This window comes from Nocardia sp. NPDC004340 (assembly GCF_053602575.1).
The window spans coordinates 56,384-112,873 of sequence record NZ_JBSGDW010000006.1; the positions used below are offsets into that span (position 1 = coordinate 56,384).

Here is a 56,490-nt window from a genome sequence, read left to right on the forward strand (position 1 = left end):
CGGCCCAGGAATCCGGTGCGCGCCTCGTGGTTCCCGTTGCGGCGGGCGCTGATTCGAGTGTCGAGAAGATCGTGGCCGGCTCCGGCGCCGACGCGCTCATCGTGCGCACCGCGCTGGTGGCGGGCCGCCGCGTCGATCACGGCGGCTGGCGCGCCCTGGAGAGCCTGACCGGCGGCGGCAAGGGCAGCGTGCAGGTGCTGCACTACGACGACCTGGAGCGCTTCCTGGTGCTGGCGGCGCTGTCGCAGCGCGGCGGCGTGGTCGAGCTGGCCGCGCCCGGCGAGGTGTCCAGCGCCGAGGTCAAGCGCATCCTGTCCGAGGCGGGCGTGAAATACGGTGCGTGGCTGCCGAAGTCGTCGGCGACGCAGACCAAGGTCGACGCGAGCGCGGCCCGCGAGGAGTGGGGCTTCCGCTACGGCTGGAACGCCACCGAGGTCATCGCCGACACCGCGCGCGGCCTGCACGGCCGCAAGAGCGGCGGCTCCGGCTTCCGCAACCGCCGCGGCGCGATCCCGCTGCCGACCCACGTGGTGCCGCAGAACGCCCCGACCTCCGACGGCTACCAGCTGACCTCCGCCGCCCCCGAGGGACTGCAGGGCGAGTTCGACGATCTGGTCGACGACCGCATCCCGGTCTACACCGCCACCAACACCTCCGAGGCGCTGCCCGGTCCGCTCACCCCGCTCACCATCGACCTGCAGGCCGGGGCCATCCGCCTGGGCAACGAGGCGATGGGCCACATGATCGCCATCGAGGGCATCGCGCTCGAGCACTGGGTGTCCCGCGTGACCAGCGTGCTCGGCCACCACATGTACATCAACGCCTCCATCGGCGTCTTCTCCGCCGAGAACATGCCCGGCTGGGACGAGGAGAGCGTGCGCCGCGACGTCTACGGCACCATCGGCGACCTCGAGCTGCACCCGAAGGGCCGTCCCGCCATGCCGACCGGTATGGCCGCCCGCGCGGGCACTTTCAAGGCCATGGGCCGGGTCGCCTCGACCGCCCTGCAGTTCAGCAAGACCGCCGAGCTGATCAATGCCGCCTCGCACGCGGAGGCGCTGAACCGCGACCAGATCTCCGAGCTCACCGACGAGCAGCTGCACGCCCGCGCCCTGCTCTGGCGCGACCGCCTCAACCAGGCGTGGCAGGCGGCCTCCATCGGCGTCATGATGACCGGCGCGGCCACCGCCGCCCACAAGGGTGAGGTCAAGATCGACCTGAACCGCCTGGAGTCGGCCAAGACCATGCTGGCCGTGGAGCGGCTGGCGGGCCTGTGCCGCAAGGACGCCGGGCTGCAGGCGCTGGCCAAGACCGGTGACGTGGGCGCGGCCCGCGAGAAGTCGCCGGAGTTCTCCAAGGCCCTGGACCAGGAGCTGGCCAAGATCGGCCACCGCGGTCCGGGCGAGTGCGAGCTCATCAACAGCACCTTCGGCGACCGCCCCGAACTGCTGGTCACCGCCGCCGGGCGGGCCGCGGAAATGCCCGCGCCGCACCGCGAGCCGGTGCCGGAGCCGACCAGCCGCACCGCCAAGATGGCCGTCGGCGCGACCGTCTACCGCGAGCGTGCCCGCGACGCCGTCGTCCGGGTCACCAACTGCCTGCGCCTGGCCACCCAGGAGCGCGCCGCGCGCCTGGTGAAGGCGGGCAAGCTCACCGAGATCGAGGACTCGGTGTTCCTGAACCTGGACGAGATCCTGTGGGCCCCCGCCGATCTGCAGGAGCGGGTGGCGCGCCGCCGGGCCGAGCGCACCCGCTTCCAGGCCGTCCGCATGCCCGACGTGGTCAACGGCCCGTGGGAGCCGGAGGAGGTCTCCGGCGCGATCGCGGTGGGCGAGACCATCACCGGTCTGGGCGTCAGCCCGGGCGTGGTGGAGGGCACCGTCAAGCGCGTGCTGACCCTCGACGACGACATCGAGCCGGGCGACATCCTGGTCGCCTCGGTGACCGACACCGGCCACACCGCCATGTTCGCCTACGCGGGCGCGGTGGTCACCGATATCGGCGGCTCGGCCTCGCACGCCGCCATCGTGGCCCGCGAGTTCGGCGTCCCCTGCGTGGTGGACGCCAAGGTCGCGAGCACCGGCCTGCAGGACGGCCAGCGCGTCCGGGTGGACGGTGCGGCCGGGACCATCACGTTGCTGGCCGACGCCGAATAGGCGCGGCCCGCAACCGAATCCGCCTCGGGCGCGCCGCGCTCGCGCCCGAGGACGGTCGGTCCACCGGGGACCGGTCGGCCCAACTACAAACCAACCAGTCTCCACTTTGCGCATCTATACCCGGACCGGGACACACCCACGCCCCGGTCCGTCATCGAAAGGAATACCCCCAGTGACGATCTCGCGCGCCGTACGCGGCACTCTGACCGGTGTAGCCGCCGCGCTCATCGCAATCACCCCGATTGCCGTCACCCCCGCGGTGGCCGCGCCGGTGCCGGTCCTGCAGACCCCCAAGGGCGTCTCGCTGAACCTGCCCAGTGCCCCGAACGCGCGAGACCTGAGCGGCATCCCGCTCGGCGGCGGCGCCAAGACCAAGGCCGGTTCGGTCTACCGGGCCGACGCCCTCAACAAGCTGAGCGCGGCCGAGCAGCAGCAGCTGGTGTCGGCGGGCATCGTCGAGGTCATCGATTTCCGCAGCCCGACCGAGCGCGCCCAGAACCCGGACAAGCTGCCCGGCTCCATCCCGGCCAAGTCGATCCCGGTCTACGACCCGAACAACGACTTCTACCTGTTCTTCGCCAAGGCCGTGCAGGGTGGCCCCGAGGTCCAGCAGCAGCTGCTCGGCGACGGCAAGGGCCGGCAGTACATGATCGACTACTACAAGTGGCTGGTCACCGACGCCACCTCGCGCGGTCAGTTCTCGGCCGCGCTGAAGGAGATCGCCGACGCCAACGGCCCGGTGCTGTTCCACTGCACCGCCGGTAAGGACCGCACCGGCTGGATGTCGGCCATCCTGCTGACCGCCCTGGGCGCCAACAAGGGCCAGGTCTACAACGACTACCTGGACTCCAACGAGAACCTGGCCGCCGCCAACAAGGCGACCCTCGACGGCCTGGTCCACGCCGGTCTGGTCACGGACCCGTCGCTGTTCGAGCCGGTCCTCGGCGTCGACCGCGCCTTCCTCGATTCCGCCTTCGACGCCGTCCAGGCCAACTACGGCTCCTTCGACAACTTCCTGTCGCAGGGCCTGGGCATCGACGCCGCGACCGTCGCGACCCTGAAGTCCAAGCTGGCCTAGCAGTATCCTCCGCAATGCCGGCGCCGTGTGGGACGGCGTCGGCATTCGCGTGTCCGCCCCATGTCCGCTTCCCAATTTCGATCTACATGCGAAAATTCGCATAATGCACGAGATCTGGCAGCTGGACGGGCGGCGCACCCGCTCGGTGAGCGCGGAGAACCCGACCGGTGAGCCCGGTGGGGGCGGGCGCGCCATCTCCGGAACCGGTGCGTTCGCGGCGGCGGGGCTGGGGCGGGGCTGGAAGGTCTCGCCGTCCATCGACCTGCGGCCCGGCGAAACCGTCACGCTCGCCGACCTTTCCGGGCCCGGCGTGATCCGGCACCTGTGGCTCACCACCGATCGCGCGCTGCTGCGCGATTTCACGCTCCAGATGTACTGGGACGACGCGCCGGAACCGGCCGTCGCGGTGCCGCTGGGCGATTTCTTCTGCAATGGCTGGGATCAGCTGGCCCTCGTCGACTCCGCCATGATCGTGGTCGCGCCGGCGGGCGGTCTGAACAGCTACTGGGCCATGCCGTTCCACTCCCGCGCGCTGATCACCCTGCACAACGGGTCCGAACAGGCCGCGCCGGTGTACTACCAGATCACCTATCTGGAAGAGGACTTACCGGGCGCCGCCGGGTATCTGCACGCCCGGTGGCGCTGCTCCGATCCGCTGGGCACGCCCGCGGAACATCCGATCGTCGAGATCGACGGCGGCCCCGGCCGGTACGCCGGAACGTATCTGGCCGTGCAGCCGCGCGCCACCGGCTGGTGGGGCGAGGGCGAGCTCAAGTTCTATCTCGACGACGACACCGAATTCCCCACCCTCTGCGGCACCGGGACCGAGGACTATTTCGGCGGGGCCTGGAATTTCGACCTCGACGGCGCTTATCGCCCCTACTCCACCGCCTATCTGGGCATGCCGCAGGTGCTGCCGCCGCATCGAATCTACGAGCCGCATCAGCGATTCGGCATGTACCGCTGGCACATTCCCGACCCCATCTGTTTCGAGTCCGGGTTGCGCGCCACCGTCCAGGCGCTGGGCTGGCGCGAAGACGGCCACTACCTACCGCTGGACCGAGCCCACGTGGCGTCCACCGCCTTCTGGTATCAATCGCTCCCCTGATCCCCCGAACGTCCCGTAACGATTGTGGGACAGCAGAAAGAATGCGATTGCTATTGCGTAAAACGCGTCGAGCGCGTGGCATGCGGGTGCATGGTATTCGTATGCGAGCCTTGGTCGTCGAGAAGCCCGGACAGTTCTCGGTCGAATCGGTGCCGGATCCGCTACCCGGCGCCGGTGAGGTCGTGATCCGCGTGGACGCCGTCGGGATATGCGGGACGGATATCCATATCGTCGAGGGCGAATTCCCGCCCACCCCCTATCCGATCGTGCCCGGACACGAATTCGCCGGGGAAGTGGTGGCGCTCGGCGCGGACGCGGCCGGGGTGCGAATCGGCGACCGGGTGGCGGTGGATCCGTCGTTGTTCTGCGGCCGCTGCCACTATTGCGCGATCGGGCGCGGGAATCTGTGCGAGAACTGGGGCGCCATCGGCGACACCGTGGACGGCGCCATGGCCGAGTACGTGAAAGTGCCCGCCGCCAACTGTTATCGGCTGCCCGGGCACGTGTCGCCCGCGCACGGCGCACTGGTGGAACCGCTCTCGTGCGCGGTGCACGGATTCGACGGGCTGCCACGGCGACTCGGCTCGCACTATCTGATCTACGGCGCGGGGACCATGGGTCTGCTCATGCAGCAGCTGGCCGCGGCGGCGGGCGCGGCCTCGGTGTCGGTGGTGGACACCAATGCCGACCGGCTGGCCGTCGCCCGCACCCTGGGCGCGGACGCGGCCACCGTGTCGGCCGACGACATGGACCGGCCCGAGGGCTGGGAGATCGTGATCGATTGCAGCGGAGCGGTGGCCGCGATCGAGGACGGGCTCTCGCGGGTGCGGCGCGGCGGCACCTATCTGCAGTTCGGGGTGGCGCCGGCGGCGGCGCGGGCCAGCGTCTCGCCGTTCCGCATCTACAACGACGAGATCACCATCGTCGGATCCATGGCGGTACTGCACAGTTTCGGCCGGGCGGTGGACCTGCTCGGCGAGGGCGTGATCGACGCGGACACCGTGATCACCCATGATTTCGCCCTCGAGGAATTCGGCGATGCCCTGCGGACCTTCCGCGCGGGCACCGGACGCAAGATCCAGCTGCATCCCGGACGGGCGGCACGATAGAGGGTGGTGGCCAATGACGGTCGTTGCCGGAGTGGATTCCTCCACTCAGTCCTGCAAGATCGTGGTGTGCGACGCCGATACCGGAACGGTATTGCGGCAGCGCCAGATTCCGCACCACGACGGCACCGAGGTACCCCCGGCCATGTGGTGGGAGGCGCTGCGCGCGGCCTGTGACCGCATGATGCGTGATGTCGAGGCCATCGCGGTGGCCGGGCAGCAGCACGGGCTGGTGGCGCTCGACGCCGCCGGGCATCCGGTGCGGGACGCGCTGCTGTGGAACGACACTCGCTCGGCGGAGGCGGCCAGTCAGCTGGTGGGCGAGCTGGGCGGGCCGCAGGCGTGGGCGGACGCGGTGGGCAGTGTGCCGCTGGCCGCGCACACCGTGGCCAAGCTGCGCTGGTTCGCCGACCACGAACCCGAACTGGCCGACCGGACGGTCCGGGTGCTGCTCCCCCACGACTATCTGACCTGGCAGCTGCGCGGCGGTGATCCGGCGACCGAGCCCACCACCGATCGCGGTGACGCCTCCGGCACCGGGTACTGGTCCCCGGCCGCCGGCGCCTACCGGACCGACCTGCTGGCCATGGCCTTCCGCGGCCGCAGTCCGGCCCTGCCCCGGGTGCTCGCGCCGGCCGAGATCGCCGGGCACACGCCGGGCGGGCGGCTGGTGGCCGCGGGCACCGGCGACAACGCGGCCGCGGCCCTGGGACTGGGCATCGCGGACGGCGACGTGGTGGTGTCTCTGGGCACCAGCGGGACGGTGTTCACCCGGGCCGCGTCGCCCAGCGCCGATCCCTCCGGGGCGGTCAACGGGTTCGCCGACGCCACCGGCGCGTTCCTGCCGCTGGTCTGCACGCTCAATGCCGCCCGGGTCCTGGACGCGACGGCGGTCCTGCTGGGCACCGACGTGTCCGGTCTGGAAGTGCTGGCCGCGCAGTCCCCCGCGGGCGCGGACGGCCTCACCCTGCTGCCCTACATCGCGGGCGAGCGCACCCCGAATCTGCCGCACGCCACCGGCAGTCTGCACGGCCTGCGCCCGCACACCATGCGCCCGCACCATCTGGCCCGCGCCGCCATCGAGGGCATGCTCTGTAATATCGCCGAGGCCCTGGACCGCCTGCCGACGGTCCCGCATCGAATCCTGTTGATCGGCGGCGCATCCCGCTCCCGCCTCATCGCCCACGCGGCGGCCACCATCTTCGGCCGCACCGTCACGGTCCCCAACCCGAGCGAGTACGTCGCCCTGGGCGCGGCCCGCCAGGCCGCCTGGGCGCTGCGCGGCGGCCCCCGCCCGCCCCGCTGGCCCACCCCGCCGGGCACCGAATTCCACACCCTGGCAGCGGGAGTCGGCGCCGCGATCCGCCAGCGCTACGCCGAGATCAGAGACACGTACTATCCGTAGACGACCGGGCCGTCGGACAGGTAGTCATCCCACGTCTTGTGCCGGGTGATGTAGTTCCGGATGGCGTCGCGGGCGATCTCCTGTTTGGATCGCCCTTCCATCGCCGCCTGCGCACCCAGCGCAGCTTCTTCGTCCTCGCTGAGCCGCAAAGTCCATGCCACCGCGAATTCATACCACCCCGGTGTCACCGTGTCTGCCGAACGACCGTCCAGTTGGCAACCATCACATGACGAACAGGTAGCCGAGGCCCGGGATACGTACCGGCTATTGCGCTCACGGCGAGTTCAACCATCGTCAGCACCGGTCGCTGACTCGTAGCTTCACCGGGTATGACGACCGAGTTGAGCACCCCGTTGAACGATATCGTCGAGGCGACCGGACGTGCCGTGGCGGCGGACCCCGCCCAGGCCACCGTGGTCTTCCGGGCCGCGGGCACGCCGGAGGGCACGGTGGGCAGCGCAATCGCGCTGGGCCGGTACACGGTTCGGGTGGACGAGCCGCCCGCGCTGGGCGGCGAGGGATCCGCGCCCAATCCGGTGGAGGTGTACCTGGCCTCGCTGATCGCCTGCCAGGTGGTGACCTACCGGTTCTGGGCCCAGCGCCTCGGCATCACCATCGACGACCTGGCCATCGAGGCCGAGGGCGATCTCGACGTGCGCGGCTTCTTCGGCCTGGACGACACGGTCCGGCCCGGCTTCCAGGCGGTCCGCGTCACCGTCCGGGTCGGCGGCCCCGAATCCGCCGGGCGCTACGCCGAACTGCAGCGGGCCGTCGACGAGCACTGCCCGGTCCTGGACCTCACCACCGGCCGCACCCCGGTCGAGACCACCCTCGTCACCCAGTAGCAGCACCCCACCCACCGGAGGCCCCGATGACCGAGTCCGTCCTGCCCGAAGACCCCAGCGCCACCTGGAGTTTCGAGACCAAGCAGATCCACGCCGGGCAGCAGCCCGACGCCACGACCGGCGCCCGCGCCCTGCCGATCTACCAGACCACGTCGTACGCGTTCCGCGACACCGACCACGCGGCCGCGCTGTTCGGGCTCGCCGAGCCGGGCAATATCTACACGCGGATCATGAACCCCACCCAGGACGCGGTGGAGCAGCGGATCGCGGCGCTCGAGGGTGGCGTGGCCGCCCTGCTGCTGGCGTCGGGCCAGGCGGCGGAGACCTTCGCGATCCTGAACCTGGCGGGCGCCGGGGATCACATCGTGTCCAGCCCGCGGCTGTACGGCGGCACCTACAACCTGTTCCGGTACACGCTGCCGAAGCTGGGCATCGAGGTGAGCTTCGTCGAGGATCCGGACGATCTCGAGCAGTGGCGGGCGGCGATCCGGCCGAACACCAAGGCGTTCTTCGGGGAGACGGTGTCCAATCCGCAGAACCACCTGCTCGACATCCCCGGGATCGCGGAGGTCGCGCACGGGTCGGGGATTCCGCTCATCGTCGACAACACCGTCGCCACCCCGTACCTCATCCAGCCGTTCGCGCACGGCGCGGACATCGTCGTGCACTCGGCGACCAAGTACCTGGGCGGCCACGGTGCGGCCGTCGCGGGCGTGATCGTGGACGGCGGCGCCTTCGATTGGCGCGGTGGACGATTCGCGGGCTTCACCGAACCCGATCCCAGCTACCACGGCGTCGTCTACGCCGACCTGGGCGCGCCCGCCTACGCGCTCAAGGCGCGGGTGCAGCTGTTGCGCGATCTGGGTTCGGCGATCTCGCCGTTCAACGCCTTCCTCATCAGCCAGGGGCTGGAGACGCTGAGCCTGCGCCTCGAGCAGCACGTGGCCAACGCCACCGCGGTGGCCGAATTCCTCACCGGGCGACCCGAAGTCACGGCCGTCTCCTACGCGGGCCTGCCGTCCTCGCCGTGGTACGAGCGCGGAAAGCAGCTGGCCCCCAAGGGTGTCGGCGCGATCATCGGCTTCGAGCTGGCGGGCGGCGTGGACGCGGGCAAGCGTTTCGTCGACGCCCTGACCCTGCACAGCCATGTCGCCAATATCGGTGACGTGCGCTCACTGGTCATCCATCCGGCCTCCACCACGCATTCGCAGCTGACCCCGGAGCAGCAGCTCGCGGCGGGCGTCACGCCGGGCCTGATCCGCCTGGCGGTCGGGATCGAGGGGATCGACGACATCCTCGCCGACCTGCGCGCCGGATTCGCCGCGACCGCCTAGCCGGTCAGAAGCGGTCGAGGGGCCGGATCCGCGGGGACACCGCCGAATTCACCTGCAGGGCGATGATCAGGCCGATGCTGAGATAGGTGCTGATCGGGCACAATGCCACCGCCGCCGCGTACAGGAATTGCACGATTCCGATGCGGCGGCGGATGGCCGTCAGGTCCTCGGGGGCGGCGTCGGCGGTGAGCAGACCGGCGCGGCGGGCGTAGCGCAGGGCGGCGAGTTGCGCGAGTCCCAGGTACAGCAGGTCGGCCCAGTAGACCAGCAGGGCCAGGCGCGACTGCGGGAACGCGGCCAGCAGGGCGGTCGCGAAGGGCACCATGCAGACGCCGAACAGGAACATCAGATGGATCCAGGTCAGCGTGCGGTCCGCGCGATCCATCAGGCCGAGCTGGGTCTGCTGGCCGATCCAGAACATGCCCAGGGTGAGGAAACCCAGGAAGCAGATGAGGAATTGGGGGCCGACGTGGGTGAGGGCGTGCCAGACCGGCTCCTCGTCGGCGGCCGCGCCGGAGGTCCACAGGGCGCGCTGACGCCAGGTCTCGCTCGCGGGGACGTGCAGTTCCAGCACGAGCAAAGTCATTGCCACAGCGAAGATTCCGTCGCTGAGCGCACCCAGCCGACCCAGGTCCTGTGCCGCGATGCGGTGATATCTGGCCATCCGCCCCACCTCCGGGTCGGACCTTAGCCGAGATCAGGGTGCGGCGCGGTGTTGCTCCCGGGCGAGGAAGTGGGCGGTGGATTTCGTTGTCTCGTACAGGGATCGGTAGTGGCGGTAGTACGGGCCGTAGTGCGCGGTGGTGTCGGGATCCGGTTCGACGGTGGCGATGATCGGGTTCCAGGCCGAGGTGTCCAGGCCCACGGCCTCGGCGGCGAGCAGGGCGTCGCCGAGGGCCGCGCCGACGGTGTCGGCCGGAAGCTGTTGCGGCAGACCGGTGATGTCGGAGACGATGCGGGTCCAGAGGCCGCCCTTGGTGCCGCCGCCGACCGCGACCAGGCGGGTCGCGGGGGTGCCGGCCGCGGCCATCGCCTCCAGATTGTGGCGGACCCCGTAACCGATGCCCTCCAGGACGGCGCGGTAGAGGTCTGCGCGCTGGTGGGTGAGGGTGAGGCCCGCGATCAGGCCGCGGGCGTTCGGGTCGAACAGCGGGGTGCGTTCGCCCGCAAAGTAGGGCAGCACCAGCAGGCCACGGGAGCCCGGCGGGACATGGGCCGCCTCGTCGAGCAGTTCGGCGAAGTCGCTGCCGGTGAGGGCCCGCAACCAGTCGGTGACCGCGCCGGAAGTCGCCATCCCGGCGGCGGAGGTGAAGGTGCCGGGCCAGGTTCCGCAGGTGGTCCACAGTCCCGGTTGCGGGCGCGGGTCGGCCAGCACCTGGGTGAGGAACATGGTGGTGCCGTACATGATCATGCAGTCGCCGGGAGCGCGGACGCCGATCCCGGCCGCCTCGGCCCAGGCGTCGATGGTGCCGGTGGTGACGGGAAGGCCCACGGGCAGACCGGTGGCGGCCGCCGCCTCGGGGGTGACGCGGCCGACTATCTCGGTGGGCCAGGCCAATTCGGGCAGGCGCAGGCCGGGCGCGACGGATTCCGCCCAGTCGGTGGCCCAGTCGCGGGCCATCAGGTCGTACATGGGCACGCACTGACTGGCGGACTGGTGGTCGAGGACGTAGCGGCCGGTCAGGCGGTACACGAGAAACGAACTGGCCATCAACAACATTCGGGTGGCGGACCACACCCGCGGCTCGTGCCGGATGAGCCAGCGCAGTTTGGGGCCGACGGCCTGACTGGTGAGCGGCGACCCGCACCGCTCCAGCACGGTCAGCGGCCCCAATTCCGCGTCCAGTTCCTCGATTTCGACGCCCGCGCGGGTGTCGACCCCGTACAGGATGGCGGGCCGCAGTGGGCGGCCGTCCGCGGCGGCGGGCAGCAGGCACGGGCCGATGCCGCTCACCGCGAGCGCCTCGATGGGTTCGCCGTCCGCGGCCGCCACCAGGTCGCGGGCGATGCCCACGAAGTCGGCCCACCACACCGTCTCCGCGTCGTGCTCCACCCAGCCGGGCCGGGGCGTCGACACCCCGTGCGGTCGTTCGGCGCGCATGGCGACCACGCCGTCCCGGTCGGTGAGGACGCCCTTGGATCCGGAGGTGCCGATGTCGATGCCGAGGAGCATGTCAGGCCACCCGGGTGAACTCGTCGAGGGTGACGCCCAGCAGCTCGCAGGCCGCACGCACGGTGGCACGCTGATCACCGGGGACGGCGTGAATGTGATTGGCGCCGAAGCGGGACAGGAAATCCCCGGCGTCGGCGTCCAGGCTGGCGAAGGCGTGCGGCCATTCCCAGGTGGACTGCTTCATCAGCGATTCGTTGGTGGCGTCGTCGTAGGTCTCGAACGCGCCGAGCATGAGTTGCATGCGGTAGTCGCCGTCGCGGCGGGTGAGGCGGGCGAAGGTCATCTCGCCGGGCGCGGCCAGGTGGTGCACCGACGCGCCGCCCGCCGGGAAGAAGAACACCTCCGGGTACAGGTGCACCCGGGCCAGGTTCTCGGCCGGATCGTCGCTGCGCGCCGCGTACCAGGTGGCGTGCTGGCCGGAATTGCACAGATCCCAGATGTCGCGGTCGGCGTGATAATGGCGGACGTCGGCGAAAAGCACGGGGGTGCCGGAGATCTGCTTGAGCAGCTGCATGGTGAGCGCGCCGTCCATATCGGCCTCGGTGGCGCAGACGTGCGGCTGTTTGGGCCCGTTCCAGTCGTAGGGGTCGTTGAGGAAGGCCTCGGTGACGTCCATGGTGGCGAAGTACTGGGTCAGTTCGGGCTGGCCCTTGATGCCGGAGAAGTCCAGCCGCCATTCCGCGATCAGATCCCGCACCGCCAGGTACGAGCGCAGCTGCCGCTCCAGCAGGTCCGGCGTCAGTTTGACCCCGTCGTAGTGCACCCCGGCGGTATTGCGCTCCAGCCATTCTCGCGCCGCCCGCGCCTCACCGGCATCGGCCTGGTCGGCGCGGCGGACGATCTCCCACTGGTCGATCTCCTCCACGTCGATCCCGAACACCCGCTGCCATTGATCGGTATTGGCGACCGCCGTGTTCATCCCCATGGGCCGCCCGCCGAACCGCCCGAAGGTGCTGCCGCGCAGTCCCGCGACCGCCGCCGCGGCCCGCGACCGCACCCCGATCGCCGCGATCAGTTCCGGATCGGCCGGGTCGCCCCACAGCCGGGCGTGCTCGCGCCCGATCTGATCGAGGGCCCCGCCCGCGGCCAGCATCCCCACCATGCCCGGCTGCACCGGGTCGATGTTCGACAACAGGAGCAGCGGCCCCCGCAGCGCGCCCGCCGCCAGCATGGTGAAGTGCGGGAACGCCCACACCGCGTAGTGCAGCACGGTCAGATCCACCCCCGCGGCCTCCACCCGCCGGGCGACCTCGACCGCCCGGTCATTGCTCGCGACCGGTTCCCGGCCCCGAATCACGGTGTGTCCGGCGGCCGTCAGCTCGGCGACCAGCCGGTCTTCCGCCGTCTTGATGAATCCGACGATGCCGCCGTGCACATAGTCGCGGCCGTCGGAAAGACTGATCACGCCGATTCGGGCCATGGTGCCTGCCTCCCCGCAACGTTCTGATCGTCAGCACTGGGTGGGACTCTCGACTCACCGTCCAGAATCCCAGTTCAGACCGCCCGCCACGCCCGAAATCGGATTTTCGGGTCAGTCCGGGAAGATCAAGGGCGCCAGCGCGACTCCACCCTGCCCCCACCCGGCATGCGTCACCCACAGGCCGCCGTCATGGGTGATCACCTCCGCGGCGTGGGCCCGGATGTGGCCCACGCGGTCGGAGGTGTCGAAGTGAAAGGGATTGTCGCTACGAAAGATCTCGGTGCCGACGTAGTCCGGGCGCGGACCGATCAGCAGGTACCAGGCGTCCCCGTGCCGCACCACGAACGGTGACTCGGTATTGCCCGCCCCGGTCCCGGTCGTCGGATCGGTGTAGGCGATGCGGCGCTCGCTCCACCGCACCAGGTCCGGACTGGTCCGATAGGCGACGACATGATTTCCCCCGGCAGGGGCGCTGGTGGCGCAGTAGTACAGGACCCACTCGTCGCCGATCCGCAGCACCATGGGGTCGCGCGCGTCGTAGCCGTCCCGGAACACCGGGCTCGCCGGATGCCGCCGCCAGTGGAACAGGTCGGTGGAGGTGGCCAGGCCCATACCCGTTGCGGTGCGGTCGATTCCGCCGCCGTCGTAGAACATCCAGTACCGGTCCCCGGCGTGGACGACGAACGGCGCCCACAGATGCCGCTCCCCCCGCTCCCGGTCCACCGCCAGCACGGAGGGATGCTTGGTCCACGGCCCGCGCGGATCGTCCGCGGTGGCGTGCGCGAACTCGGTCTCGTCGAAGGGATCGGCCGGTTCCGGATGCGTGATCCCGAACAGATGCCACCGTCCCCCGGCATCCCTGATCAGCGAATGATCGTTGATATACCACCGCTGACCGGCCTCGGTCGGGTCGTAGACGTGCCGGAACTCCCCCGCCCGCACCGTGCCCATAACCCGTCCTCCATATAGGACAAGAACTGTCCTAGTCGCTGTCGACAATGGATTCATGCCGGAACTCTCGCTGCGAACCCTAAACCGCACCCTGCTGCTGCGTCAGCGGTTGCACGAACGAACCGCGATGCCCGTCGCCGACCTGATCCGGCACCTCGTCGCGGTGCAGGGGCAGGAGCCGAACTGGCCGTACGTGGGATTGTGGTCGCGGCTGAGCGGGTTCCGGCACGAGGAGCTGTCGGCGCTGCTGGAGCAGCGAACCGTGGTGCGCGCCACCTCGATTCGGCGCACCGTGCATCTGACCGACGCCCAGGACTATCGGTGGCTGTATCCGACCGTACGACCGGCCGTCGAGCCGACGTTGCGCTCGGTCTACCTGCGCGATGCGATGAATGGCCTCGACATCACCGAATTCGGCGCGGCCGGAGAGGAATTGCTGGACGGCAGGGCCGTCTCCCGGCGGGATCTGGGGAAGCTGCTGTCGGAGCGGTTCCCCGGACGCGGGGCACGCGACCTGGTCCACGGGCTCGGCGTCGTCCAGCCCCTGGTGCATCACCCCGGCGCGGGAGCGTGGGGCGCGTGGCGTGGGCGGTCGGTGTCGGTGTCGCTGGCCGAGCAGATCGTGGGCGGGCCGTTGGCGGCGGGGCCGGAGCCGCGGACTCTGGTCCGGCGCTATCTGGCGGCCTATGGTCCGGCGACCGTGGGCGATATCCAGGAGTTCGCGGGGGTCACGAAGCTCGCGGAGGTGGTCGAGGGGATGCGGGGCGAGCTCCGGGTGTTCCGCGATGACGCGGGACGCGAGCTGTTCGATGTGCCGGACGCTCCGATCGCGGCGGCGGATTCGCCTGCGCCGGTGCGGTTTCTGCCCGCCTTCGACAATTCCTGCCTCGGGCATCGGGATCGGCGGCGGATCATCCGCGACGAGGATCGGGCCCGGATCGCGAAGATCGCGTCGGGCGGCGTGCCGATGTACCTGATCGACGGATTCGTGCACGGCCGGTGGGATGTGGACGGGTCGACCATCCGGATCACGCCGTGGCACGCCCTGGCCGCGGACGACGAAGCCGCCCTGCGCGCCGAGGCGGAACGGCTGCTGCCGTTCATCACCCCGGGCGAGGGCGGCGACGTGGTGTTCGAGCAGCGGGCCGCTTAGGCGACGAGGACCTCGCGCAGGCGCTCGAGCTCGGACTCGGTGAGGCCGTTGGCGAGCAGCCACGCGGCCGCACCGCCGTGCTCGGCGTGCAGGTTCGCCAGGAAGCCGAGCATGACCTCCGGGGAGACCGCGAGGATGCCGGTGTTCGTCTGCGGCAGGCCCTCGTACGACGGGAGGGCGTCGAGACGGTCGCGGACCTTCTGGATGCGCTCGTTGGTGAGGGCGTAGTCGTGGGCGATCGCCTCGGCGGGAACGCCGACCGCGTCCAGCAGGACCGCGGCCAGCACGCCGGTGCGGTCCTTGCCCGCGGCGCAGTGGAACAGCACCGAGTGGCGGGCCGGATCGATGATGAGGCGCACCGACTCGACGATGTGCTCGCCGCTGCCGCCGAGCAGCTGACCGTAGAGCGCGGTCAGGTCGACGCGGGTCTTGTCGGGGACGAGATCCCGTGCGGCCAAGGAGGACTGGGGCGACTTGCGGATCGGCAGGTTCGCGATGTGCACCGCCGAATCGCCGATCAGGCCGTAGCCCTCGCGCTCCACCTCGTCGGGCAAGCGCAGGTCGATGACCGTGCGCAGGCCCAGCGTGTCGACCAGCTGCGACAGATCGCCGGAGGTGGCCTGCTGCAGGGTGGACGAACGCAGCACGATGCCGAAGCGGGTGGTGCCGCCGCCGGCGACCGGCAGGCCGCCCAGGTCACGGACATTGTCGATCTGGGCGAAGTCGATCCAGCGGCCGGTCACGGCGTCGGTGGTCACGGGCGCGTCGGTCGCTACGGGCTCAGTGGGCACGGCCGGCCGCCGCTTCTTCGGCGCGGGTCAGGCCGCACAGGCCGATCAGGTCTTCGTGCAGCTCGAACCACACGGTGTGGTAGCTGTCCATGATCGGACGCGCCACGTAGGTGTGGTCGCCCTCGCCGATGCGCTCGACGGCGCGGTCCAGGCGATCCAGGTAGCGGGACAGGCGCGGGGCCAGGCCGCCCAGGCGGGCGATCAGCGGACGCAGGGTCTGGTGGGTCCCGTTGAGGCGGGCCAGGACCGAGGCGTCGTAGTCGGCGTCGGCGTGGTCGTTGACCGTGGCCGAGTCCTTCATCTGCCAGTCGGTGATGATGACCTTGAGATCGGCGTTGAAGACGCAGAACTCGTCGTAGGCGGCGGTCATGGCGGCCGCGTCGACGGTGCCGCGCTCCTCGGCGAGCAGCTGCTCCAGGCGCGGGCGGCCCTCCGGGGTGATGCGGAAGCCGGCCGGGGTGGTGGCGCAGTAGCCCGCGGTCACCAGATCCTCACAGCGGGAGGCGATCTCGGCGGTGTCGGCGAACAGGCTGAGCGCCAGGTTGTCGGCGTTCACCCGACCCTTGATGCCGACCAGCCGCAGCACGGCCAGTTCGGTGACGGGAGCGTTCACGGCGGTCACTTCCTCCTGCTCGGCGTTCTCGCCTGCGGCGGAACGGTTTTCCAGGCGCTCGGCCAGCTGTTCGCCGTCCACGCCCGCCCACTGGGCGAGCTGGCGCACGTCGTCGAGCACGGACTGCTCGACCGGCTTGGCGACGACCTCGCCGGGCAGCACCAGACCGGCGCCGCCGTCGACGGTGACCGTCTTACCGGTCAGCGCGGCCACCACACCCGGGCCGCAGCCGACCACGCACGGGCGGCCGAGTTCGCGGCTCACCAGCGCGGCATGCGAGGTGGTGCCGCCCAGTTCGGTGACGATGGCGCGCGCGGCGATCATGCCGTGCAGATCGTCGGGGCTGGTGGTGGGACGGACCAGGATGACATCCTCGCCCGCCTCGGCGCGGGTCTCGGCCTCGTCGGGGTCGGTCACGACCACGCCGGAAGCCAGTCCGGGGCAGGCGGATTCGCCGCGGGCGAGGGGCTCCTGGCCGCCGGTGTCACCGGAGGCGGGACGCAGCACCTCGCGCACCTGGTCGGGGGTCACCCGGTCCAGGGCCTCGTCGGCGCTGATCAGGCCCTCTTCGACCATGGCGACGGCGGTGCGCACCGCGGCGCGGGCCGACCGCTTGGCCGGACGCGACTGCAGCAGCCACAGGGTGCCGGACTCGACGGTGAACTCGATGTCCTGCAGGTCGCGGCCGTCGTGCTCCAGCAGCTGCGCGGCGGCGATGAGCCGCTCGTGCACGGCGGGCTGGGTGACGGCCAGATCGTCGAGGGGGCGCGGGGTCAGGCGGCCGGACACGACATCCTCGCCCTGCCCGCCGACCAGCCACTCGCCGTAGACGGGGGTGTCGCCGGTATTGGGGTTGCGGCTGAAAAGCACGCCGGTGCCGGACGATTCGTCGAGGTTGCCGAACACCATGGCCTGCACGGTGACCGCGGTGCCCATGGTGTCGGCCAGGCCGCGGTGGGCGCGATAGGTCTTGGCGCGCGGGGAATCCCAGGATCGGAACACGGCCTCGATGGCGCCGCGCAGCTGATCCCACGGGTCGGCCGGGACGACGCCGTTCGGGTCACCGAGCACGGTCTCGCGGTACTGGTGCACGAAACGGGAGCGGGTGTCGTCCGCGTAGCCGGGGTTGCGGGTCTCGGCGGCCAGCGCCTGCTGCACCGCGTCGGTCATGCCCAGGTTGAGGACGGTGTCCATCATGCCGGGCATGGAGATCGCCGCGCCCGAACGCACCGACACCAGCAGCGGGCGATCGGCCGATCCGAAGCGGCGGCCGGTGCCGCGCTCGATCATGGCGATGCCCTCGAGCACCTGCGCCCAGATCTCCTCGGCGATCGCGCCGCGGGTGGTGTAGTCGGCCCAGCCGTCGGTGGTGATCACGAACGCGGGCGGCACCGGCAGCCCGAGCGCCCGCATGTGATCGATGCTCCACGCCTTGCCGCCGATCTTGTCCCGCGACAAGCCGCACGCGCCGTCGAGTTCGACAACGGTGGTCGCGCCCGCCGCGAGGTCCTGGCGCTGCGCAAGCTCCGTTCCGGCCGTCATGTCACTCCTTCGAGATTCTGGATTCATTCGCACTCCAGCGCTCCGCCGCTGCTCGAGCGGCCTGCCGGGCAATATCCGTCCCCCCGACGGTTCCACTACAACGAGGGTGCCGTGTGACGCCCCGCACCCCCAAGTCCCATCCCGATGACCGGAATCCCGCCCGGCACCCCGACGCCACGCGCGGGGAGGAGCACCCAAAGGTTCGCGGCGCGTCTCGTTCTGGACTGACGGAGCGGGGGAGCGAAGCGGAGGAGCGGAGGAGGGAAGAACGAGACCTCCAGCGCCGCGAACCAGCCCGGAGCGAAGCGGAGGGCAGTCCAGTACGGCACGCCCGGTCAGCGGGATGGCACGGCGAAAAAGGGCGATCGGGTGAGAGGGCTGGGGCAGGATGGGCGGATGGATCGGCGGCACTCGGGCGGCATCTCCGCGGTCGGAAGTGTGACGACCATTCCGGCGCTGGTGGCCGATCGGGCGCGGCGATATCCCGAAGCCGTCGCGATTGCCGGACCGGCCGGGCGGCTCACTTTCGCCGAGCTGGCCGAGGAGGCCGCAGCGGTGACGCGGGCCGCCATCGCCTCCGGGTTGGAGCCGGGCGATCGGGTCGGGCTGTGGGCTCCCAACAGTGTCCGATGGATCGTGACCGCCCTCGGCATGCTCGGCGCGGGCGCGACCCTGGTGCCGATCAGCACCCGGCTGCGCGGCCCGGAAACCGCCGAGGTGCTGGCCCGCAGCCACGCCAAAGCCGTGTGCACCGTGCAGGAATTCCTGGGCGCGGACTATCCGGCCATGCTCGCCGAATCCGGTGTCGAGCTACCGGATCTGGAGCACCTCATCCTGCTCGACGACGCCCGCGGCGAGAGCGCGGCGGACTGGGACATCAGCTCGTGGGCCGGGTTCCTGGCCCCCGGCGCGGTGATCGAGCCGCGGTCCGCGATCGAACGCACCGCCGCCGTCGACCCGGAGTCCATCTCCGACATCCTGTTCACCTCCGGCACCACCGGCACCCCGCGCGGCGTACTCGCCACGCACCGCCAGACGCTGGAGGTCTTCGCCCGGTGGTCCGAGGTCGTCACCCTGCGCCCGCGTGACCGATATTTGCTGGCGAACCCGTTCTCGCACACCTTCGGCTACAAGGCGGGCATCCTGGCATGCCTGCTACGCACCGCCACCATGGTCCCGATGGAACGCTTCGACGCGGCCGGCGCCCTCCACCTGATCGAGAGCGAACGCATCACCGTCCTGGCCGGGCCGCCAACGCTTTTCACCGACCTGCTCGCCGCCGGCCCCGACGACTACCTGCTCGGCTCGCTCCGCCTGGCGGGCACCGGCGGCTCCACCATCCCCGCCGAACTGGTCCGCCGTATTCACGAGGACCTGCGCATTCCCGCCGTCTTCACCGCCTACGGCCTGACCGAATCGATCGGCGTGGTGTCCATCTGCCCACCCGACTCCCCCGCCGAACTGGCCGCCGACACCGTCGGAAAACCCCTGCCCGGCAGTGAGATCCGCATCGTGGACCGGGAAGGCAAACCCCTCGAGACCGGCGAGACCGGCGAGGTCACCGTCCGCGGCCCCAATGTCATGCACGGCTACCTGGACGATCCGGCGGCCACCGCCGCCGCCATCGACCCCGACGGCTTCCTGCACACCGGCGACATCGGCACCCTCGACCCCGACGGCTACCTGCGCATCACCGACCGGCTCAAGGACATGTTCATCGTGGGCGGCTTCAATGCCTACCCGGCCGAGATCGAACGAGTCCTGCTGCGGCACCCCGATATCCGCGATGTCGCCGTGATCGGCATCCCCGACGAGCGGCTCGGCGAGGTGGGCCGCGCCTACGTGGTCCCCGTCGCCGGGGCCGCCGCCGATCCGGCCCCCATCATCGAATGGTCCCGCGCCCGGCTGGCGGGCTACAAGGTGCCGCGGGAGATCGTCTTCGCCGACGACCTCCCGCGCAATGCCGGCGGCAAGGTGCTCAAACAGCGCCTGCGCGACCCGGACTGATCAGTTCCCCAGCACCGGGCCGTCGGCCCAGCGGTACAGGTGGGCGATCGCCGGGTCCACGATGGAGCCCGGGATCTCGGCATCGAACCAGCGGTCGACATGCGTCCAGTGGTACGGGTGCAGCAGGTAGTCGCCATTGAGGCCGTCGGGGTCGGCGAACTCCTGCTCCCAGACGTGCGTCCAGCGGGCGTGGCCGGGGACCCGGCTCAACGACCAGGACCGGATGGCCGGGATGTGGGCGGGCATGGCCATCAGGTCGGATTCGAAGCGCGACACCGTATCCGGGGAGGTGCCTTCCCGGACGGTGAGCAGCAGGGTGCGCTTCACCCGGCGGGGCGTGTCGAGGCGGACCACGCGGGCGTGCACGGGGGCCAGCGGCACCAGGTCGGCCGCACCGGGCAGGCCCGGCAGGACCGCGCTGGGCGTCGACTCGGTGGTCAGGTCCCACAGCGCGCCCAGGCCGCCCGCGCTGCCCGGCAGATCGACCCCGGCCGAGCAGTGCGCCACAGCAGGATTCGCGGATGCCGCCGAGGCGAAGGCGGCCAGCCGGCCGTCGGCGTCGTCGGCGGGCGGGGCGGTGAGAATCACCCAGCGAGTCATGCCTGCACCTCCTGCACCGCCATGACGTGCCGCTCCCTGGTCAGGGCGACCGCGTCGGTGTCGGACCAGAAGGCCGCCACGCCCGGATCGGCGGCGGCCGCCGCTCGCATGCCGTAGAAGTCGTAGATACCCGGCAGCTCCCAGATGATCTGCACGGCCACCGAATCCGCGCCGGTGTGCTCACGCAGCACCTGCGGGGCGCGCAGGCCGCGCGCGGTGGCGCCGGGCAGGTAGTCGCCGCGCCACCGGGCGAGCCAGTCCTCGGCGCGATCGGCGGGCAGGACGACGCGGTCGAACACGCGGACGGGGGTCGCCGGGTTCACAGCTTCGACTCCACGTCGTTGCGGTACCGATCCACGTAGGCCGCAAGGTTTTCCACTCCGTTGAGCAGGGACTCCGGGCCGAACATGGGCGGGGTCAGCACGATGCGGCTCGCACCGGCGGTGACGTAGGGGCGCACGTAGTCGGCGTCGAACTCGCGGACGAAGTCGAACGAGCCGGGCCAGATCGTCATCTCGACGGCGTCCTCGGAACGTCCCGCCGCGGCGGACAGTTCGCGGATCTTGTCCGCGCCGCGCGCGAAATCCTCCGAGGAGATCGTGTACGGGAACCAGCCGTCACCGACCTTCGCCGCGCGCCGCACCGCGGGAGCGCTGTTGCCGCCCAGCACGATCGGGATCGACCGCTCGGGCCGCGGCTGGCAGAACAGATCGTCGAACGACACATGCTTGCCGTGATAGGTCGCCGGCTCCTGCGTCCACAGTGCCCGCATCGCCCCGATGGCGTCGTCGAGCCGGGTGCCGCGTTCCTCGAACGGCACGCCGATCGCCGCGTATTCCTCCTTCTGCCAGCCGATCCCGAGGCCGAGCAGCAGGCGGCCGTCCGAGATCCGGTCCAGCGTGGCCGCCCGCTTGGCCAGCACCACCGGGCTGTGCAGCGGGGCCACCACCATCGCGGTGCCCAGCCTCACCGTGCTCGACGCCGCCGCCACGAACGCCAGGGTCTCCAGCGGATCGGTCATCGGCACCCCGATACCGCCGCCGCCGGGCATCCGGCCGTCGGGCGAGTACGGGTACAGCGGCTCGTAATCCTGAGCCACCACAACGTGTTCCACGGTCCAGATCGACTCCAGCCCACATTCCTCGGCCGCCGCGGCGAACTCCCGTAGGAATCCGCCCGAGGTCACCAGGCCGTCGAGATATGGCATGAGCATGCCGATGCGCATCGGACGCCTCCGTCCTTCCGGGTACGGCCCAACCTGAGCCACCCGTCGATCGTGGCTGTTGCGGAGGTCACAATCAGGAGAGATCCCGTTCACTGAGATCGGATACATCCGCAGGTCATGGCATGTTTACCCGGCAACGTCCAGTAGCCCCGCACCGGATGGCGCGGGGCTGCTGCACACACTCTCCCCTCGGGCCGTGCCCCGGTGCGGAACGCACCGGGGCACGGGAGTTCCCGCGAGCTGGGTTAAATCTCCTTGCGCATCTGGGCGGTCAGGGGCTTCATGTAGCCCGAGCCGAGCAGGCGGCGCATGACGTTCATCGCCTTGGCGTCCTTGCCGATCAGGATGAGCGGCTTGTTCTTCCGGATGCCGTTGACGATCGTCTTGGCGCAGTCCTCCGGGCTGGTCTGGGCCAGGCGGTCGAAGTTGGCGGCCAGGTCGTCGCGGGAGCGGTTGGCGGCAGCCCGTGCCTTCCAGGCGATCTCGGTCTTGATCATGCCCGGGTGGACGCTCGAGACGCCCACATTGTGCCCGGCGATGATCATCTCCTGGCGCAGCGCGTCGCTGATCGCGTGCATGGCGTACTTCGACGAGCTGTAGCCGCCCTGGCTGGGGCAGGCCACCAGGCCGAACATGCTGGAGACATTGGCGACATGGCCGTCCCCGGAGGCGATCACGTGCGGCAGGAACGCCTTCACGCCGTGCAGGGTGCCCCAGTAGTTGATGCCGAAGATCCACTCCAGGTCTTCCCAGGAGACTTCCTCGATATTGGCGGTCAGCGAGACACCGGCGTTGTTGATGACGATGTTGACCTTGCCGAAATCGGCCACGACCTCGTCGGCGTGCGCGTAGACGGCGGCGCGGTCGGCCACGTCCAGCTTGTAGGCCCGCGCCTTGGCGCCGACCTTCTCGCACAGCGCCACGGTCTCGGCGACATTGTCGTAGTTGCGGCCGGACAGGGCCAGCTGGGCTCCGTTGCGCGCCAGCTCGAGCGCGAGCGCCCGGCCGATGCCCGCTCCCGCACCGGTGATCACAGCGACTTTGCCGTGGAAGTCCTTCATGGGTGTTTCCTTGTCTCGCTTCGCGAATAACCCCGGCGAATCCGGGGACCGGAGCCTTACTGGGTGGTGAAGCCGCCGTCGGCGATGAACTCGGCGCCGGTGCTGTAGGAGGAGTCGTCGGAGATGAGGAACAGCACCATGTTGGCGAGTTCCTCGGGGGTGGCCGGACGGGCGATGGGCTGATTGGCCGCGATGCTCGCCGACCGCTCGGACGCGGCCACCATCTCGGTGGCCACGATGCCCGGATGCACGGAGTTGACGCGGACATTGTCGGCCGCGAATTCCTGTGCGGCCGTTTTGCTCATGCCGCGCACGGCCCACTTGGAGGCCACGTAGCCGAGGATGTTCGAGTAGCCGATCAGGCCGCCGGTCGAGGAGATGTTCACGATGGAACCCACCCCGGCGCGGCGCATGGAGCCGATGACGGCCTTCATGCCCAGGAACACGCCGACCTGGTTGACGTCGATCACCTTGCGGTAGTCGGCCTCCGAGAGCTTCTCGATGGGGTCGACGTGCACGATGCCCGCGTTGTTGACCAGGCCCGAGACCGGCCCGAAGGCCGCCTCGGTCCGCGCGACCACGTCGTTCCAGGCCGCCTCGTCGGTGACGTCGAGCGGGAAGAACCGGGCGGCGCCACCGATCTCGGCGGCGACGGCCTCCCCGGCCTCGACGAGCACGTCGGTGATCACCACCTTCGCCCCCTCGGCCGCGAGCTTGCGGGCGAAGGCCGCCCCCATGCCGCGCGCGCCGCCGGTGACGATGACGACCTTCGAATCAACCCGTCCCATGTCAGTTCTCCTGCGCTGCCGCTGATTCCACGTCGGCCAGGTGGTTGGCCGCGATGTAGCCGAACACCATGGCGGGGCCGATGGTGGCGCCCGCGCCGGCGTAGTCGTTGCCCATGACGGCGGCGGAGTTGTTACCCGCCGCGTACAGGCCCGGGATGACGTCGCCCTGGTCGTTCAGGACGCGGGCGTGCTCGTCGGTGACCAGGCCGCCCTTGGTGCCCAGGTCGCCCGGCACCATCTCGACCGCGTAGAACGGGCCGCGCTCGAGCGGGGCCAGGGTCGGGTTGGGCTTGACGGTCGGGTCGCCGTAGTAGCGGTCGTAGGCCGAGTCGCCGCGCTGGTAGTCCTCGTCCCGGCCGTTGCGGGCGAAGACGTTGAAGCGCTCGACGGTGGCGGCCAGCTTGTTCGCCGGGATGCCCAGCTTGTCCGCCAGCTCGGCCAGGGTGTCGGCCTGCTTGATGATGCCCGCGTCGAAGTACTTCTGGGGCAGCGGCCGCTTGGGGAAGTTGCCCAGGAACAGGTACCGGTCACGGAAGTTCTGGTCGAAGATGAAGTGCGCGGGAATGCTGCCCGGCACCTTCTTCTCCTCCTCGTACATGGTGTGCACGACATTCACGTACGGCGCGGACTCGTTGACGAAGCGGTCGCCCTTGGCGTTGACCACGATCGCGCCCGGCTGCGAACGCTCGGCCAGCATGAAGAACGGCGGGCCGTCGGGGTTGCGCACCGAGGGACCCCACCAGGCGTCGTCCATCAGATCGACCGCCGCGCCGGCCTTCTGGCCCGCGACGATGCCCTCGCCGACGTTCTCCGTAGCGCCCACGGTCCAGCCGGTGTTCTGCGGGCCGTCGATGTACTGCTCACGCATCTCGAGGTTGTGCTCGAAACCGCCCGCGGCCAGCACCACGCCGCGGCGGGCCTTGATGGTGACGGTGCGGCCCTCGTGCTCGGCGCGCACGCCGACCACGGTGCCGCCCTCGATGACCAGGTCGGTGAGCGGGGTGTTCAGCCACACCGGCACGCCCGCGTCGCGCAGCGACAGCCACAGCCGGGCGGCGAGCGCCTTGCCCAGGCTGAGCGGCTTGGCGCCCTTGATCATGTTCAGCGCGGTCTGCGCGCCGACCTTCATGGCGGTCTTCTTGCCCGCCCAGGTGCGGGCGATCATGTTCAGGTCGTGGAAGTCCTTGACCGTGATCGCGATGCCCTTGGGGGCGGACATGGTCGGGCGGTTGATCTTGTCCAGATCCGCGCCGAGCAGGCGGCCGTCGATGATCTTGGGCTCGATGCTGCGACCCTGCGCCAGACCACCCGGGAACTCCGGGTGGTAGTCGGAGTAGCCGCGGTCGTAGGCGAACGCCCAGTGCTTGGAGCGGGCGCCGATGTAGCGGAACATCTCCGGGCCCTGCTCCAGGAACGCGCGCTGCTTGGCCTCCGGAACCCGGTCGCCGACAACGGCTTTCAGGTAGGTGCGGGCCATCTCCGGGCTGTCCGGCACGCCCGCGGCCTGCAGCACCGGGTTGTTCGGCACCCAGATGCCGCCGCCCGAGCGCGCGGTGGAGCCGCCGAACAGGCTGCTCTTCTCGATCAGGGTGACCGACAGGCCCCGGTAGGCGGCGGTCAGCGCGGCGGTCATGCCGGCCGCGCCGGAACCCACCACAACGACGTCGAATTCGAATTCCATGAATCTCGTTCCTTAGTAGCCGCAGCTGGTCAGCATGCCGCCGTCGACGACGAATTCGCCTCCGGTGCAATAGCTCGAGGCGTCCGAGGCCAGGAACAACGCCACCTCGGAGACCTCGACCGGCTGACCCCAGCGCGGAATGGGCAATTCGGAGAAGAAGGAGTTGCCGTCCACCCCGGACGCGCCCGCCACGGACGCGGTCATAGGGGTGGCGATGCCGCCGGGATGGATCGAGTTCACCCGGATACCCGAGTGCCCCAGTTCCCGGGCGGCGGACTTGGTGAGACCCCGCAGCGCGAACTTGCTCGCGCTGTAGGCCGACAGACCGGCCGCACCGACGAAGCCCTCGACCGAGGACACGTTCACGATGGACCCGCCACCGGCCTCGATCAGGGCGGGCGCGGCGGTCTTGATGCCGAGGAAAGCGCCCGTGACGTTGATGTTCATGATGGTCTGGAACTCGTCCAGGCTCATCTCCACGATGCGCTTGAACCGCAGGATGCCGGCATTGTTGACCAGCACGTCCAGCTTGCCGAACGTGGCGACGGCCGCGGAAACCGCTGCCTGCCAGTCGCTTTCGCTGGTGACGTCCTGGTGCACGAAATGGACGGCGTCGCCCAGCTCCGCGGCCAGGGCCTTGCCCTCGTCGTCGAGCACGTCGCCGAACACGACCTTGGCGCCCTCGGCCACGAAACGGCGCACATGCTCCGCTCCCATGCCCCGGGCGCCACCGGTCACCAGCGCTACCTTGCCGTCCAGCTGTCCCACCTGATCCCGTCCTTCCGCTGCTGTTCAACCGACGCTAAGTCCCGATGCGGAAGACCGGCACGGTGTGGTCCCGGCCACTGAGACAACCTCATGACCTGAGGCTATGGGTGCAGTTGTATTCCGTTTAGGCATAAACGCCCGGACGGGTGAGGCAGCGCCCACCGACGGGCCCCGACTGCGCGGCAAGGAGTCCTCGGATGAAGTTCTCGATGATCTTCGAAGCGCAGATGACCGATCCCACCGCCGCCCACGAAGCCCAGGTGCTGCGCGACTGCGTCGAGCAGGCCGTGCTGGCCGATCAGGTCGGCTTCGACACCGTCTGGGCCGTCGAACACCACGGGCTCAAGTGGTACGCCCACATGAGCGCGCCGGAGATCTTCCTGACCTGGGTGGCCGCGCAGACCCAGCGGATCCGGATCGGGCACGGCGTGGTCTGCATGCCGTTCAACTTCAATCACCCCGTCCGCGCGGCCGAACGCGCCGCCATGCTCGACGTGCTGTCGGGCGGCCGCCTGAACCTGGGCGCGGGCCGCGGCGCGACCGCCGTCGAGACCTCCATGTGCGGAGTCGATCCCGACCGCACCTACCAGGAGGTCGAGGAATCGCTGCGGATGATCGCCGCCGCCTGGCAAGACCCCGAGGGCGAATTCGAATACCACGGTGAACTGCTCGACATCGACCCGCACCACCTGCTGCCGCGGCCGGTGCAGCGCCCGCATCCCCCGCTGTTCATGGCCTGCACCAAGAAGGACACACTGAAACTGGCGGCCGAGTACGGAATCGGCGCGCTGGTCCTGGGTTTCGCGGGCATCGAGGAGATCGCCGAACTGCGCCGCATCTACGACGACGCCATCGCGGCCCGCACCGGCGAACGCCTGGTGTCCACCGTCGTCAACGACCACTTCGCGGCGCTGTGCCCGACAATCGTGCTCGACGACCGCGAACGGGCCCGCCAGATCGGCGCGCGCGGGCAGCGGTTCTTCGCCCAGTCCATCAAGTACTACTACGGCGCGGGCCCGGTGCCCGACGAGGCCGTGGACCCGGGCGTGGACGAACTCGCCAAGATGCGCGAGGTCGCCGACGAGCACGTCGCCTACCTGCACGAGGCCAAGATCCCGGTGAAGACCGGGGCCACGGCCATCTTCAACACCGAGCACGCCTACGGCACCGCCGAGGACGCCATCGCCTACGTCGAGCGGCTGCGCGACGCCGGGGCCGACGAGATCCTGTGCCTCATCCAGATGGGCACCGTGCCCCAGGAGGCGTGCCTGGAAACCATCCGGCAGTGGGGGGAGAAGGTCATCCCCCACTTCCGCACCCAGTAGCACCGTCGCAACCCAGACAGAGAAGGAAACCGAAATGGCTGATCTGACAGGCAAAGTCGCCCTGATCACCGGGGCCGCCCGCGGCCAGGGCGCGGCCGAGGCCACGCTGTTCGTCCGGCGCGGCGCGAAGGTGGTCATCACCGACGTGCTCGAGGCCGAGGGCAAGGAACTCGCCGAATCCCTCGGCGAGAACGCCCGTTTCGTGCGCCACGACGTCACCGACTCCGAGAGCTGGGACGCCGCGGTGGCGGTGGCCGTCGACACCTTCGGCAAGCTCGACGTGCTGGTGAACAATGCCGCCATCTACACCATGAAGCCGATCGCGGAGACCACTCCCGAAGAGCTGGAACGGATCCTGCACGTCAACCTGGTCGGCGCGTTCCGCGGCATCAAGGCGGTGCTGCCGGCCATGACCGCCAACGGCGGCGGCTCCATCGTGAACATCTCCTCGCAGTCCGGGCTCGAGGGCCTGATGAACCACTCCGCCTACGGCTCCTCCAAGTGGGGTCTGCGCGGCCTGTCCAAGGTCGCCGCCCTGGAGCTGGGCTTGTCCCAGATCCGGGTCAACTCGGTGTACCCCGGCCCCATCGCCACCCCGATGGTGCCCTACCTGACCACCGGCCCCGGCAGCTTCCCGACCCTGCCGCTCGAGCGCACCGGCCTGCCCGAGGAGGTCGCCGAACTGGTCGCCTTCCTCGCCTCCGACGCCTCGGCCTACATCACGGGTGCGGAGGTGGCCATCGACGGCGGCCTGGCCGCGGGCAAGTTCATCCCGCGCGGCATGTAGTTCCGCGAACCCCGCAGTGACACAGCGCGATCCAGGAAGGCCCGTAATGACCCTGTCCCCCGAATGGCAGACCTTCGTCGACGCCGCCACCGCGGCGTTCCCGGCATTGGGCACCGAGGTGTTCGACGCCGTCGAAGCACGGGCCTTCCTGGCCGCCCGTCGCCCCGCCCCCGTCGAGCCCATTCCCGTTGCGGGAGTGGAGGATCGCGCGGTACCGGGCCCGGCCGGCGCGCCCGAGGTGCCGGTGCGGGTGTACCGGCCGCTGGACGCCGAACCCGTTCCGGCCATCGTGGTCTTCTACCACGGCGGCGGATTCGTGCTGTGCGGCTTGGACTCCCACGACCGCTTCTGCCGCACCATGGCCAATGAGGCCGGGGTGATCGTGGTGTCGGTGGACTACCGCCGCGCCCCCGACGCCCGCTTCCCGGCCGCGGCCGACGACGCCTCCGCGGTGCTGCGCTGGGTCGCCGAGCACGCCGAGGACCTGGGCGGGGACGCCGGCCGGATCGCGGTGGCCGGGGACAGCGCGGGCGGCAATCTGGCCACCGTCGCCGCCCTCGCCGCGCGTGACAACGGCGGACCCGAGCTCGCGTTCCAGCTGCTCATGTACCCGATGCTGGATCCGGCCTGCGATCGGCCGTCGCACACCGAGAACGCGGAGGGGTACTTCACCACCGCGGCGCACATCCGGTGGTACTGGGAGCAGTATCTGTTCTCCGATGCCGAGAAGTCCGACCCCTACGCCAATCCCACCATCGCCGACCTCACCGGGCTGCCGCCCGCGCACATCGCCACCGCGGAATTCGATCCGCTGCGCGACGAGGGCGAGGCCTACGGGCAGCGGCTGCGCGAGGCCGGGGTGGAGACCGAGATCCACCGCTGGGACGGCACCGTGCACGGGTTCATGTCGATGGCCTTCCATCTGCGAGAAACCCAGCGCGCCAATGCGACCGCGTTCACCGCGCTGCGCCGGGCGCTGGCGCGCACGCCCGTCGTCTGAATTTCACCGCTCGTTCCCGGCCCGACCGGTTAGCATCACCTGCGTTCGCCCGTTTGAAACGTCAGGAACTCACTTGCCGGTTGCACGCCCCACCCCGGTCACCGGAGCGGCCACGCTCACCACGGCCCTGGCATTGGCCACCTCGACCCTGGCGCTCGCCACATCAGGCCTGGCCCTGGCGGGCAGCGCCGACGCCGCACCCCAGTACTACGGCACCCTCGCACTGTCCCGGCTGAAGAACACCGCGGTCACCGGCACCGACGCGAACCGGGTCGTCGCCGACGCCGCCGCGATCCGCGACTGCGCCAGCTACGACTGCGAGATCGTGCTGCGCTTCAGCGACGGCTGCGGCGCGGTCGCCCAGGGCGCGGACGGCGCCTGGGGCTGGGCCGTCGGACCCAGCCTCGCCGAGGCCGAACAGAACGCGGTCGCGGGGCTCGGCCAGAGCGCTCCCCCGTTCCCCGACCTGGGCAGCGCACAGCCCCGCGCCGCCCGGGTGGCCGCCAGCGCCTGCACCGAAAACGCTCGGTAGCAAGCGCTTTCGAGCAGCGGCGTCAGTGCGGGTACTGGGCCTCGTAGGCCGCGCGCTCGGCGGCCCGCCGCGCGGCCCGGGCCGGACTCTCCAGATCCTCCGGGAAACCGTGCTTCACCAATCGGTGGGCACGGTTCATCGGCATGTAGGCCACGATGTAGAACAGCGCCAGCAGCAGGCCGAGCAGGATCACCGAAAGCTGTAGCCACAGCTCGCCCGGCAGCAGGAAGGCGAGCGCGAACACCGGCAGCAACGGCACCAGCTGGCGCACGATGTGCCGGGGCACCGCCCACGCACCGGTGAGGTCGTTGCGCACCCACTCGCGCAAATCGTCCGGCAGCACACTGCCGAAGGTGTAGGCCAGCCACTGAGCAGGGTTGGGGCGCTTCATTTCCGGTGTCCCTTCGTCGATCCGGCGCGTACTGTCTCCGCCGAAACCGACTGCCGCGCCGCGGCATTCACCCGGTTCAGCACATCACGCAGTTCCTCGAGATCCGCCAGACTCACCCCCAGCCGCGCCACCACGGCCGGGGGGATCTTCTCCGCCTCGGTGCGCAGTTCGCGGCCCGCGTCGGTCAGATCCACGACCAGGTTGCGTTCGTCGTGGCTGTCCCGCCGCCGGGTGATGAGCCCCGCCGCCTCCAGCCGCTTGAGCAGCGGCGACAGCGTGGGCGAGTCGAGCTGAATGGCCTCGCCGATGTCCTTGACCGACATCGGCGCCTCACCCCACAACGCCAGCATCACCAGATACTGCGGATGCGTCAGGCCCATCGGTTCCAGCAGCGGCCGATACACCGCCAGGACCGACCGGTTCGCCACGGCCAGCGCGAAACACACCTGCCGGTCCAGCCGCAGCGGGTCGTCGACCTCCACCGTTCCGCCCTCCTCGCTCGTCTTCGTTAGGGCAATAATAGTTAATGCACTAACTGTTCGTCGACGACCCGGTGGGTAATTGGCGTCACATCACTCCCGCGACGCCCGCATGGCCACGATCCGGCCGGTGTCCATGTAGTCGCGGAACAGCGTGACCTGGCCGTTCTCGACCCGGATCACATTGACCGACGTCCGCGCCCACGCCCGGCCGGTCCCGGGGCGCGTGACGTCGACGTCGATCTCGGTGATGAGAGTGTTCGGATCGGCGGTCTCGTGGATGACCGGGCGAATGGCGTGAATCTCGATGCCGGACATGCCCGACCAGCGCTGCGCGAGGTACGCGCGGATCTGCTCGCGGCCCTCGATGCGGGACGGCTCGCCCGGAATGAGGAACGGCATCTCGAACACGACATCCGGGGCGAGCAAGGCCGCGAATCGATCCGCATCGCGCGCGGGCAGGGTGTCGAAGAGTCGAATCACGAGGTCACGAGGGGTTTCCACGGAAGTGGTCATGAGTATCTCCTAAACGGAACGTTGGACCCGCTTAATAATCGGGGCGTGCGCCCCGCTTGTCAACGGCTGAGTAGGCTGTCGGACGTGACGGACAGACCCCTGCGCGCCGACGCCCGCCGCAATCGCGAGCGGGTCCTGGCCGCGGCCCAGGAAGCCTTTGCCGCCGAGGGCATCTCGGTGCCGCTCGACGAGATCGCGCGGCGGGCGGGCGTCGGGGCGGGCACCGTGTACCGCCACTTCCCCACCAAGGAAGCGCTTTTCGAGGCCGCGATCCTGGATCAGGTCGAGAAGATCACCGCGCACGCGCGCGAACTGACCGCGGCCGAGGATCCCGGCACGGTGTTCTTCGAATTCCTCGCGATGATGGTGCTCGAGGGCGGGGTCAAACGAGATCTGGCCGACGCGCTGCGCTCCGGCGGCGCCGAGTATCCGCGCACGGTGTCCCACGATCTGAAAGAGGCGCTGGGGACGCTGCTTTCCCGCGCCCAGGACGCCGGGGCGGTGCGGCCCGAGATCAGCGTCGACGATCTGCTGACCATCATCAAGGGCGTGTTCCTCGCCGTCCACGAAGCCGGAGCCGCACCGGGACTGCGTGAGCGCACCTTCGCCGTGATCGCGGATGGCTTGCGCACGAACCGCTGACCTGCGCCTCCGGGGCGGACAACACTGTCCCACACTCCCTTCCGGACCGGTTCGGCGCGTGACCGCCCGCCCGCGTCCCCCGACCGTGCTCGCAAACGCGCAGCAATGGTCGCTGAAATATTGCGGAATTAACTGAAACATGGGCGAATCGCGCACATGGTTCCGTAATTCCGCGTGTTCTCCCGACTCTGATGCTTGGATGCTCCATGTGCTGACCAATTGCCGCCGGAGTTGACAACGGGAGATCAGATCCGATGAAGCGTGCGATCCGCGCCGTCGCCCTCACAGCCTGTCTAGCCCTGGCAGCCTGCGGCAATGGACCGAAACCCGACGACGCGCCGCCGCCACCGCCACCGCGGACGCTCACCATCGGCATCAAATTCGATCAACCCGGACTCTCGGTCAAGGGCACCGACGGCAGACCACGCGGGTTCGACGTCGACGTCGCGACCTATATCGCCGGGAAGCTGGGCGTCATGCCGGAGCACATCACCTGGCGCGAGGCCCGCACCGACCAACGCGAAACCCTCGTGAGCTCCGGCGCCGTCGACTTCGTCGTCGCCTCGTACTCCATCACCGCCGCCCGCCAGCAGCTGGTCTCCTTCGCCGGGCCCTATCTGCTGGCGGGCCAGGACCTGCTGGTGCGGCAGAGCGAACGCGCCATCGACCAGCCCGAGGACCTGGACGGGCGCACCGTCTGCACAGCCGAGGGCTCCACCTCCGCCGACAAGATCCGCCGCAGCTTCGCCCGATTCGTCCGCCTCACCACCCGGGACAGCTACCCGCAGTGCGTGGCCGACCTGATCACCGGCACCGTCGACGCCGTCACCACCGACGACGTCATCCTCGCCGGCTACGCCGACGAACACCCCGGCACGCTGCGACTGTCCGGCCACCGGTTCACCCGCGAACGCTACGGCGTCGGAGTCCGCAAGGGCGACATCGAATTGCAGGGGCGCATCACCTCGATCATCCGCATGATGATCGACGACGGCAGCTGGCGGCGCGCACTGGAAAAGCACCTCACCGCGACCAGTTACAAACCCCTGCCCGCGCCCGCGGTGTTCAATGCACCCGACCGCGCGGTCGAACCCGGCGACCCCACCACCCTCGACCCGGAATTGGTGAAAGCCGCCAAGGCGGTCGCCGCCACCTCCAATGCCCGCGACTGGGAAGGATTCCGCTCCCTGGTCTGCCCCGAGAACGCCGACGCCATCGACGAAATAGTTTTCCAATACACCCCCCAATACGACAAAACTCTGGGCCCGGAAATACGCAATGCCGGCTACACCAATACCGTCACCGGCGTCACCCAATCCGGCGCCGACTCCGCCACCTTCGCATTCCACGAGACGTTCACCAATGTGCCCGAGAAATACCGGCACTACTTCAAGGACGTCGACTACACCGGCACCATGGTCCGGCGCGAAGGCTCCTGGAAGCTGTGCAGCCTCACCGCCGACTTCGTCGAACCCTGACCGCGAAATAATGCGGTGCGCCGGGACGGGCGGTGGACCTACCGTGAAAGGCAGTCGAAGGAAAGGACTGTCCGATGTTTCCCGTCGAGCTGCGCGGTACCCGAGCGCAGACGCTCATGTGGGCCCACGAGCACGAGGTCGGCGCGGCCGCGCTCCAGCAGCTGCGCGATATCTCGCAACTGAAATGGGTGTACGGCGTCCGTGTGATGCCGGACGTGCACCTGGGCAAGGGCGCGACCGTGGGATCGGTCATCGCCATGCGGGACGCGGTCGCCCCCGCGGCCGTCGGCGTGGACATCGGGTGCGGCATGGAAGCGGTGCTCACCTCGCTCACCGCGTCCGACCTGCCCGACAACCTGCACTCGCTGCGCTCCCGCATCGAGGCGGCGCTGCCGGTCGGCTTCGCGGCGCACCGCGAACCCGTCGACGTGAACCGCCTGAACGCCGAGGTCTTCGGCCAGCGCACCGCGGGCACCACCATGCGCGCGGGCTGGGAGCGGTTCTGGAAGGGCTTCGACACCCTGGATCCGATCGTGCGGCCCCGGGAAGCCAAGGCCCACAACCAGATGGGAACCCTCGGCGGCGGCAACCACTTCCAGGAACTGTGCGTCGACACCGAGGACCGCGTGTGGATCCTGCTGCACTCCGGAAGCCGCAATATCGGCAACGAGATCGCGCAGCGGCACATGGCCGTCGCCCGCGAACTGCCGCACAACCAGGACCTGCCGCACCGCGACCTGTCCGTATTCCTCTCCGGCACGCCGGAAATGGACGCCTACCGGCGCGACCTGACCTGGGCCCAGGAGTACGCGGCCCGCAACCGGGCCGTCATCCTGGCGCTGGTCTGCAAGGCCGTGCGCGATGAATTCGACGGGCTGGCAGTACGTTTCGACGAGCCCATCTCCTGCCACCACAACTATGTGGCGGAGGAGATCATCGACGGACTGCCCATGCTGGTCACTCGCAAGGGCGCGGTCCGGGCCGGCGCGGGCGACCTCGCGCTGATTCCCGGCTCCATGGGGACGCGGTCGTATGTGGTTCGGGGCAAGGGGAATCCGGCCTCGTTCCAGTCCGCCTCGCACGGGGCGGGACGGCGGATGAGCCGCAACGCGGCCAAGAAGCAGTTCACCGTGGCCGACCTGGTGAAGCAGACCGAAGGCGTCGAGTCCCGTAAGGACGCCGGGGTGATCGACGAGATCCCCGCGGCGTACAAGGACATCGACCAGGTCATCGCGGCCCAGGCGGATCTGGTGGACGTGGTCGCCACGCTGCGGCAGGTGTTGTGCGTGAAGGGGTGAGAACGGGTCAGCGGCGGCGGAACGTCGCCGCTGCACCCGCGCCCACCAGCAGGATGCCCACGATGAGCGGGAATCCGGTCTGCAACCACTGGTACAGCGCGACATGCATCTCGTCCGACAGGGGTAGATCGCCGATCAGCCGGAAGGTGTCGTCCGGGAAGATGAAATGGATGATCCCGGGCAACACTCCCCACACCAGCCCGGCCACGACGGTGCCCGCCGGGGAGTAGGCGGCCAGCGCCGCCACCACCAGGAAAAGCGCTGCGGCCAGCAGGATCTGGAAAGTCGAGCCGACCCGGTCGGCGAAATCCCCCAGGATCGCCCACTGTCTGGTCCCGGCCGCGCCGCGGGCGGCCAGCGCGATCCCGACGGGGGTGATCAGCAACCCCGCCAGCGTGCCGGCCACCGTCCGCGACACCGTGCTGCTGCTACGGAATTGCGCCCCGGGCGGAGTCCACCCCGCGGGCGACGGAAACTTCTCCGGCATGTGCGTCTCCCTGCGCGCCCCCGGACGCCCTTCGTGCCCGGAACCCTATTGTCCGTCCGCGCAGCGGATTCCGCCCGATCTTGACGGCACCGCAATCAAGGCGGGTTCCGGCGGTGTCTCACACGAGCAAGGCCTGTCCGGTTGGGAGTATTTGCACCTTGGTCTCCGGGGCCAGATCGGCTGCGGCGGCGCGGAAGTGCTCCGCGCCCGCGCGGTCGCCCTTGGTCATGAGGCGATCGCCGACCGGGCCGCTGGAGAAGGCGTAGTGAATCGGGACCGCCAGGCGCGGGCGCAGCACCCGGGCCAGGTCGGCGGCCTCGATCGCGTCCATCACCACCTGCTTGTCGAGCACCGGGCGGATGCGCAGGCCGTTCACCGGCAGCAGGGCCAGGTCCAGATCCGGGAAACGCCGGGCGATGTCGTCGAGTTCGGCGATGCGCAGGGTGTCCGCGCCGAAGAAGACGGTGTGGCCGTCGGCCCGCAGCACAAAGGTCACCTCGGGGACGCCGTGACTGGCCGGGGCGGCGGTCACCTCGACCGGGCCGAGACGCGTGCTCTGCCAAGGGGCCAACTCGACCACGTTCGGGAAACCCGCGGCGCGCACCTGTTTGGCGAGGCCGGGTACGACCGCGAACGGCACCGACTTGTCGGGATACCGGACCAGGGCGTCGAGATCGCAGTGGTCGTAGTGGCCGTGGCTGATCACGATGCCGGAGAGCTCGGGCAGGTCGGCCGCGGTCGCGAAGGCGCGCGGCTCGCCGGGGCGGTAGAAGCGGGTCTCCGACAGCCAGGGGTCGGTGAGGATGCGTGCGCCGCCGAAATCGAGCAGGGCGCTGGCGTGGACGACACGGGTCACGGTGAGCATGGCGGGTTCCTTAACAAGACAGCCGTCTACTTACGTTTTAAGTAGACGGCTGTCTTGTTATCCTGTCAAGGTGCCGGACCAACCCACCCGCAACCGCAACCGCCGCGGCCAAGGCGCCTTGCTGCGCGACGAACTCGTCACCGCCGCCAGCGGGCTCCTCGAAGACCTCGACGGCCAGGAAGCGCTGTCCCTGCGCGCCGTCGCCCGCGCCGCGGGAGTCGCCCCGCAGAGCGTCTACCTGCACTTCGCCGATAAACGCGCACTGCTCACCGCGGTGTACACACTGCGCTTCGGGGAACTGCGCGACGCCCTGCTCACCGCGCTGACGCCACTGCCCGAAACCGATGGCGCGGGCCGGCTTTCGGCGCTGTGCCACGCCTTCGTCGACTACGGCGTCACCCATCCCGGCCACTACCGGGTGCTGTTCGGCACCGCCGGGACGCCCGGGTGGGAGCCCACCACCGGCCAACTCCCGGGGCTCCCCACGATTCAGCTGCTGATCGACACCGCGGCCGCCGCCGGGGCGCCCGATCCCGAGGCCACCGCGCAATGCCTGTGGGCGGGGATGCACGGCCTCGTCACGCTGCGCCAGGACCGGCCGAGTTTCCCGTGGCTGCCGCTCGATCGCCTGGTCGACACCCTGGTCGCGGCCCACTCGGGCACCGGATAACCGACCGCGCGGGGGTCCGAAGTTCGCGGGACATCCGGGCGGCGGCGCCGGGGTGTCGGTGCGGTGAGGCACGATGGAGCGCGTGACCTCGACCGACCCCTCCCCCACCGCCCCCGCGTCCACCGATCTGCGTGAGGACGCGGAACGGCTGCTGCGGGAGCTGGCCGGGCCCGACGCGCGGCTCCGGGAGGACCAGTGGGTCGCGATCGAGGCGCTGGTGGTGCACCGGCGGCGGGCGCTGGTGGTGCAACGCACCGGTTGGGGTAAATCCGCCGTCTACTTCATCTCCGCGAAGCTGCTGCGCGCTCAGGGGCGGGGGCCGACGGTGATCGTGTCGCCGCTGCTGGCGCTGATGCGCAACCAGGTGTCGTCGGCCGAGCGCGCGGGAGTCGTCGCCGCGACCATCAATTCGGGCAATGTCACCGAATGGGACGAGATCCACGCGCGGGTGGCCGCCGGTGACGTCGACGTGCTGCTGGTCAGCCCGGAGCGGTTGAACAATCCGGACTTCCGGGATTCGGTGCTGCCCAAGCTGGCCGCCGACGCCGGACTGGTGGTGATCGACGAGGCGCACTGCGTATCGGACTGGGGGCACGACTTCCGGCCGGACTACCGCCGGATCCGCACGCTCATCGCCGATCTCGGCTCGGAGGTGCCGGTGCTGGCCACCACGGCCACCGCCAACGACCGGGTGGTCACCGATGTGGCCACCCAGATCGGCACCGACACCCTGGTGCTGCGCGGCAGCCTGGACCGGGAATCGCTGCACCTGTCGGTGGTGACGATTCCGGACGCGGTGCGGCGCACGGCCTGGCTCAGCAAACGGCTGCACGAGCTGCCCGGCTCGGGCATCGTCTACGCGCTCACCGTGGCCGCGGCCCACGACCTCGCCGACGTGCTCAACTCGCACGGGCACCACGTCGCCGCCTACACCGGGCAGACCGACCCCACCGAACGCGAGGCGCTCGAGGCCGCGCTGCTGAACAACGAGGTGAAGGCGCTCATCGCGACCTCCGCGCTCGGAATGGGTTTCGACAAGCCCGATCTCGGCTTCGTCGTGCACCTGGGCGCGCCCTCCTCCCCCATCTCCTACTACCAGCAGGTGGGCCGCGCGGGCCGCGGCACCGAACGCGCCGAGGTGGTGCTGCTGCCCGGTCACGAGGACCGCCAGATCTGGAGCTACTTCGCCTCGGTGGCGTTCCCGCGCGAGCACATCGTGCGCTCGGTGCTGGCCGCCCTCGACACCGAGCGGCCGCTGTCGACCGCGGCATTGGAACCGCTGGTGGAGCTCAATCGCTCACGCCTGGAAATGGTGCTCAAGGTGCTGGACGTGGACGGCGCGGTGCGCCGGGTGCGCGGCGGCTGGCTCGGCACCGGCGAACCCTGGGTCTACGACACCGAACGCTACGAGCGCCTCAGCGTCGCCCGCGAGGCCGAGCAGCAGGCCATGATCGACTACCAGTCCACCAGCCAGTGCCGGATGACGTTCCTGCGCAGCCAACTCGACGACCCGGGCCTGGTGCTCGGCACCCACTGCGGGCGCTGCGACAACTGCACCGGCGCCACCCAGGACACCGCGGTCGACGACTCCGACCTGGCCGACATCCGCACCCGCCTGGACCGCCCCGGCATCGACCTGGCGCCCCGCAAGCAGTGGCCCACCGGCCTGGCCAAACTCGGAATCCCCTTGTCCGGCAAGATCACCGACGGCCCCGAGACCGGCCGCGTCCTGGGCCGCCTCAGCAATCTCGGCTGGGGCCAGCGCCTGCGCCCGCTCCTCGACGGCCCCGACGCCCCGGTCCCCGACGAGGTCTTCCGCGCCTGCACCACCGTGCTGCGCGAATGGGATTGGGCCCAGCGCCCGACCGCCGTACTGGCCCTCGACTCGGGCGCCCGCCCCCTGCTGACCCGCTCTCTGGCCGCCCGCCTCGCCGAGATCGGCCGCCTCCAGGATCTGGGCGTCGTCCTACTGCGCCCCGACCTGCCCCCGGTCTCCGCCGCCAACTCCGCCCACCGGGTCACCGCCCTCCACAATGCCTGGGAGACACCGGACCTCACCGCCGTCGACGGCCCCATCCTGCTGGTCGACGCCCTCACCGACACCGGCTGGACCTTCACCATGGCCGCCCGCCAACTCCGCGCCGCCGGAGCCGACGCGATCCTGCCCTTCGCGTTGGCCACCCCTTCCTGACCTTCGGGCGTACCGTCGAACGGGGAAGGGAGAGAGCATGAGTACGGGGAACAGCGCGGACGAGGCCAACGATCCGCGGGCGCGCTGGCGCAAGTTGCCGCCCGAGCCGGCGCAGTGGATCGAGGAGGTCGACCGGGAGCATTCGGCCGTCGACTTCGGCCCGGGCCATGACCCGGACGGCAAGGCCGCCACCTACGGGGGCACCAGCGGGCCCTGACGCGCTCAGGCGTCGGGGGTGGGCCGCCGGTTCTCGAGGTTCTCGATGGCGTCGACGTAGCGCAGCATGAGGCGCGCGAAGTCGAGGCGGTCCTGTTCCGGCCACTCGGCCGTGATGTATTCGAAGGCGGCGCGCTGCTGTCCGCGGAAGCGGGTCATGAACTCCAGGCCCTCGGGGCTGAGCTCGAGGACGGCGCGTCGGCCGTCCAGCTGCGAGGGCACGCGCAGCAGGTAGCCCGCCTTGATGTTGTCAGTGACCATGCGACTCGCCACCGACGGGTCCACGCACATGGCCGCGGCGATACCGCCGACGGTCATCTCCCCCGGTTCGTCCTGCCCGCAGCCCAGGACCAGGCCCAGCACCAGGGCGCGGGTGGAGTCCTTGGCGCTGATCGGGTTCTCGACCTGCTGCAGAACACCGCGACGGAGCTTGCCGAAGGCCGGGCCGATGGCATCCAGCAGCTCGTCGGGGGTGCGGTCGTCCGTCGTCATCCCCACATCGTATCTGCATGCATGTCGGCATCTGCGTGCATCGAGGAACATACATGTTGACTCGCAACTGTGTGCATGACAGCATGCATTTCATGACCATTCTCGTCACCGGCGCTCGCGGCCAGATCGGCCGCGCCGTCCTCACCTCCCTGCACGCCCGCGGTCTCCCGGTCCGCGCGGCCAGCAAGGACCCCTCGGCTCTCGACCTCCCCGCGGGCATCGACGCTGTCACTTTGCCCGACGATCTCGAAAGCCTCACCGCCGCACTGAAAGACGTGCGCCAGGTCTTCCTCTACGCCAACCCCGCCGCCGCGGACACCTTCGCGCGGGCCGCCGCGGCCGCCGGGGTGGAGCACGTCGTGCTGCTGTCCTCCTCCGCGGTCAATGATCCGAACGCCGCCGACAACCCCATCGGCGCGAACCACCTCACCGTCGAGAACGCCCTCGCCGCAGCGGATCTCGCCACCACCGTGCTGCGCCCCGGCGGCTTCGACAGCAACGCCTTCGGCTGGATCGCCGCCGTCTCGTCCGGCACGCCGATCGAGCACGCGTATCCCGACGCCGCGCTGGCCATGATCCATCCCCTCGATATCGCCGACATCGCGGTCGCCGCCCTCACCGGCAGCGAATTGCGCGGCCGCACAGTCACTCTCACCGGACCGGAGGCGATCAGCTTCCGCGCGCAGATCGGTCACCTCGCCACGGCCCTCGGCCGCGACATCCCGATCACCACCATCACCCCGGCCGAGGCCGAGGCGCAGATGTCGCGCACCATGCCGCCCTACATCGTGAGCGCCCTGCTGAACATCTGGGCCATCACCACCGACACGCCCGAAGCCCCGGCCGACACCACCGAGACCCTGCTCGGCATCCCCGCCCGGACCTTCGAACAGTGGGCCCGGGAGAACTCGGCCGCCTTCGCCCCCGCCTGAACCGGACCCGAACCGCCCGTCCACGACGGGAGCCGGCCGCGCCACGCCGGTCCGATTCCGGCCATATCCGGCGGTTTGCCCGGGCGTCGCGGAAACCGACGCCCACCAGGAACGCGGCGCGTAGGATCGGACGAATCCCGCAGTCGCCGAACGATCCCGGGGAGTTCAGCATGGCGTCCGCACCATCCAAGATCCCACCGTTGCCGCTCCTGCGCGCCGTCACCTGGTTGCGGGACAGCCTGGCTGTCCTGCACCGGCGGCTGGCCCCCGGCCACATCGCGCTATTGGAGCTGGGGACGGCCGGGTACGTCTCCCAGGCCATCTGCGCGGCGGCGGAGCTGGGCATCGCCGACGCGCTGGCCGACGGCCCCAAACCCGTCGCCGACCTGGCCCGCACCCTGAACGTGGACGAGGACGCGCTGGGCCGAATGCTGCGCCTGCTGGTCAGTGCGGGCGTCTTCGACCAGCGCCGGGACGGCAGCTACCAGCTGACCGGTGTCTCACAGGCGCTGCGCACCGATACCGACGTCACGCTGCGCGATCTGTTCGTCTTCTTCGGCTCCGAACTGCATCGCAAGCATTGGACGCATCTGGCCAGCTCGGTCCGGACCGGCGGGTCGCTCTGGACCGAGCTGGAGGGCATGGAGTTCTTCGAGTTCACCGAGCAGCACCCCGAGGCCGGGGAGGTCTTCGACCGGGCCATGACCAGCATCAGCAGCCTGGCCACCGAACCGCTGCAGACCGCGTTCGACTTCGGGCGCTTCGGCTCGATCGTGGACGTCGGCGGCGGCCGGGGCAGCCTGCTCGTCGACATCCTGCAACGCCATCCGTCCATGCGCGGCACCGTGTTCGACCTGCCGCGGGTGGCCGAGGGCCTCGAGAAGCAGTTGCTGGGCCCCGGGCTCACCGGCCGCCTCACCGTCGAACCCGGCAGCTTCTTCGACGTCGTACCCAAGGGCGCGGACGCCTACCTGCTCAAGCACATCGTCCACGACTGGAACGACTCCGACGCCGAGCGCATCCTGCGCACCGTGCGCACCGCCATGGAATCCGATGCGCGGCTGCTGATCATCGAGATGGTGATGCCCGAGCACCACCGCCCGCATCCGGGCAAGGTCATCGACCTGGAGATGCTGATCCAGACCCGCGGCGGCCGGGAACGGACCCAGAACGAATTCGGAAACCTGCTGTCCCGCAGTGGTTTCGTGCTCACCGGGGTCACCACGACCGCCGCGCCGGACTGTGTCATCGAGGCCCGTCCGACGATCTGAACGAGGCGCCCGCGGGGCGTGTGCGGCGCAATCCACACGCCCACCGCGGGCTACCTCCTACCGCCCGGATCCGGTGGCGTTTCAGGCGGTACGGCGGATCCGCGGGCCGACAACCCCTGCGGCCCGATCGGTCCAGCCGTCCGCCATCTGCGCCAGCAGGAACCAGGCGGCGTGCACTTGTTCGTCCGACACGTTCTCGGCCGTCCTGAGCAGATGCACGGCGCGCACGTGCGCGGCCGCCATCGCATCCACCACGGCCCCCAGGGATTCGGCCCGCGCTGCACCCCTCCGCAGCGCTCGGCTCGCCACCCACTCGTCGATGAACGTCACCAGCTGAGCGCGTAGCTCGTCGATTCCGCCCACGTCGCCGGAGTGGACCCGGCGTCGCTGCAGATGCAGTTCGGCCAGCGCGCGGGACCAGCGGGTGACCGGGTGGTCCTCGGGCTGATCCCCGATGTGACCACAGAACGCGGCCAGCAGCTCGTGCCAGTCGGGCAGCGGCGGGTCGTATCTGATGTCACGACCGCTCGCCCGCCACAACTGGGTGCTATCAGGTTGGGGTACGTACATACCTATACCTCCACGGGCGCTGCGGGCGCACCCGGAGCCGCGGGCGGCCACCGGACCGCGAGCCCGGCGCGGCAAGGGCGGACCGCGCCGGATCCGGGCAACCGCTATCGGCGAAGGGCACATCTCGATGCGGCACCGGGTGCACCTCCAGCATGAACCGATCGCCGGTCCCGCCCACCGCCCTTCCCCCGCCCTCCCACTGCCCCTGCAGTAGGAGAACGACCGCCCAGTCTGTACGGTTACTTGCCCTCTCCCCCAGCGCGATTCGCCCGTAACCGACGCTCGACTAAACCTTCACCAGGTCGTCGGCGTGCACCACCGGACGCTGCATGCTGTCGGGCAGCACGGCCGTGGAACGGCCCTTCATCGTCTGCAACTCATCGCTGTCATAGGCCGCCACGCCACGAGCCACCAGCCCGCCGTCCGGCGCGATCAGATCGATCACGTCACCACCGAAGAAATGACCCGTCACCTCGGTGATCCCCGCGGCCAGCAGGGAATGGCGACGCTCGGCCACGGCCGCCACCGCGCCCGCGTCCAGATGCACCGCGCCCCGCGCGTCGGCGGCGTGCCGGACCCAGAACTTGCGGGCCGACAACCGAACCGGACGCGCCGCGAAGGCCGTGCCCACCGTCGCACCCGACAGCGCCGCCGCCGCGTCCGACGCGGCAGCCAGCAAGACCGGCACGCCGGCATCGGCGGCCAGCCGCGCGGCCGAGAGCTTCGACGCCATACCCCCGGTACCCAGCGCACCACCCGAACCGGCGATCACGCCGTCCAGATCCGCGCTGCTGCGCACCTCGGGAATGAAGTTCGCCGAACCCTTACGCGGATCACCGTCGTAGAGGCCGTCCACATCCGACAGCAGGATCAGCGCGTCCGCGCCCACCAGATGCGCGACCAGCGCCGCGAGCCGGTCGTTGTCGCCGAACCGGATCTCTTCGGTTGCGACGGTATCGTTCTCGTTCACCACGGCGATGGCGTGCAGCGACCGCAGCCGGTCCAGGGTCCGCTGCGCATTGCGGTGCGGCTCGCGGCGACCGAAGTCGCCCGCGCTCAACAACACCTGCCCGACCACCCGGTCGTAGCGGGCGAACGACGTCCCCCACGCGTGCGCCAGCGCCAGCTGACCGACACTCGCGGCGGCCTGCTTGGTGGCGAGATCCTTGGGCCGCTTGGACAATCCGAGCGGGGCCATGCCCGCGCCGATGGCGCCCGAGGACACCACCACCAGATCCGACCCCGCGCGCATGCGGCCCTCGACCGCGTCAGCCAGCTGATCCAGGCGACCGGTGTCCAGACCGCCTTCCAGGCTGGTCAGCGCCGACGACCCGATCTTCACCACGACGCTGCGCGCGGACGCGATGGCCCGCCGCGCGGCGCTGAGCCCGTCAGCGCCGAGCTCCGCCGCTCCCTTGGCCTGTGCGCCACTCGAACTCACTTGCACCACACCTCAATTCGCCCGCGATACCCACGCACCGTCGCACCCGAATTCATTGTCCGTCCGCACCGGCCGCTCGCCTCCTCGCGAACGGCCGCGCGACACTGTATTACTCGTCGTCGGTGACCAGACCACGGCGCACACGCGAGGCGTGCTTGCGCTCGGCCGCGCCGATGCGCTCGGTCTGATCCAGACGCGGGTCCACGCCGCGGCGGGTCATCAAGGTCTCCACGCCCGCGGAAATCGAAGGCTCCCAATCGAAGCAGTAGTCCGCGATGGTCACCGACGCGCCGGGCTCCGCACCCAGCTTGACCAGCTCTTCCTCGACGCCGAGGCGAGCCAGGCGGTCGGCCAGGTAACCCACGGCCTCGTCGTTGTCGAACTGGGTCTGGCGCACCCACCGCTCGGGGCGCTCGCCCACCACGATGAAGCCGCCCTCGACCTCGGGATCGCGAATCACGCGGAAACCGCTGTCGCCCTTGACGACCGGGCGGATGATCGCGCGCTTCGGCTCCGCCTTCGGATGCCCGGTGCGGTACTCGGCGACCATCTCGGCGAGCGCGAAGGTCAACGGCCGCAGGCCTTCCCGGCTCACCGCCGAGATCTTGAACACCGGCCAGCCGCGCTTCTCGAATTCCGGCAGCACGAACTCGGCCAGCTCGTCGGCGTCGGGGATGTCGGCCTTGTTGAGAATCACCACGCGCGGGCGATCGGCCAGATCACCCAGACCGGTGTCACCGACCAGCGCGGGCTGATACGCGGCCAGCTCGGCCTCGAGCGCGTCCACATCCGACACCGGATCGCGGCCGGGTTCCAGCGTGGCGCAGTCCACCACGTGGGCCAGCACCGCACAACGCTCCAGATGCCGCAGGAAGTCCAGGCCCAGACCGCGGCCCTCGCTCGCGCCCGGAATCAGACCGGGCACATCGGCCACGGTGAAGGTGGTGTCACCCGCCAGCACCACACCGAGGTTCGGCACGAGCGTGGTGAACGGGTAGTCCGCGATCTTCGGCTTGGCCGCCGAGAGCACCGACACCAGCGACGACTTGCCGGCCGACGGGAAGCCCACCAGACCGACATCGGCGACCGACTTCAGCTCCAGAACGACATCGCGCTCCTGACCGTCCTCGCCGAGCAGCGCGAAACCGGGCGCCTTGCGCGCCTTGGACACCAGCGCCGCGTTGCCCAGTCCGCCGCGACCGCCGCGCGCCGCCACGTACTGGGTGCCCGAACCGGTCAGGTCCGCGAGCACCTCGCCGTCGAGGCTCATCACCACGGTGCCGTCCGGCACCTTCAGCAGCAGTCCCTCGCCCTGCTTGCCATTGCGGTTGCTGCCCTCACCGGGCTTGCCGTTGCCGCCCTTGGCATGCGGGTGGAAATGGAAGTCCAGCAGCGTGTGCACGTTCGGGTCGACCTCGAGGATCACGTCCCCGCCATTGCCGCCGTTGCCGCCATCGGGACCACCCAACGGCATGAACTTCTCCCGGCGCACCGAGGCGCAGCCGTGCCCACCCTTGCCCGCGCGCACGTGCAGCTCGACACGGTCGATGAATTTGGACATATCGGTGATCATCCTCCTTCAGGACTTGTCGACTGGATGTGACGCCCCGGGCCTCGGCCAGGAATGCCGGAAGCGGGGCTGTGAACAGCAAAGCGGGCCAGGGTTACTACAAACCCTGACCCGCTTCGAAAAGCTGATGGAGCGAACTCCGGTGCGCCGGTCAGGCGTTCACCGGCTCCGGCACCACGATGTTGACGGTCTTGCGACCACGCTTGGTGCCGAACTGCACCGCGCCCGCCTCGAGAGCGAACAGCGTGTCGTCGCCGCCACGGCCGACGTTGACGCCGGGGTGGAAGTGCGTGCCGCGCTGGCGGACCAGGATCTCGCCGGCCTTGACGGTCTGACCGCCGAAGCGCTTCACACCGAGCCGCTGGGCATTCGAATCGCGACCATTGCGCGAGCTGGATGCACCCTTTTTATGTGCCATGACTAACTCCTCGTGCAGGGGTGACGAACCCCAAGTCGGATTACTTGATGCCGGTGACCTTCAGGACCGTCAGCTTCTGACGGTGGCCCTGACGCTTGTGGTAGCCGGTCTTGTTCTTGAACTTGTGGATACGGATCTTCGGGCCCTTGGTCTGTTCGACGACCTCGGCGGACACGGAAACCTTCGCCAGCTTGTCAGCATCGGAGGTCAGCTCGGAGCCGTCAACGACGAGCACCGGCGCCAGCGACACCGCAGTGCCCGGCTCACCCTCGATCTTCTCGACCTTCACCAGGTCACCGACCGCGACCTTGTACTGCTTTCCGCCGGTCTTGACGATTGCGTACGTTGCCATCGGTCGGCTGCCCTTCTTTCTTTACAAGTGCTCGGCACTATGCTCACACGGCCGGTCATCCGATTCGCACCGGGGACCGCCGCAGACTGGTCTGGGGTATTCACCGCCGCCTCGGGCCAGTGGTTCTGCGAACCGAACCGGGCCCACTCACAGCACTAGTCACAACAGAGTGCCGTCGCAGGGGGCAGCGACTGACCAAGACTACAGGACAGGCCTGACCCCGACCAAACCGGGCCGCCCCGGCCGGAAACACGAAAGCCCGCCGGGTGCGACCGGCGGGCCATCCTGACCGACAGCGCGATTACTTGGCGCTGACGCTGCTGCTGCCGGCGGAGAGCAGCTTGGTGATGGTCTGCACGAGCACATCGCTCAGGAAGTCGGCTGCGGAACCCATGGTATTTCCTTCTTCAGTCGTGATCGGACGCCCGGAGCCTGTGTGCTCGACATGGCCGGACCGTGAGCGATCCGTGAATGGCGTTCATCACCCCGGGGAAAAGCTGTGGCCCCGCCGGAATCCGGCGGGGCCACAGCTCGTCTCACGCTGACCGGCTAGTTCTCGCCCTCCGGCGCACCGGCCGGACGGCCCGCGGACCGGCGACGCGGGCGAGCCCGCGGCGGCACCACGGCCGGAGCCAGGTCGTCGAGGTTGAAGCCCGGCTTGTCGGCCTGATCACCGCTGGAGAGCACGAACACCGCACCCTTGCTGTCGGTGGCCGGAGCCGACGCCGTGCGCGCCACCCGGCGACGGGCGGGACGACGACCCGAGGCGACCGGCGCGGCCGCGGCGGCTTCCAGGGCGGCGACCGCCGCCACGGCCGCGTGCGCCTCGGCGATCGGCGATTCGATCCCCTCCGGCTCGGACTCGACCACCACGGTGTCCGCGGCGGGCGCGGACTCGGCGGCCTGCGCACCGGACGCGGCCTGTGCCTCCTCCACCAGCTCGGCGGCCTCCGCCGACGCGTCCAGGGCGGCGACCTCGGTCATCGCCGCAGCGGCGGCGCCGTTGGTGAGCGGCGCGCCCTCGGCGACGCCGTCCTCGTCGGGGTGGTCGGTATGCGCGGCCATGGCCAGTGCGACCGGGTGGGCCCGCTTGGTGGCGGCCTTCTCGGCCTTCTCCGCCTCGTCCTCGTGCTTCTCGGCCGGTTCCTCGGCCACCGGCTCGACGGCCGGGGCGGCCTCGGCGGCAGCCGCGTTGCGGTCCTTGCGACGACGACGCGACCCCTCGCGACGGCTCACGCCCTCGCCGCTGTCCCCCGCCGGAGCCGAGGACTCGACCGGGTAGTTGTGCACCAGGATGCCGCGGCCATGGCAGGACTCACAGGTGGTGGAGAACGCCTCGACCAGGCCGGTGCCCAGCTTCTTGCGGGTCATCTGGACCAGGCCCAGCGAGGTGACCTCGGAGACCTGGTGACGGGTGCGGTCGCGGCCCAGCGCCTCGGTGAGGCGGCGCAGCACCAGATCCCGGTTGGACTCCAGGACCATGTCGATGAAGTCGACCACGATCATGCCGCCGATGTCGCGCAACCGCATCTGGCGCACGATCTCCTCGGCCGCCTCCAGGTTGTTGCGGGTCACCGTCTCCTCGAGGTTGGACCCGCCCGCTCCGGTGAACTTGCCGGTGTTGACGTCGACCACGGTCATCGCCTCGGTGCGGTCGATCACCAGGGTGCCGCCCGAGGGCAGCCACACCTTGCGGTCGAGCGCCTTGGCCAGCTGCTCGTCGATGCGCAGGCTGCCGAAGACGTCCACCGCGCTGTTGTCGTAGCGCTCGACGCGGGCCAGCATGTCGGGAGCGACCGTGCGGACGTAGTTCTCGACCGTGGTCCAGGCGCGCTCGCCCTCGATGACCAGCTTCGAGAAGTCCTCGTTGAACAGGTCGCGGACCACCTTGACCAGCAGGTCCGGCTCCTCGTACAGGGTCTTCGGCGCGCCGGAGCCCTGCTTGGACTGCTCCTCGATGGTGCGCCAAGTCGCCTGCAGCCGCTCCACGTCGCGAGCCAGCTCCGGCTCGGAGACGCCCTCGGAGGCGGTGCGGATGATGACACCCGCGTCCTGCGGCACGATGTCGCGCAGGATCTCCTTGAGCCGCTTGCGCTCGGTGTCGGGCAGCTTGCGCGAGATTCCGGTCGACGAACCACCCGGCACGTACACCAGGAAGCGACCGGCCAGGCTGATCTGCGTGGTCAGGCGAGCGCCCTTGTGGCCCACCGGATCCTTCGAGACCTGCACCAGCACGGTGTCACCGGGCTTGAGCGCCTGCTCGATCTTGCGCTCCTTGCCGCCCAGACCGGCGGCCTCCCAGTTCACCTCGCCCGCGTACAGGACGCCGTTGCGGCCGCGGCCGATGTCGACGAAGGCGGCCTCCATCGACGGCAGCACGTTCTGCACCTTGCCCAGGTACACGTTGCCGACCATGGACGCCGAGCCCGTGGAGGTCACGAAGTGCTCGACCAGGATGTTGTCCTCGAGCACCGCCACCTGGGTGGTGGAGGTCGGGTGGTCGGCGAAGTGCTTCTCGCGCACCACCATCACCCGGTCCACCGCCTCGCGGCGAGCCAGGAACTCCGACTCGGTCAGGATCGGCGGGCGGCGGCGGCCGGCCTCGCGACCGTCACGACGGCGCTGGCGCTTGGCCTCCAGGCGGGTCGAACCGCTGATGCCCTGCACTTCGTCGACCTGGGCGCGGCGCTTGCTGCGCGGCTCGCGCTCGTGCACGACGGTGTTCGGCGGGTCGTCGTCGGAGACCTCGGGCTCGTTGTCGTCCCCGCCCTTGCGGCGGCGACGGCGACGGCGGCGACGGCTGCTCGAACCCTCGGGCACACCCGCGTCGTCGTCCTCGTCGGCGGTGTCGGTCTCGGCGGATTCGGCCGACTCGTCCTCGGTCTCGGACTCCTCGCCGTCCTCGCCGTCGGCGTCACCGTGCTGCTCGCCCCGGCCCCGGCCGCGGCCACGACGGCCCCGGCGACGGCGGCGGGAGGTGCCCTCACGCTGCTCACGATCCTGATCGCCGTCCCAGTCGCCCTCGTCCTCGGCGTCCTCGGCGGCGGTCTCCTCGGTGACCGCGGTGTCCTCGGTGACCTTCTCCTCGGCCACCGGCTCCTCGACGCGCGGCTTGCGCTCGCGGCGCTTGCGGCGGGTCTCCTCGACCGTGGTGGCGTCCGGCGACAGGAACAGCGGCGCCGCGACGACGGCGGACGGCTGGTACTGGACCTGTTCCTCGGCCTGCGCCTCGCTCAGGAAGGGGCTGGCGAACAGGGTGGACTGCGCGGTGCCGGCCGGGGCGGCGGCCTCGGCGGCCTCCACTTCCTCGGCGGCCAGTTCGTCGGCGGCCCGGTCGTCGTCCGCGGCGATGGCGGCGTCGACGGTGGTCTCGGCGATCGGCTCGGGCCCGGCGGGGGCGGCCTCGACATCACGCGGTCCGAAGGCGTCGCGCACGGTCTCGGCGACGGTCCGGTCCAGGCTGGATTGCGGGCTTCTCGCCTGCGCGCCCATCTCGGTCAGGTGGGCCAGAATACGTTTGCTGGTGGTGCCCAGCAGCTTCGCCAGTGCGTGCACTCGGATCCGTTCCGGCAATTGTCCGGCAGCCGGGGTGATCTGAGCGCCCCCTTCACCGTTCACCTGCGATGCGTCCTGCGGCTCTTGATCGGCCACGAAATCTCCTCGGGGCCCCCGGGCGCGTTCCTCCGAGGAGTGACGCGGCCGACGCGGGGGCGCTGTCTTGTTGGCCTCACGCCCGGAGGCGCGAGATCGTAAGTCTTCGCGCCGCGTGGCCCGTTATCACCGGTATCTCGTCGTTCGGGCTAACAGTTCACGTGGCGCCTGGTTGGTTGGCTCAACTCCGCGTCACGAGCGTTCATCCAGCGTGCCTGCCCGGCGGCCGAGTCTTGGAGCCGTCGGCGGCAGCGATGATCGTCCGTCGCTCCGCGGTGTCAATCGGAGGTGAACGATGCCTGCCGCAAACGGCCGGCGTCGGTCACTTCCAGAGCCAGTATCCCACACCGTGCCGGGGCGTCGTGCCCACGCGGCCCGGAGCGGCCTCGCGAGTCTCGCGAGCGGCCGCTGGGTGGCAGGTCCGGGGGCGTGGCCCCGGACCCGGCCGAGGAGGAAGCGGGAGCAAACGCTCCCGCAAGATCAGTGCGCGAACCCGGGGAACCAGATGTCGATCTCGCGCTTGGCGGACTCCGGCGAGTCCGAGCCGTGCACGAGGTTGAACTGGGTCTCGAGGGCGTAGTCGCCGCGGATGCTGCCCGGGACGGCCTTCTCGACCGGGTCGGTGCCGCCGGCGATCTGACGGAAGGCGGCGATGGCGCGCTCACCCTCGAGCACGGCCGCGACGACCGGACCGGAGGTGATGAACTCGATCAGGGAACCGAAGAACGGACGCTCGGCGTGCTCGGCGTAGTGGACGACAGCCACTTCCTCGGAGACGTTCACGAGCTTCATGGCCGCGAGCTTCAGGCCCTTGCGCTCGATGCGGGTGATGATCTCCCCGACGAGGCCACGGGCCACGCCATCGGGCTTGATGAGTACCAAGGTCTGCTCAGTCACCCGTGAAGCCTAACCGTCGCTTGCTCGGCAGGAAAAACGCAGGCCGGGGCGGATGCCCCGGGCTGCCCGATTCGGCGGCGCTACTCAGGCCCCCGACATGCGCTGGCTGGGCAGGGTTCCCGCCTCCATGCGCTTCTTCACGTCCGAGCGCAGGAACAGCACGAAGACCCACACGGCGACGAACACCACACCGATCACCAGGATCGAGATGTGGATGAAGCCGCCCAGCAGCAGAGCCACCTGCAGGGCGAGGTTGAACGGGATGGCCCAGGAGCGGCGCTGCACGCCCGCGCCCAGGAACATGACCACGGCCAGGCCCACCACGTAGAGCACCGACCACCAGCGCAGGCCGCCGCCGACCGCGCTGATCACCGGCAGCGCGAGCAGCACGGTGATGGCCTCCAGGACCAGGGTCCCGGCCATGACGCCGCGCAGGCCCTTCCACGGGTCGGTGGCGGGGGGCGGGACCTCGGGGGTGGCGTCGCTCATGCGGGATCCTTTCCGAACAGGCTGCGGGCGGACCCGGCGGTGACGACCGAGCCGGTGATGACTATGCCCGCGCCCGAGACCAGTTCGGCGTCCTCCCCGCCTTCGGCGAGGGCGATGGCGGTTTCGATGGCGTCGGCCAGGTCGTGGGCGACGGCCACGCGTTCGTCGCCGAAGCGCTGGACCGCGAGGTTGGCCAGGTCGTCGACGGGCAGGGCGCGCGGGGAGCCGTTCTCGGTGACGACGATCTCGTCGAAGACCGGTTCCAGGGCGTCGAGGATGCCGCCCGCGTCCTTGTCACCCAGCACCGCGATCACGCCGACCAGTTTGCGGAAGTCGAATTCGCTGGTGAGGGTCGCGGCCAGCGCCTTGGCGCCGTGCGGGTTGTGGGCGGCGTCGATGAAGATGGTGGGCGCGCTGCGCATGCGCTCCATCCGGCCGGGGCTGAGGCAGCTCGCGAATCCGGCTCGCACGGCGTCGATATCGAGCTGACGGGACGCGCCCGCGCCGAAGAACGCCTCGACCGCGGCCAGGGCCAGCACCGCGTTGCGGGCCTGGTGTTCGCCGTGCATGGGCAGGAAGATCTCGTCGTACACCCCGCCGAGGCCCTGCAATTCGAGCATCTGACCGCCGATGGCGATCCGGCGCGACAGCACCTGGAACTCCGAGCCTTCGCGCGCCACGGCGGCGTCGACCTCGACGGCCCGGCGCAGCAGGACGTCCATGACCTCGGGTTCCTGCTGGGCGATGACGGCGACGGTGTCGCGCGGCGACAGTTCGTCCTCGGGGGCCTTCTTGATGATCCCGGCCTTCTCTCCCGCGATGGAGGTGAGGTCGGGGCCGAGGTATTCGGTGTGGTCGAGCCCGATGGGGGTGATGACGGCGACCTGGCCGTCGATCACATTGGTGGCGTCCCAGCGGCCGCCCAGTCCGGTCTCCACCACGGCCACGTCCACGGGCGCTTCGGCGAAGGCCGCGTAGGCCATCCCGGTGAGCACCTCGAACTTCGACATGGCCGGGCCGCCGGCGGCTTTGGACTGCGCGTCGATCATCTCGATGTACGGCAGCAGCTCCCGGTACACCTCGACATACCGTCCCGGCGTGATGGGCGCGTTGTCGATGGCGATGCGCTCGGTGGCCAGCTGCAGGTGCGGGCTGGTGATCCGCCCGGTGCGCCGGTGCAGCGCGGTGAGCAGCGAGTCGATCATCCGGGTGACCGAGGTCTTGCCGTTGGTGCCCGCGATGTGGATGGCCGGATAGGACTGCTGGGGCGAGCCCAGCAGGTCCATCAGCGTCGCGATCCGGGACAGCGACGGCTCGATCTTGGTCTCCGGCCAGCGCTGGTCGAGTTCGGCCTCGACCAGCGCCATTTCGGCGAGATCCACCGGCGAGGTGCCGTGGGACAGCGAGCCCTCCGAGTACTGACGCTCCGGTTCGTCGTTCACTTGGCGGCCAGCTTGGCGATCTCGGCCAGGCGTGCGGTGACGCGCTCGACGTCGCCCTCGGCGATCTCCTTGCGCGCCTTGATCTTCGCGACCACCTCGTCGGGGGCCTTGGCCAGGAAGGCCTCGTTGCCGAGCTTGCCGTTGGTGCCGGCGAGCTCCTTCTGCGCGGCGGCGAGGTCCTTCTCCAGGCGGCGGCGCTCGGCGTCGAGGTCGACGGTGCCGGAGGTGTCGATCTCGACGGTCACGGTGGCGGCGGACAGCCGCACCTCCAGCGACGCGGTGGCGGCGAAGTCGTCACCGGCGGCGGTGAGCTTGGCCAGGTTGGCGATGCCAGCTTCCTGCGCGAACAGGTCGGCGGTGTCGATGCCGATCAGCTTCGCCGCCACCTTCTGGCTGTCGGCCAGGCCCTGGTCGGCGCGGAAGCGGCGGATCTCGGTGATCAGCTTCTGGGTGTCGGCGACGCGGCGGGCGGCCGCGGCGTCGGCGGTCGCGCCGGAGACGGTCGGCCAGGAGGAGATGACGATGGACTCGCCCTCCGCGCCCTCGGTGAGGGCCTGCCACAGGGTCTCGGTGACGAAGGGGACGGCCGGGTGCAGCAGGCGCAGCACGGCGTCGAGGACGGTGCCGAGCACGACGCGGGTGCTGGCGGCGCGCTCCTCGGAGCCGGCGAACTGGACCTTCGCCAATTCCAGGTACCAGCTGCAGAATTCGTCCCACGCGAAGTGGTAGAGCCCTTCGAGGGCCTTGCTGAACTCGTAGCGGTCCAGGGCGCCGTCGACCTCGGCGATGACCTCGTCGAGGCGGTCCAGGATCCACAGGTCGCTGTCGGTGAGGGTGTCGCGGGCGGGCAGTTCGCCCGGCTGCGCACCGTTCATGAGCGCGAACTTGGTGGCGTTGAACAGCTTGGTGATGAAGCTGCGCGAGGCGGTGACGTGCGCGGTGCCGACCGAGAGGTCGCCGCCGGGCTGGGCGCCGCGGGCCAGGGTGAAGCGGGTGGCGTCGGCGCCGTACTCCTCGATCCAGTCCAGCGGGTCGATGCCGTTGCCGCGCGACTTCGACATCTTCTTGCCGTGTTCGTCGCGAATCAGGCCGTGCAGGAACACATCCTGGAACGGGACCTGCTTGGCGTCCTTGCCCGCGGTGAGCACCGGGTCGTCGGAGACGAACATGCCGAACATCATCATCCTGGCGACCCAGAAGAAGAGGATGTCGTAGCCGGTGACCAGCACGCTGGTCGGGTAGAACTTGCGCAGTTCCTCGGTGGAGTCGGGCCAGCCCATGGTGGAGAAGGGCCACAGGCCCGAGGAGAACCAGGTGTCGAGCACGTCCGGGTCCTGGACGTAGCCCTCGGGGGCCTGCTCGTCGGGTCCGACGCAGACGATCTCACCTTCGGGGCCGTACCAGATCGGGATGCGGTGGCCCCACCATAGCTGACGGGAGATGTTCCAGTCGTGCATGTTGTCGACCCACTCGAACCAGCGCGGTTCCTGGCTGGCCGGGTGGATCTTCACGTCGCCGTTGCGGACCGCGTCGCCGGCGGCCTTGGCGATGCCCTCGACCTTGACCCACCACTGCATGGACAGGCGGGGTTCGATGGGTTCACCGGAGCGCTCGGAATGGCCGACCTGGTGGATGTAGGGGTACTTGCGGCCGACCACGCGGCCCTCCGACTCGAGCCGCTCGCGGATCTTGACCCGGGCCTCGAAGCGGTCCATGCCGTCGAATTCGGTTCCGCTGTCGGCGATCTTGCCGGTGATGTCCATGATGGTCGGCATGGGCAGGTTGTGGCGCAGGCCGAGCTCGAAGTCGTTGGGGTCGTGCGCCGGGGTGATCTTGACCGCGCCGGAGCCGAATTCGGGGTCCACGTAGTCGTCGGCCACGATCGGGATCTGGCGGCCGGTGATCGGGTGGTAGACGGTGGTGCCGATGAGGGCCTGGTAGCGCTCGTCGTCGGGGTGCACCGCGACGGCGGTGTCACCGAGCATGGTCTCCACGCGGGTGGTGGCGACGATCACGTGCGGCTCGTCGTCGTTCAGGGAGCCGTAGCGCAGCGAGACGAGCTCGCCCTCGACCTCCTTGTGGTCCACCTCGAGGTCGGAGATGCCGGTCTTGAGCACCGGCGACCAGTTCACCAGGCGTTCGGCGCGGTAGATGAGGCCCGCGTCGTAGAGGCGCTTGAAGATGGTCTGCACGGCGCGGGACAGCCCGTCGTCCATGGTGAAGCGGTCGCGGCTCCAGTCGACGCCGTCGCCGAGGCGGCGCATCTGGCCCTGGATCTGGCCGCCGGATTCGCGCTTCCAGTCCCAGACCTTGTCGACGAACAGTTCGCGGCCGAAGTCTTCCTTGGTCTTGCCGTCGACGGCGAGCTGCTTCTCCACCACGGTCTGGGTGGCGATGCCGGCGTGGTCCATGCCGGGCAGCCACAGCACCTCGAAGCCCTGCATGCGCTTGCGGCGGGTCAGCAGGTCCATGAGGGTGTGGTCGAGGGCGTGGCCCATGTGCAGGGTGCCGGTGACGTTCGGCGGGGGCAGCACGATCGAGTACGCGGGCTTGGCGCTGCCCGGGTCGGCGGTGAAGTAACCGGCGCCTACCCAGCGCTCGTACAGGTCGGCCTCGACGTCGCTGGGGTTCCAGCTCTTGGGGAGGGCATCGGCACGATTACGCGGGTTCTCAGAGGCTGCGCTGGTCACCGTGTGATTCTAAGGGCTGGGATTATCGCCCAACGACCGGGTTTTTCCCAGGGGCGATTTTGGATAGCCGAAGGGCGGGGCTCTCGGTGGATGAGGGACACCGAAAGCCCCGCCCTCGATGGCCAGCCTACCGCCGTTTCGGCGCATTCCTCCGGATCCTTGGCCAATTCTCAGGTTCTGAGCCAAATGGGCCAGGGTAGACCAGGTTTCGTTGCAATCACGTTGTGTCGGACACATTGTTCCCGCGTCGTGACCGGAGTCGTACCCGTGTCGTCACATGGCCCTTTCGAGGCAACCGAGCGGTAGCCTGAAATCCATGAATCCGATTGTCACACGGTTGATGTCGACGGTCGCCGGCCAGCTGGGCCACCCCAGCGGCACCCTCGGCAAGGTGGTCGCCCGCGTGCTCAACCGAGGCAACCGCCCCCTGATCGAGGCCGCGGTCACCGCCGCCGAGGTCACCCCCACCGACGCGGCCGCCGATATCGGCTTCGGCGGCGGCATCGGCCTCACGCTGCTGCTGGGCCGGGTCGGCACCACCGGCACCGTGACCGGAGTCGAGCTCTCCGCGGACATGCTGTCCCGGGCCCGCGCCGAGTACTCGGCCGATCTGTCCTCCAAGCGATTGCGCCTGGTCGAGGGATCGCTGACCCAACTCCCCCTGGCCGACGACTCGCTGGACGCCGTAATCACCTGCAACACCATCTATTTCGTGCCCGAGTTGGACGCGGCCTGCACCGAGCTGGCTCGCGTCCTGAAGCCCAAGGGCCGCTTGGTGATCGGCATCGGCGACCCGGACGGGATGGCGAAAATGCCTTTCACCTCTTACGGATTCACGCTGCGACCGGTCGCCGAGGTCCGTGCGGCGCTGGAGCGGGCCGGCCTCACGGTCGATCAGCGTGAGATCACCAACAGGCCGATGACCGGCTACCTGCTCATCGCCCGCCCAGCCTGAATACGACTGGTGCCCCACACCTTTCGACGTGGGGCACCAATGTGGACGACTCAGGGGACGAGGACGTCCAGTACGCCGGGGTGGGCGCGGAAGAGCGCCGGGAGGAGACCGGCCGGGTCGCCGTCCGCGGTGGCGGGTGCGCCGGGGGCGGTGAGACGGATCTCACGGGCCTGGTACTGGACCGCGGCCGGGTGGTCGATGCGCTTGCCGGAGGACAGGGTCGGGAGCAGGCGCAGCATTTCCAGGCGGGACATGGCGCCGACGACGGTGAGGTCGAGCAGGCCGTCGTCGATCCGCGCGTCGGGGGTGATGAGCATGCCGCCCCCGTAGGTGCGGGTGTTGCCGACCGCCACCATGACCGCGTCGAGTTCGAGGACCGTGCCGTCCGGGTGGTCGGGGGAACCGGTCAGTTCGATGCGGTAGGGCACCGCGAGCTTGCCCGCGAGTTCGAGCAGGGCGGCGACGGTGTAGCGCATCGGGCCGTTGGGCCAGCGCAAGGCGTTGGCGCGCAGGGTGACCCGCGCGTCGAGGCCGGTGCCGGTGACCGTGGCGAACCAGATGGCCCGGCCGGACTCCTCGGTCTCGACGGTGCCGAGATCGATGGCGCGGGTGCGCCCGTCCAGGATGGTGGCCACCGC

Annotated in this window: 53 protein-coding genes (2 of these 53 only partly in view); 22 read left to right on the forward strand and 31 right to left on the reverse strand. The window is 69.9% G+C overall.

Annotated features, from left to right (window positions below; all coding sequences use genetic code 11):
• The 5 genes from ACWEOI_RS24205 to xylB form a co-directional block, all read left to right on the forward strand.
• Positions 1–2,156, forward strand: partial view of a PEP-utilizing enzyme gene (locus ACWEOI_RS24205; RefSeq protein ID WP_452361100.1) — the 3' portion only. It extends 235 nt beyond the left edge of the window; the window shows 2,156 of its 2,391 coding nt (coding positions 236–2,391); the start codon falls outside the window, past its left edge; it ends in the stop codon at positions 2,154–2,156.
• Between the two features lie 172 nt (positions 2,157–2,328).
• Positions 2,329–3,234, forward strand: a complete 906-nt coding sequence (locus tag ACWEOI_RS24210; protein WP_452361101.1) for a tyrosine-protein phosphatase — start codon at positions 2,329–2,331, stop codon at positions 3,232–3,234.
• 103 nt (positions 3,235–3,337) lie between these two features.
• Positions 3,338–4,342 (forward strand): DUF2961 domain-containing protein, encoded by a 1,005-nt coding sequence (locus tag ACWEOI_RS24215; protein WP_433671754.1) that lies wholly within the window; start codon positions 3,338–3,340, stop codon positions 4,340–4,342.
• A gap of 101 nt (positions 4,343–4,443) precedes the next feature.
• Entirely contained in the window at positions 4,444–5,451 is a 1,008-nt protein-coding gene (locus ACWEOI_RS24220; RefSeq protein ID WP_452361102.1) for a zinc-dependent alcohol dehydrogenase family protein, read from the forward strand.
• 13 nt (positions 5,452–5,464) lie between these two features.
• Positions 5,465–6,853: a xylulokinase gene (gene xylB, locus ACWEOI_RS24225; RefSeq protein WP_433671752.1), complete on the forward strand. Its 1,389-nt coding sequence runs from the start codon at positions 5,465–5,467 to the stop codon at positions 6,851–6,853.
• Here the strand turns inward: xylB and ACWEOI_RS24230 are convergent.
• Positions 6,844–7,014 carry a CopG family transcriptional regulator gene (locus ACWEOI_RS24230; protein ID WP_357279684.1) on the reverse strand — a complete coding sequence of 57 codons (171 nt, stop codon included), beginning with the start codon at positions 7,012–7,014 and terminating at the stop codon, positions 6,844–6,846. The two genes, xylB and ACWEOI_RS24230, sit on opposite strands and share 10 nt — an antisense overlap.
• A gap of 168 nt (positions 7,015–7,182) precedes the next feature.
• Here ACWEOI_RS24230 and ACWEOI_RS24235 point away from each other — a divergent pair, with 168 nt between their 5' ends.
• Together ACWEOI_RS24235 and ACWEOI_RS24240 are read left to right on the forward strand one after the other, a co-directional pair.
• Entirely contained in the window at positions 7,183–7,698 is a 516-nt protein-coding gene (locus tag ACWEOI_RS24235) for an OsmC family protein (protein WP_433671751.1), read from the forward strand.
• A gap of 26 nt (positions 7,699–7,724) precedes the next feature.
• On the forward strand, positions 7,725–9,032 hold the full coding sequence (locus tag ACWEOI_RS24240; protein WP_452361103.1) for a bifunctional o-acetylhomoserine/o-acetylserine sulfhydrylase: 1,308 nt from the start codon (positions 7,725–7,727) through the stop codon (positions 9,030–9,032).
• Between the two features lie 4 nt (positions 9,033–9,036).
• Here the strand turns inward: ACWEOI_RS24240 and ACWEOI_RS24245 are convergent, their stop codons facing one another.
• The 4 genes from ACWEOI_RS24245 to ACWEOI_RS24260 all read right to left on the reverse strand — a co-directional run bounded on the left by ACWEOI_RS24245 (position 9,037) and on the right by ACWEOI_RS24260 (position 13,576).
• Complete coding sequence (locus ACWEOI_RS24245; RefSeq protein WP_433671749.1) at positions 9,037–9,696, reverse strand: TMEM175 family protein; 660 nt, start codon at positions 9,694–9,696, stop codon at positions 9,037–9,039.
• A 33-nt stretch (positions 9,697–9,729) separates the two neighbouring features.
• Positions 9,730–11,205 (reverse strand): FGGY-family carbohydrate kinase, encoded by a 1,476-nt coding sequence (locus tag ACWEOI_RS24250; protein ID WP_452361104.1) that lies wholly within the window; start codon positions 11,203–11,205, stop codon positions 9,730–9,732.
• Position 11,206: 1 nt separating this feature from the next.
• A complete protein-coding gene (locus tag ACWEOI_RS24255; RefSeq protein WP_452361105.1) occupies positions 11,207–12,625 on the reverse strand; it encodes an L-fucose/L-arabinose isomerase family protein in 1,419 nt (472 codons plus the stop codon).
• 111 nt (positions 12,626–12,736) lie between these two features.
• Entirely contained in the window at positions 12,737–13,576 is an 840-nt protein-coding gene (locus ACWEOI_RS24260; RefSeq protein ID WP_452361106.1) for a family 43 glycosylhydrolase, read from the reverse strand.
• A 55-nt stretch (positions 13,577–13,631) separates the two neighbouring features.
• On the opposite strand from ACWEOI_RS24260, the gene ACWEOI_RS24265 reads away from it, so the two are divergent.
• Positions 13,632–14,729, forward strand: a complete 1,098-nt coding sequence (locus ACWEOI_RS24265) for a winged helix DNA-binding domain-containing protein (RefSeq protein ID WP_452361107.1) — start codon at positions 13,632–13,634, stop codon at positions 14,727–14,729.
• On the opposite strand, the gene ACWEOI_RS24270 is transcribed toward ACWEOI_RS24265, so the two are convergent.
• Both ACWEOI_RS24270 and ACWEOI_RS24275 read right to left on the reverse strand, forming a co-directional pair.
• Positions 14,726–15,487 carry a tyrosine-protein phosphatase gene (locus tag ACWEOI_RS24270; protein ID WP_452361108.1) on the reverse strand — a complete coding sequence of 254 codons (762 nt, stop codon included), beginning with the start codon at positions 15,485–15,487 and terminating at the stop codon, positions 14,726–14,728. The genes ACWEOI_RS24265 and ACWEOI_RS24270 overlap by 4 nt on opposite strands.
• Before the next feature lie 22 nt (positions 15,488–15,509).
• Positions 15,510–17,675 (reverse strand): pyruvate, phosphate dikinase, encoded by a 2,166-nt coding sequence (locus tag ACWEOI_RS24275; protein ID WP_452361109.1) that lies wholly within the window; start codon positions 17,673–17,675, stop codon positions 15,510–15,512.
• A gap of 396 nt (positions 17,676–18,071) precedes the next feature.
• On the opposite strand from ACWEOI_RS24275, the gene ACWEOI_RS24280 reads away from it, so the two are divergent.
• On the forward strand, positions 18,072–19,682 hold the full coding sequence (locus ACWEOI_RS24280; RefSeq protein ID WP_452361110.1) for a FadD3 family acyl-CoA ligase: 1,611 nt from the start codon (positions 18,072–18,074) through the stop codon (positions 19,680–19,682).
• Here the strand turns inward: ACWEOI_RS24280 and ACWEOI_RS24285 are convergent, their stop codons facing one another.
• The 7 genes from ACWEOI_RS24285 to ACWEOI_RS24315 all read right to left on the reverse strand — a co-directional run bounded on the left by ACWEOI_RS24285 (position 19,683) and on the right by ACWEOI_RS24315 (position 25,805).
• The gene (locus tag ACWEOI_RS24285) at positions 19,683–20,282 is read right to left on the reverse strand and encodes a Dabb family protein (RefSeq protein ID WP_433671742.1); all 600 of its coding nucleotides are present in this window, start codon (positions 20,280–20,282) and stop codon (positions 19,683–19,685) included.
• Entirely contained in the window at positions 20,279–20,605 is a 327-nt protein-coding gene (locus ACWEOI_RS24290) for a hypothetical protein (RefSeq protein WP_452361111.1), read from the reverse strand. The genes ACWEOI_RS24285 and ACWEOI_RS24290 overlap by 4 nt, the downstream gene beginning before the upstream one ends.
• A complete protein-coding gene (locus ACWEOI_RS24295; RefSeq protein WP_452361112.1) occupies positions 20,602–21,507 on the reverse strand; it encodes an LLM class F420-dependent oxidoreductase in 906 nt (301 codons plus the stop codon). Before ACWEOI_RS24295 ends, ACWEOI_RS24290 begins: the two co-directional genes overlap by 4 nt.
• A gap of 245 nt (positions 21,508–21,752) precedes the next feature.
• Positions 21,753–22,568 carry an SDR family NAD(P)-dependent oxidoreductase gene (locus ACWEOI_RS24300; protein WP_379272998.1) on the reverse strand — a complete coding sequence of 272 codons (816 nt, stop codon included), beginning with the start codon at positions 22,566–22,568 and terminating at the stop codon, positions 21,753–21,755.
• 56 nt (positions 22,569–22,624) lie between these two features.
• A complete protein-coding gene (locus tag ACWEOI_RS24305) occupies positions 22,625–23,356 on the reverse strand; it encodes a glucose 1-dehydrogenase (RefSeq protein ID WP_452361113.1) in 732 nt (243 codons plus the stop codon).
• Between the two features lies 1 nt (position 23,357).
• Positions 23,358–25,037 (reverse strand): 3-oxosteroid 1-dehydrogenase, encoded by a 1,680-nt coding sequence (kstD, locus tag ACWEOI_RS24310; RefSeq protein ID WP_433671738.1) that lies wholly within the window; start codon positions 25,035–25,037, stop codon positions 23,358–23,360.
• Positions 25,038–25,049: 12 nt separating this feature from the next.
• Positions 25,050–25,805: a glucose 1-dehydrogenase gene (locus ACWEOI_RS24315; RefSeq protein WP_357090165.1), complete on the reverse strand. Its 756-nt coding sequence runs from the start codon at positions 25,803–25,805 to the stop codon at positions 25,050–25,052.
• 197 nt (positions 25,806–26,002) lie between these two features.
• Here ACWEOI_RS24315 and ACWEOI_RS24320 point away from each other — a divergent pair, with 197 nt between their 5' ends.
• The 4 genes from ACWEOI_RS24320 to ACWEOI_RS24335 all read left to right on the forward strand — a co-directional run bounded on the left by ACWEOI_RS24320 (position 26,003) and on the right by ACWEOI_RS24335 (position 29,449).
• A complete protein-coding gene (locus ACWEOI_RS24320) occupies positions 26,003–27,130 on the forward strand; it encodes an LLM class flavin-dependent oxidoreductase (RefSeq protein WP_452361114.1) in 1,128 nt (375 codons plus the stop codon).
• Positions 27,131–27,164: 34 nt separating this feature from the next.
• Positions 27,165–27,917, forward strand: coding sequence for a glucose 1-dehydrogenase (locus ACWEOI_RS24325; protein WP_433671736.1), 753 nt, complete (start codon positions 27,165–27,167; stop codon positions 27,915–27,917).
• Between the two features lie 46 nt (positions 27,918–27,963).
• Positions 27,964–28,917, forward strand: coding sequence for an alpha/beta hydrolase (locus tag ACWEOI_RS24330; protein ID WP_452361115.1), 954 nt, complete (start codon positions 27,964–27,966; stop codon positions 28,915–28,917).
• A 73-nt stretch (positions 28,918–28,990) separates the two neighbouring features.
• Positions 28,991–29,449, forward strand: a complete 459-nt coding sequence (locus tag ACWEOI_RS24335; protein WP_433671734.1) for a DUF4189 domain-containing protein — start codon at positions 28,991–28,993, stop codon at positions 29,447–29,449.
• A gap of 22 nt (positions 29,450–29,471) precedes the next feature.
• On the opposite strand, the gene ACWEOI_RS24340 is transcribed toward ACWEOI_RS24335, so the two are convergent.
• The 3 genes from ACWEOI_RS24340 to ACWEOI_RS24350 all read right to left on the reverse strand — a co-directional run bounded on the left by ACWEOI_RS24340 (position 29,472) and on the right by ACWEOI_RS24350 (position 30,835).
• Positions 29,472–29,840 (reverse strand): DUF5313 family protein, encoded by a 369-nt coding sequence (locus ACWEOI_RS24340; RefSeq protein WP_433671733.1) that lies wholly within the window; start codon positions 29,838–29,840, stop codon positions 29,472–29,474.
• Positions 29,837–30,322 carry a MarR family winged helix-turn-helix transcriptional regulator gene (locus ACWEOI_RS24345; protein ID WP_452361116.1) on the reverse strand — a complete coding sequence of 162 codons (486 nt, stop codon included), beginning with the start codon at positions 30,320–30,322 and terminating at the stop codon, positions 29,837–29,839. Before ACWEOI_RS24345 ends, ACWEOI_RS24340 begins: the two co-directional genes overlap by 4 nt.
• Positions 30,323–30,412: 90 nt before the next feature.
• Positions 30,413–30,835 (reverse strand): nuclear transport factor 2 family protein, encoded by a 423-nt coding sequence (locus tag ACWEOI_RS24350; protein WP_433671731.1) that lies wholly within the window; start codon positions 30,833–30,835, stop codon positions 30,413–30,415.
• An 84-nt stretch (positions 30,836–30,919) separates the two neighbouring features.
• Between ACWEOI_RS24350 and ACWEOI_RS24355 the strand changes: the two genes are divergently transcribed.
• From ACWEOI_RS24355 to ACWEOI_RS24365, 3 genes are all read left to right on the forward strand, one after another.
• A complete protein-coding gene (locus ACWEOI_RS24355) occupies positions 30,920–31,477 on the forward strand; it encodes an SbtR family transcriptional regulator (RefSeq protein ID WP_433671730.1) in 558 nt (185 codons plus the stop codon).
• 254 nt (positions 31,478–31,731) lie between these two features.
• A complete protein-coding gene (locus ACWEOI_RS24360; RefSeq protein WP_452361117.1) occupies positions 31,732–32,955 on the forward strand; it encodes a glutamate ABC transporter substrate-binding protein in 1,224 nt (407 codons plus the stop codon).
• Positions 32,956–33,029: 74 nt separating this feature from the next.
• Positions 33,030–34,253 (forward strand): RtcB family protein, encoded by a 1,224-nt coding sequence (locus tag ACWEOI_RS24365; protein ID WP_433671728.1) that lies wholly within the window; start codon positions 33,030–33,032, stop codon positions 34,251–34,253.
• Between the two features lie 7 nt (positions 34,254–34,260).
• Here the strand turns inward: ACWEOI_RS24365 and ACWEOI_RS24370 are convergent, their stop codons facing one another.
• The gene (locus ACWEOI_RS24370; protein WP_357090189.1) at positions 34,261–34,740 is read right to left on the reverse strand and encodes a hypothetical protein; all 480 of its coding nucleotides are present in this window, start codon (positions 34,738–34,740) and stop codon (positions 34,261–34,263) included.
• 118 nt (positions 34,741–34,858) lie between these two features.
• Positions 34,859–35,605, reverse strand: coding sequence for an MBL fold metallo-hydrolase (locus ACWEOI_RS24375; RefSeq protein ID WP_452361118.1), 747 nt, complete (start codon positions 35,603–35,605; stop codon positions 34,859–34,861).
• A 70-nt stretch (positions 35,606–35,675) separates the two neighbouring features.
• On the opposite strand from ACWEOI_RS24375, the gene ACWEOI_RS24380 reads away from it, so the two are divergent.
• From ACWEOI_RS24380 to ACWEOI_RS24390, 3 genes are all read left to right on the forward strand, one after another.
• Positions 35,676–36,275 carry a TetR/AcrR family transcriptional regulator gene (locus tag ACWEOI_RS24380; RefSeq protein WP_452361119.1) on the forward strand — a complete coding sequence of 200 codons (600 nt, stop codon included), beginning with the start codon at positions 35,676–35,678 and terminating at the stop codon, positions 36,273–36,275.
• Between the two features lie 73 nt (positions 36,276–36,348).
• Positions 36,349–38,466, forward strand: coding sequence for a RecQ family ATP-dependent DNA helicase (locus ACWEOI_RS24385; RefSeq protein WP_452361120.1), 2,118 nt, complete (start codon positions 36,349–36,351; stop codon positions 38,464–38,466).
• A gap of 37 nt (positions 38,467–38,503) precedes the next feature.
• Positions 38,504–38,683 carry a hypothetical protein gene (locus tag ACWEOI_RS24390; RefSeq protein ID WP_433671724.1) on the forward strand — a complete coding sequence of 60 codons (180 nt, stop codon included), beginning with the start codon at positions 38,504–38,506 and terminating at the stop codon, positions 38,681–38,683.
• A gap of 5 nt (positions 38,684–38,688) precedes the next feature.
• On the opposite strand, the gene ACWEOI_RS24395 is transcribed toward ACWEOI_RS24390, so the two are convergent.
• Positions 38,689–39,174: a MarR family winged helix-turn-helix transcriptional regulator gene (locus tag ACWEOI_RS24395; protein WP_357090195.1), complete on the reverse strand. Its 486-nt coding sequence runs from the start codon at positions 39,172–39,174 to the stop codon at positions 38,689–38,691.
• A 92-nt stretch (positions 39,175–39,266) separates the two neighbouring features.
• On the opposite strand from ACWEOI_RS24395, the gene ACWEOI_RS24400 reads away from it, so the two are divergent.
• Positions 39,267–40,106 (forward strand): SDR family oxidoreductase, encoded by an 840-nt coding sequence (locus ACWEOI_RS24400; protein WP_452361121.1) that lies wholly within the window; start codon positions 39,267–39,269, stop codon positions 40,104–40,106.
• 170 nt (positions 40,107–40,276) lie between these two features.
• Positions 40,277–41,377 carry a methyltransferase gene (locus ACWEOI_RS24405; protein ID WP_452361122.1) on the forward strand — a complete coding sequence of 367 codons (1,101 nt, stop codon included), beginning with the start codon at positions 40,277–40,279 and terminating at the stop codon, positions 41,375–41,377.
• Positions 41,378–41,458: 81 nt separating this feature from the next.
• Here the strand turns inward: ACWEOI_RS24405 and ACWEOI_RS24410 are convergent, their stop codons facing one another.
• From ACWEOI_RS24410 to ACWEOI_RS24455, 10 genes are all read right to left on the reverse strand, one after another.
• Complete coding sequence (locus ACWEOI_RS24410) at positions 41,459–41,947, reverse strand: DUF4254 domain-containing protein (protein ID WP_379273029.1); 489 nt, start codon at positions 41,945–41,947, stop codon at positions 41,459–41,461.
• A 286-nt stretch (positions 41,948–42,233) separates the two neighbouring features.
• Positions 42,234–43,313, reverse strand: coding sequence for a glutamate 5-kinase (proB, locus tag ACWEOI_RS24415; RefSeq protein WP_357090723.1), 1,080 nt, complete (start codon positions 43,311–43,313; stop codon positions 42,234–42,236).
• 184 nt (positions 43,314–43,497) lie between these two features.
• Positions 43,498–44,949 (reverse strand): GTPase ObgE, encoded by a 1,452-nt coding sequence (obgE, locus tag ACWEOI_RS24420; RefSeq protein ID WP_433671721.1) that lies wholly within the window; start codon positions 44,947–44,949, stop codon positions 43,498–43,500.
• Between the two features lie 160 nt (positions 44,950–45,109).
• Positions 45,110–45,376 (reverse strand): 50S ribosomal protein L27, encoded by a 267-nt coding sequence (gene rpmA / locus ACWEOI_RS24425; RefSeq protein WP_040806195.1) that lies wholly within the window; start codon positions 45,374–45,376, stop codon positions 45,110–45,112.
• A gap of 40 nt (positions 45,377–45,416) precedes the next feature.
• Positions 45,417–45,728, reverse strand: coding sequence for a 50S ribosomal protein L21 (rplU, locus tag ACWEOI_RS24430; RefSeq protein ID WP_357090204.1), 312 nt, complete (start codon positions 45,726–45,728; stop codon positions 45,417–45,419).
• A 549-nt stretch (positions 45,729–46,277) separates the two neighbouring features.
• Positions 46,278–49,379: a translation initiation factor IF-2 N-terminal domain-containing protein gene (locus ACWEOI_RS24435; RefSeq protein WP_452361123.1), complete on the reverse strand. Its 3,102-nt coding sequence runs from the start codon at positions 49,377–49,379 to the stop codon at positions 46,278–46,280.
• A 480-nt stretch (positions 49,380–49,859) separates the two neighbouring features.
• A complete protein-coding gene (ndk, locus tag ACWEOI_RS24440) occupies positions 49,860–50,276 on the reverse strand; it encodes a nucleoside-diphosphate kinase (protein ID WP_357090206.1) in 417 nt (138 codons plus the stop codon).
• An 84-nt stretch (positions 50,277–50,360) separates the two neighbouring features.
• Entirely contained in the window at positions 50,361–50,765 is a 405-nt protein-coding gene (locus ACWEOI_RS24445) for a DUF4233 domain-containing protein (protein WP_379101236.1), read from the reverse strand.
• Positions 50,762–52,207, reverse strand: a complete 1,446-nt coding sequence (gene folC / locus ACWEOI_RS24450; RefSeq protein WP_433671719.1) for a bifunctional tetrahydrofolate synthase/dihydrofolate synthase — start codon at positions 52,205–52,207, stop codon at positions 50,762–50,764. The genes ACWEOI_RS24445 and folC overlap by 4 nt, the downstream gene beginning before the upstream one ends.
• Positions 52,204–54,897, reverse strand: a complete 2,694-nt coding sequence (locus ACWEOI_RS24455; protein ID WP_452361124.1) for a valine--tRNA ligase — start codon at positions 54,895–54,897, stop codon at positions 52,204–52,206. Before ACWEOI_RS24455 ends, folC begins: the two co-directional genes overlap by 4 nt.
• A 316-nt stretch (positions 54,898–55,213) precedes the next feature.
• Here ACWEOI_RS24455 and ACWEOI_RS24460 point away from each other — a divergent pair, with 316 nt between their 5' ends.
• A complete protein-coding gene (locus ACWEOI_RS24460) occupies positions 55,214–55,852 on the forward strand; it encodes a methyltransferase domain-containing protein (protein WP_433671717.1) in 639 nt (212 codons plus the stop codon).
• Between the two features lie 50 nt (positions 55,853–55,902).
• Here the strand turns inward: ACWEOI_RS24460 and ACWEOI_RS24465 are convergent, their stop codons facing one another.
• A protein-coding gene (locus ACWEOI_RS24465) for a YegS/Rv2252/BmrU family lipid kinase (protein ID WP_433671716.1) crosses the window boundary here: on the reverse strand, positions 55,903–56,490 show its 3' portion. 339 nt of this gene lie beyond the right edge of the window; only the last 588 of its 927 coding nucleotides appear in the window; its start codon lies beyond the right edge, outside the window; it ends in the stop codon at positions 55,903–55,905.

Coding starts and splice junctions, on each gene's coding strand:
- ACWEOI_RS24280 (WP_452361110.1), top strand. CDS start 18,072: ATGGATCGGCGGCACTCGGGCGGCATCTCCGCGGTCGGAAGTGTGACG.
- ACWEOI_RS24365 (WP_433671728.1), top strand. CDS start 33,030: ATGTTTCCCGTCGAGCTGCGCGGTACCCGAGCGCAGACGCTCATGTGG.
- ACWEOI_RS24220 (WP_452361102.1), top strand. CDS start 4,444: ATGCGAGCCTTGGTCGTCGAGAAGCCCGGACAGTTCTCGGTCGAATCG.
- ACWEOI_RS24260 (WP_452361106.1), bottom strand. CDS start 13,576: ATGGGCACGGTGCGGGCGGGGGAGTTCCGGCACGTCTACGACCCGACC.
- ACWEOI_RS24325 (WP_433671736.1), top strand. CDS start 27,165: ATGGCTGATCTGACAGGCAAAGTCGCCCTGATCACCGGGGCCGCCCGC.
- ACWEOI_RS24240 (WP_452361103.1), top strand. CDS start 7,725: ATGACCGAGTCCGTCCTGCCCGAAGACCCCAGCGCCACCTGGAGTTTC.
- ACWEOI_RS24235 (WP_433671751.1), top strand. CDS start 7,183: ATGACGACCGAGTTGAGCACCCCGTTGAACGATATCGTCGAGGCGACC.
- ACWEOI_RS24215 (WP_433671754.1), top strand. CDS start 3,338: ATGCACGAGATCTGGCAGCTGGACGGGCGGCGCACCCGCTCGGTGAGC.
- ACWEOI_RS24245 (WP_433671749.1), bottom strand. CDS start 9,696: ATGGCCAGATATCACCGCATCGCGGCACAGGACCTGGGTCGGCTGGGT.
- ACWEOI_RS24400 (WP_452361121.1), top strand. CDS start 39,267: ATGACCATTCTCGTCACCGGCGCTCGCGGCCAGATCGGCCGCGCCGTC.
- obgE (WP_433671721.1), bottom strand. CDS start 44,949: ATGTCCAAATTCATCGACCGTGTCGAGCTGCACGTGCGCGCGGGCAAG.
- ACWEOI_RS24375 (WP_452361118.1), bottom strand. CDS start 35,605: ATGCTCACCGTGACCCGTGTCGTCCACGCCAGCGCCCTGCTCGATTTC.
- ACWEOI_RS24360 (WP_452361117.1), top strand. CDS start 31,732: ATGAAGCGTGCGATCCGCGCCGTCGCCCTCACAGCCTGTCTAGCCCTG.
- ACWEOI_RS24340 (WP_433671733.1), bottom strand. CDS start 29,840: ATGAAGCGCCCCAACCCTGCTCAGTGGCTGGCCTACACCTTCGGCAGT.
- xylB (WP_433671752.1), top strand. CDS start 5,465: ATGACGGTCGTTGCCGGAGTGGATTCCTCCACTCAGTCCTGCAAGATC.
- ACWEOI_RS24390 (WP_433671724.1), top strand. CDS start 38,504: ATGAGTACGGGGAACAGCGCGGACGAGGCCAACGATCCGCGGGCGCGC.
- rpmA (WP_040806195.1), bottom strand. CDS start 45,376: ATGGCACATAAAAAGGGTGCATCCAGCTCGCGCAATGGTCGCGATTCG.
- ACWEOI_RS24405 (WP_452361122.1), top strand. CDS start 40,277: ATGGCGTCCGCACCATCCAAGATCCCACCGTTGCCGCTCCTGCGCGCC.
- ACWEOI_RS24305 (WP_452361113.1), bottom strand. CDS start 23,356: ATGGGACGGGTTGATTCGAAGGTCGTCATCGTCACCGGCGGCGCGCGC.
- ACWEOI_RS24275 (WP_452361109.1), bottom strand. CDS start 17,675: ATGACGGCCGGAACGGAGCTTGCGCAGCGCCAGGACCTCGCGGCGGGC.
- rplU (WP_357090204.1), bottom strand. CDS start 45,728: ATGGCAACGTACGCAATCGTCAAGACCGGCGGAAAGCAGTACAAGGTC.
- ACWEOI_RS24445 (WP_379101236.1), bottom strand. CDS start 50,765: ATGAGCGACGCCACCCCCGAGGTCCCGCCCCCCGCCACCGACCCGTGG.
- ACWEOI_RS24350 (WP_433671731.1), bottom strand. CDS start 30,835: ATGACCACTTCCGTGGAAACCCCTCGTGACCTCGTGATTCGACTCTTC.
- ACWEOI_RS24460 (WP_433671717.1), top strand. CDS start 55,214: ATGAATCCGATTGTCACACGGTTGATGTCGACGGTCGCCGGCCAGCTG.
- ACWEOI_RS24300 (WP_379272998.1), bottom strand. CDS start 22,568: ATGAAGGACTTCCACGGCAAAGTCGCTGTGATCACCGGTGCGGGAGCG.
- ACWEOI_RS24255 (WP_452361105.1), bottom strand. CDS start 12,625: ATGGCCCGAATCGGCGTGATCAGTCTTTCCGACGGCCGCGACTATGTG.
- ACWEOI_RS24330 (WP_452361115.1), top strand. CDS start 27,964: ATGACCCTGTCCCCCGAATGGCAGACCTTCGTCGACGCCGCCACCGCG.
- ACWEOI_RS24410 (WP_379273029.1), bottom strand. CDS start 41,947: ATGTACGTACCCCAACCTGATAGCACCCAGTTGTGGCGGGCGAGCGGT.
- ACWEOI_RS24250 (WP_452361104.1), bottom strand. CDS start 11,205: ATGCTCCTCGGCATCGACATCGGCACCTCCGGATCCAAGGGCGTCCTC.
- ACWEOI_RS24370 (WP_357090189.1), bottom strand. CDS start 34,740: ATGCCGGAGAAGTTTCCGTCGCCCGCGGGGTGGACTCCGCCCGGGGCG.
- ACWEOI_RS24385 (WP_452361120.1), top strand. CDS start 36,349: ATGGAGCGCGTGACCTCGACCGACCCCTCCCCCACCGCCCCCGCGTCC.
- kstD (WP_433671738.1), bottom strand. CDS start 25,037: ATGGAATTCGAATTCGACGTCGTTGTGGTGGGTTCCGGCGCGGCCGGC.
- ACWEOI_RS24395 (WP_357090195.1), bottom strand. CDS start 39,174: ATGACGACGGACGACCGCACCCCCGACGAGCTGCTGGATGCCATCGGC.
- ACWEOI_RS24295 (WP_452361112.1), bottom strand. CDS start 21,507: ATGCGCATCGGCATGCTCATGCCATATCTCGACGGCCTGGTGACCTCG.
- ACWEOI_RS24320 (WP_452361114.1), top strand. CDS start 26,003: ATGAAGTTCTCGATGATCTTCGAAGCGCAGATGACCGATCCCACCGCC.
- ACWEOI_RS24265 (WP_452361107.1), top strand. CDS start 13,632: ATGCCGGAACTCTCGCTGCGAACCCTAAACCGCACCCTGCTGCTGCGT.
- ACWEOI_RS24285 (WP_433671742.1), bottom strand. CDS start 20,282: ATGACTCGCTGGGTGATTCTCACCGCCCCGCCCGCCGACGACGCCGAC.